Here is a 41,203-nt window from a genome sequence, read left to right as displayed (position 1 = left end):
CTTGGGGCGTCCCGGGGGGGTGCGCGGGCGGCCTCCCGCCGCCCCGCGGGCCCCCGGCCCCGGCACCCCCGGCGGCGGGGGTGGAGGAGCCGGTCGCCGGTGCCCGGCGGCGATGCGGGTGCGGGTGGGAAGGCTTTCGAAGCGCTCCCCGCGGCTAGAGCGGGAGGTTCGCGGCCGGCATCTCCGGCGGGGCGGGCATGGTCCTCGACGCGATGTGCTCGGGCACGGCCAGGTCCGCGGTGAGCGCGGGGTCGGGCTCGGGGGCTCCCCAGGACTGGTGGAGCGGCAGGACCCCGGCCCAGATCGGCAGCTCGTAGTCCTCGTCCTCGTCGACCGGAGGGCCCTGGCGCACCTTCACCGACGCCTCCTCAAGGGACAGGGCGAGCACCATGGTCGCGGCGAGCTCCTTGCGGGTGGGCTTGCGGGCTGCCTCCCACTGGCCGGGGGCGAGCTGCTCGGTGATCGCCCGCAGCGCGGCGAGGTGCTCCTCGGGGTCCTCCACCCGGCGGGCGCGGCCGTAGACCATGGCGCAGCGGTAGTTGACCGAGTGGTTGAAGGACGAGCGGGCGAGCACGATGCCGTCCAGGTGGGTCACCGTGACGCAGACCTCGTCCGCGTCGCGCAGGGAGGTCGCGCCGGTGGAACCGTGCAGGTAGAGGGTGTCGTCTATCCGGCCGTAACCGGTGGGTACGACCATGGGGAAGCCTCGGCTCACGACGCCCAGGTGGCAGACCAGTCCGGCGTCCAGCACCGCGTACAGGTCCTCGCGGGAGGTCCTGGCCTTGTCCTTCGCGCGGTTGAGGGTGGTACGGGGAGTCGTAGAGAGCATGACCCTAACCTAGAAAGAAGTGGATACCGAGAACACGTCCACTCTAATGCTCTTACAGGAGACCACTTTGCCACGCCCTTCCGTCGACCTACCCGTATCGGTGGACCGTGAGGCGGGCACGGCGCTCGCCGTCCAGCTCGGCGACAGCCTCAGGGACGCCATGCGCGGCGGCGCCCTCACCTCGGGGGAGCGCCTGCCCTCCACCCGTGCCCTCGCCCGCCAACTCGCGGTGAGCCGCACCGTCGTCACCGAGGCATACCAGCAGCTGTACGCGGAGGGCTGGGTCGAGGGACGCCACGGCTCCGGCACCTACGTGGCCGAGATGACGTTTCCCGCCGTGGAGGAGAGGGGGCTGCGGGCCCCCGTCCCCGTGCCGGTCGAAGGGGGCGAGGGCGGGGGGTGGAACGGCTACCGGAGCGAGAGCGGGCAGGGGGTGATCGACCTGCGCCCGGGGCGGCCGTGGGTCCACGACTACGACAGGGCGGCCTGGCGCAGGGCCTGGCGGAGAGCGGCCGACCTGCCGCCGGTGAGCGACCCCGACCCGCGCGGCCTGCCGAGGCTGCGCGCCGCGCTGGCCGAGCATCTCCGCAGGACCAGGGCGATCCCCGTCGGCCCGGAGAACGTGATGGTCACCCGGGGCACCGGCAACGGGCTCGGCCTGGTCGCCGCCACCCTTCTGCGGCCCGGTGACCGGGCGGGCGTGGAGGAGCCGGGCTACCGCGTCGCCAGGAACGTCTTCGCGGGGCGGGGCGCCGAGATCGTGCCCTGCCCGGTCGACGAGGACGGTGTCGTCGTGGACGGGCTCCCCGGCGACCTGCGCGTCCTGCACACCACCCCCGCCCACCAGTACCCCCTCGGCGGGCGCCTGCCCATCCCGCGCAGGGAACGCCTCCTGGCCTGGGCCCGCCGCACCGGCGCGATCGTCGTGGAGGACGACTACGACGCCGAGTTCCGCTACGACGTCGCCCCGCTGCCCGCCCTCTACGGTCTCGACCCCGCGTCGGTGGTGCTGCTGGGCAGCCTGAGCAAGATCCTGACGCCGGACATCGGCGTCGGCTGGCTGGTCGCGCGTCAGAGCCTCGTCGAAGCCTTCGCCGTGACCAGGGACGCCCTCGCCGACCGCACGAGCGGTCCGGCACAGCAGGCGGTGGCGGTGCTCCTGGAGAAGGGGGATCTGGACCGGCACCTGCGCCGGACGCGCCTGGAGTACGCGCGCCGCCGCGCCGTGGTCGTCGAGATCCTCGGTTCCCGGGTCACGGGCGACACCGCGGGCCTGCACGTCATGGTGGAGTTGCCCGAGCACACGGTCGCGCCCCTGGTCGAGGCCGCCCGTGCCCGGGGGGTGCTGCTCGACTCGATGGCCCGCCACTACCACGGGCCGCGGCTGCGGCACGGTCTGGTGATCGGCTACGGCTCCGCGTCGCGGGCCGACGTCAGGCGGGGTGTCTCGGTGGTCGCGGAGCTGATCGGCTGACCGGCCGCCTGCCCTCCGAACGGGTGGGCCGGCAGGCCGTCGGGGGAGGGCGGACGGATCGCGTGACCGGCCGCCCGAACCCGAAGGACGGGTGCCGCCGTGGCATGGGACCGTTCCCAAACCACGGCGGACGGATCACGCCTGTATGGACGTCCGCAGGCGGCCGTACGTCTTGAGCGCGCGGTCGGCGGTGGTGCGCAGCAGCGGGCTCGCCAGGACCGTGCCACGTGCCTTGCGTACCGGGACCCGCAGCATCCAGTGGACCCCGGCGCCGGGGCTCAGCCTGGCGATCCTGCCCTCGGCGACCTCGTACTCGCCGTTCTTGAGCTTCTCCTTGTACTCCTTCTCGCCGCGGCCCATGTCGATGACCTGGATTCCGGCGTCGGCGGCCTTCTCGGCCATGGCGAGGTGGTGGATCAGGCCGGGGGAGTACTTCGCGAAGGCGGTGTCGTAGGCGGGGAACCAGCCCGCGAGGGTCGTGCCGGTGCGCAGCCCGAAGTGCCCGGCGACCGGCCGCCCGTCCGCGTACAGCATGTCGAGGACCCCGCCGAAGTGCTCGGTGTCGGTGGCGAGGAAGCGTTCGACCAGCTCCACGATCCACGGCTTGGCGAACCTGTCGGTGCGGCCGGTGCGGCGGTACTGCTCGGTCTTCCAGCCGAGCAGCGTGCGCAGCGGCGCCAGGTCGGTGGTGGCGTAATCGTGCCGGAGCGGCCCGACGTCGCGCTGGAGCTTGCGGCTCTTGTACGCCGTCGAGCGGTAGGTCTTGCCGGAGGTGACCTTGATCGTCTCGATGTACGCGTCGTGGCCGTCACGCAGGTCGATGATCGGCGAGGGGTGCCTGCTGTGGCCCGCCTGGAGCAGCGGCTGCCCGGAGACCAGGTGGTCGAACTCGTAGACGGCGAGGCCGCACGCTCTGATCAGCCGCTGCGCGTCGATCTCCACGTCCTTGGCGTGCACCAGTCCCTGCGCGTCGGTCAGGCCCGCGGCGACGGGCATGCCGATACCCATCGGGTGGCGCTCGAAGGGGAAGAATCCCACCGTGTCCGTCCCGTCGTGCAGCACCGCGACCCGGACGCGTTCCTGGAGCGCGCCGACGGTCACGGTGAACTCCGGCGACAGGAACGGGGTGTCGAAGGCGGGGTCGGCGCTCTGAAGGACTCTCCATCGGTCGATGTCGGCCGGTCCGAGATCACGGGGCTGAACAACTGAAACGCGCATGAGCTCCTACTGGGATGTGCGGGGTCCCCTACGTCACCCCGAAGGATGCCGTAAAGCTCAAGCATGCTGGTAGGGACGTAATGTAACGATAAAGGACGGAACTGAGGGCAGGCTGTGTACATCGCAACGTTTCGGAATCTCCTTGGAAGACCCCGGGTGGCGCCGCCGGCCCGAGTGACGTTCTAATTGGTGGCTATGAGCACCCCTGGCATCGACTGGTCACACCTTGTCGGATGGATCGCGGCCAATGTCCCCGGCGTCGGTGAGCCTACCGGGGTCTCCCTGATCGCGGGCGGCAGATCCAACCTGACGTACGTCGTGGAGACCCCCGGGCGCCGCCTGGTGCTGCGCCGCCCGCCGCTGGGGCACGTGCTGCCGACCGCCCACGACATGAGGCGCGAGTGGCGGGTGATCTCGGCACTCGCGCCGACCTCCGTCCCCGTGCCCGAGCCGGTCGCCTTCTGCGAGGACCCGGCGGTGATCGGGGCGCCCTTCTATCTCATGGGACACGTGGACGGCGCGGCCGTGCGCACCCAGGAGGACGCCTGGGCACTCACCCCCGAGCAGACGCGGCGGCTGTCGGAGCGCCTGGCCGAGGTGCTCGCCGCGATCCACGCCGTCGACTACGAGAGGGCGGGGCTGGGGGACTTCGGGCGTCCCGAGGGATACATGGCCCGCCAGCTGGAGCGCTGGGGGCAGCAGTGGGAGCGGTCGAAGACCGCCGAACTGCCCGCGTACGACCGCCTGGTGGCCCGCCTGCGCGAGCGACTGCCGGCGCGGTCCGCCTCGGCGCTCGTGCACGGCGACTACCGGCTCGACAACACGCTCGTGCGGCTGTCCCCGGATCCCGACATCCTCGCCGTCGTCGACTGGGAGATGTCCACGCTCGGCGATCCCCTCGCCGATCTCGGCCTCACCCTCACCTACTGGCAGGACCCCGGTGACGAGGAGCGCGCCTCGGTCCCGGTCGCGGCGGGCGTCACCGTGGCCCCCGGCTTCCTCACCGCCCGCGAGTTCGCCGCCCACTACGCGAAGGTCTCCGGCGCGGACCTGTCCGACCTGGACTTCTACGTGGCCTTCGGCCACTACAAGCTCGCCGTCATCGTGGAGGGCATCCACGCCAGGTTCAAGCAGGGCAAGACCGTCGGCGAGGGCTTCGAGGAGATCGGCGCCGCCGTCCCCACGCTCGTCGAGCGGGCTCTGCGGATCCTGGGAGACTGACCGGCGGCTCACAACGGGCCCGTCTCCTTTGTTCTGAGAGTCCCGGGAGGCTCACCGATCCGGCCCGCTCGCCGGGGATTCGCGGTCGCCGGGTCCGGCGACGGCCCGCCGGCTGGAGAGCGGGCGGGAACTACGGTAGAAGTTTCAAGCGTTGTGCAAGCCACCCTGGATACGCTGGCGGCATGGCCGGTAACGCTTGCCTGTGAACCATGTCGAGGCACCGTCACGGTCCGCTGCCGCTGTGGAACGCTACATTCGTTGACCTGCGAGGATTGAGGAATTCGGTGATACCGACTAACGGACGGCACCAGCGACGGCGCCCGGCCTGGCCGGTCGCACTGGGAGCCATGGTCGTGACGGTGGTGCTCGTGGTCGGCATCATCGCCTACGCCGCGAAGCCGGACGTTCCCCGCGGACAGGCCATGACCGCGGCTCCGACGGAGCCGGCACCCGTGCTGGAGGCGCCCCCCTCCCTCGAGGAATGGCCGCGCTGGGGCATCACCCACACGGAGTTCAGCGCCGACAACGAGGGCAGCGATGTCACCGAGGCCGCCTCCCACATGCTGAGCCGGGTCCCGATGCTGCAGAACCAGCACATCATGGGCTGGGGCGCGGGCAATCCCGAGCCGGCGCCGGGTAAGAACGACTTCCGCGATCTCGACCGCAGGGTGAGACTCATGGCCGGCTCCGAGGCCGTCCCGATCATCACGCTGTGCTGCGCGCCCGACTGGATGAAGGGCGGCAGCTCCGGCAGGACCGACTGGACGCAGTTGGAGACCGCACCCCGGCGCGAGCACTTCGACGACTACGCCAAGCTCGCGGTGACCGTCGCCAAGCGCTACCCCACCGTCAAGCACTTCATGGTCTGGAACGAGCTGAAGGGATTCTGGAACACCCCCCAGAACCGCTGGGACATCGAGGGCTACACCGAGCTGTACAACAAGGTCTACGCCGCGCTGAAGGCCGTCGACAAGGACATCAAGGTCGGCGGCCCCTACGTCTCCGTCGGCAGCACCACCGTCCCCGAGCGGGGCGCGGAGATCCAGGGGCCGTGGGGGAGCATCGTCCAGCGCGACCTGGAGGCGGTCCGCTACTGGATCGAGAACAAGGACGGCGCCGACTTCATCGTCGTCGACGGAGCCTCGGTCACGAAGGAGGCCGGGGCCTTCCCCGACGAGTTCACCGCCCTGGGCAAGTTCGGCGCCCTCACCAGGTGGCTCCAGGAGAGGAGCGGAAACCTGCCGGTCTGGTGGGCCGAATGGTACGTCGAACCCAACAACAGCGACTGGGAGGAGGATCGCCGCATCGCCGTCCACACGGCCGCGATGATGGAGTTCGCCACCAGCGGCGTCACCACCTCGCTCTTCTGGAACCCTCAGCGCAAGTCCATCGACGCGAACCAGGCGTGCCCCGGCTGCCTGTGGCACCCGACCACCGGCGTCGAGATGCCCATGGCGGGCATCATGAGCGGCTTCACCAAGTGGTTCCCCCTCGGGGTCACGCTGGAGACGGTCACCTCCTCCAACACACAGGTGCGGGTCCTGGCCCAGGAGCGCCAGCTCGTGATGGTCAACACCACCAACGCGCCCGCCACCACCGTCGTGGACGGCAAGGAGTTCCAGCTCAGGCCGTACGAGGTCAGATGGAGCGACCGCACCGGAGCCTAGAGTGCCGGTCAGGAAGAACCCGGCGATGTTCGGCCGTCGGGTAAACCGCAGGTCGCAACGGATCGGCCCGCCGCATCCGATGTCGAGCAACGCTCTGCGCGGTCACCTGACCGGATCTTTAGGCGGCGCCCGCGGAGGGGGAGGGCCTGCGCCAGTTGGTGAACCAGCGCAGCACCCACTCCACGGGCCCGTAGCGGTGGCTACGCAGCCACCACAGGCTCCAGAGAGACTGCGCCGCGAAGATGCCGACGCCGATCGACACGACGTGAAACGGGCTGAGCCGGTCGACCAGGCTCAGCCCGTAGCCGGTGAAGATGAGTGAGCTGATCAGCGACTGCGCCAGATAGTTCGTGAGCGCCAGCCTGCCGGGCGCCGCGAGCGCCCCCGCCAGGCGCGGCATCGCCGGGAGCAGGCGCAGCAGGGTCGCGGCGTAGGCGGCGGCGAGCAGCGGCGCGGTGAGCAGGTTCACCGCCTGGCCGACCATGTGGTACGCGTGCCCGCCGCCCGACCAGGTCGAGTGCGCGTAGACCAGCGCCCCGGCGAGCCCGACGGTGAACCCCGCCCACTGCATCCGCCGCAGCGTGGCAGTGTGCCCGGAGATGTCGGTCAGCAGCCGCAGCTTGCCCACGGCCAGCCCGACCAGGCAGGCGGCGAGCACCGTGGGCCCCTGGAAGGAGACCCGCAGCACGAAGATCTTGGCGAGCCTGTGCAGGTGCTCATTGATGATCATGGAGGCGGAGCCGTGCAGCGCCTCGTCGGACAGGGCGGCCTGCGCCGCGTTCTCCGACATGGCCTGAGAGGCGTCCGTGCCCAGTGTCGCGAGCGCCGCCAGCAGCAACATCCCCGCGGCCAGCGCCACCGTGAGCGCGAGCGCGATGATCAGCGCGGTGCGCGGGGCGATCCGCCGCATCGCCAGCAGGACCAGCCCCACGACCGCGTACGTCGTCAGGATGTCACCGGGGAAAAGGAGGACCGCGTGGGTCAGTCCGAGCAGGAACAACCCTCCCAGGCGGCGCAGGAACCGGGGGGCGAACCTCGTCGCCGACCTGTGGGCCGAGTCGATCTGCAGGGTGAAGCTGTAGCCGAACAGGAAGGCGAACAGCATGTAGAACTTGTTCTCGAAGAGGATCGAGACGAACCAGCGCACCTCCCAGTCGAGCGGTGCGGAGAACGTCGGCGTCGCCAGCCCGGCCATCCGGTACCCCGAGGCGAGGTAGGTGATGTTGACCACCACGATGCCGAGCAGCGCGAAGCCGCGTAACGCGTCGACCGCCGCGATCCTCGGCGCCGTGGCCTCGGCGGACGTACCTGCCCGGCCCCGGGGCTCCCCTGCGAGCATCTGACCGTCCTTCGAGCAGCGCCGGGACGTGCGTCCCGGCGAACGATGCTCAGTATGGTGCGGTTCGACCGCCCACAATGAGACTTTGTTCCTTATTGAAGCTGGTAGCCGATGACGATGAACCGCTCCGCGATCACGGCCAGGGCAAGCACGAACGCGGGCACCGCGACGAACAGGATGCGCCTCCTTCTTCTCCGGGTCGCCTGGTCGCGGCCGCGCAGGCAGGTCACCTCGTAGGCGAACAGCGCGATCCAGGTCACGGCCAGCGCGGCCAGGCCGACCGGCGTCCACGGCGACGTCGGGTCACTGCCGTTCAGCTGCACCCCCGGCTCGGGGATCTCGGCCCCCTCGGGATAGGAACTCAGTGTGTAGACGGCCGCGTCCTCGCCGTTGAAGACCCGTTTGAGCTCCTTGTTGGCGTCGAGCGCGGCGCGGAACCGCTGCGCCCAGTCGTGCGGGAAGCCGTGGTTGAGCTGCAGGTATCCGGCCTGCCCGCGGGTGGCCACCAGATAGGTGTTGGGCGGCGAGACCCGGAGCTTGTCGATCACCGAGGAGAGCTGGGCCGGATCCTTGTCCACCAGCACCTGCTGGTAGGAGATCTTGTCGAAGTCGCGCTCGCCCCACGGGATGCTCGGCGTCACCTCCTGGCCCAGCACCGGGACCAGGTAGAGGACGCGGGCGCTCGGCTCGTCGTTGTCGTAGATGTAGTGCATCGCCGCGACCTCGCTGGCGGAGACCCGTTCGAACTGCTCGTTGCCGTAGCGCGCGACCAGGAAGACCATCGCCAGCATCATGGCGCACCCGGCGGCGAGCAGCAGCGAGATCCGCCGCGTCAGCTCGGGGTTGAACCGGATGTTGCGCCTGCGGATCGGCACCGTCTCCTCCGGCGCGTCCTCGGTGCCCGCGGGGAGGTTCGGGAAGAACGCGTACGCGGCCAGGATGCAGGCGCCGGGCAGCGCGAACAGGTAGATGCGCAGGCCGATCTCTCCGCCGTAGTTCTGCAGGCCGAGGGCGAGTACCGGGACGCACAGCAGCAGCAGGGCCGCGCGGTCGCCGACGCCGCGCCGCAGACGGCGGAACAGGCCGGCCGCGGCGAGCGTCAGGATGACGCCGCAGATGCCCAGGCGGGCCATGAGGACGAGCGCGTGCTTGGGATCGCTGCCGTCGATCCGGTCGCCTGTGTTGCTCTGCAGGTTCTCCAGGATCCGGCCCAGACCGCCGAAGAGCTGGTCGATGTGCCCGCTCCAGAAGGTGACCGTCTGGTAGCTGATCCAGGCCAGCACCATCAGGCCCAGGAAGAAGGGCAGCCCCCAGCTGAGCGAGGAGCGCCGGAGCAGGATCAGGCCCGTCAGCGCGCCGAGCATCATGAACGGCGTGATCTGGTGCGAGGCGGTCGCCGTCGAGAACAGGCCGATCAGCACGATCAGCATGATGGCCCGGTCGTAGACGCCGGTGGAATGGGGCAGCTCGCCCGGCGTCAGCCCGTCCAGACGGGCGAGCAACCGCCGGACGGGCCCCTTGGCGGGCATCGGTTTGACGCGGGGCTCCACCTTGCCGAACCAGCGCAGCACGATCGCGACGAAGGCCAGGTAGATCGCGTACGTGAAGCCCTGGGACGAGAAGTAGTCCTGGCCGATCCACTGCACGATGACGAACAGCAGCGCGGCGAACCAGCGGGCCCTGGTCGTGGCGACGACCTGGCGCAGGATCAGCACGAACGGCAGGAGATACAGCAGGTTCGACAGCAGCGGCGTCCACCGCATGATCGTCGTCAGGTCGGTGACCCCGGCGGCCTTGGTGACGAACGCCACCAGTGCGAAGAACCCCGGCCATGCCAGGCGGGCGTCGAGGATGGCGGAGGCCTCACCGGTGCGGTTGATGTACTCCACGAAGCCCGCGTGGACGTAGGCCGTGTGGAACCTCGCCTCGTCCTCGATCAGGGCCGCGGCCCCGTGCAGGGCGAAGGTGATCGCCGCGATCTGGAAGAGCAGCAGGAACTTGCGGTCGGTGTTCTGCGCGATCGTGACGAAGAACGCGACGAGCATCAGCAGGATCGCGGCGAACGCGGTGGACGGCATGGCGGAGATCAGGCCCACGCCGTCGATGTCGTTCAGGTCGACGCCTCGCAGCGGGCCCGGCGACACGCGCAGGGCCAGCACGTACATGACCAGGCCCTCGACGGTGAGCAGCGGAGGCAGCCACACCATGGCCGACCGCATCAGGGTCTGCAGGCGCGTGGGCCTGGCAGCGGGGTCGGGAGTGGGTCCGACGGGCGTCGTGACCGGCGGTTCGACGGTGTCCACCGCGGCCGGGGGCATCGCGCTCGTCGCCGGTGCCGTCTTCCCCGTGAGCCTCCCGGCGCTCTTTCCCGCTCCCGAGCCGATCTCCGAGCCTCTCTGCGTGTCCTGTGAGGCCCGATAGGCCGCCGGGGTCTCTGTGACATCGGAGAAGGACTCGGAAGCTTCCAGGGGGACCCCAGGGGCTCCGGTGGACCTCTCCCGAGACTCAACGCCCGCAGGCCGGTCGAGTCCCGAAGGTCCGGAGGACACGGGGCGCACCGGGGGCGCAGAGGGTGCAGTGGACGGTGGGGACGCTGTCAGGTCGGGCAGGCGGAACTCCGCCGTGTTGTCGGCCCCGTCCTCGTCCTCGGCGCTCTCAGTGTCCTTACCGTCCTTACCGTCCTTACCGTCCCCGGCATCCCCGGTGTCCTTGGCCTGCCAGGCGTTCTCACGGCGCGCGGGCGGGGTCTCTGTCGTCTCGGAGCGGGTAACGCTCGCGGAGGGCGGGGACGATGGACCGAGGGGTAGCCGGATGACGGCGGTCACCTCGGGATCGTCACCGTAGGCGCTCTCCTCGGGAGAGTCTTTCGCGCCTTTCGCGTTTTTCGTGTCGGTGTCGGTGTCGGGGGCCGGCGACAGGTCATCGGCGGCGGCGTCGTCAACGTCAGGATCGGCGTCCTCGGCGGAATCCGGCGGCGTGCCGTCATCGGCCGTCTCGTCGTCCGCCGTCTCGTCACGAGGGGCGCCCGCAGGGGTCTTCTCCTCGGACGTCCGGCCGTCGGGAGTCTCCCCGTACGGGCTCCTGCCATGGGGGCTCCCGGCGCCGGATGCCTCCCCGTACGGGCTTCTGCCGTACGGGGCTCCGGTCCCGGCCGTCTCGTCGTCGGGAGTCTCGCCCTGCGGACTCCCGGCGCCGGAGGCCTGATCGCCCGGAGCCTCGTCGTCGGGGACCTCGCCGCCCGGGATCTCGTCGGGAGCCTCGTCGCCGGGCGCTCCGAAGGGCGCCGTGCCGGCGGGCTCGCCGCCGGACCCGGCCTGGGGCTCGTCCGAAGGCGCGGGGTGAGTGGGATCGATCTTCCCGACCTCGGCGGTTTCCGCCGCCCCCGTCGTCGTCACGTCATTACCTGCCCGTTGCCTCACGTCTAACATCATGGCGGCTACGCGGACCAGGCTGTGACAGGTCACTACGGATATCCGTCATGTCCGGACGCTTCGCGTAGATCAGTTAAAAGCGGTATCGCGGCTGTACTCCGGCCAAACGGCCCTCTCCTGGCGTCCCCGATCCCCCGGGGGACGGGGAAGCCAGGCAGCGGAGACCATCGAGCTCGCCGGGGCGGCCACCGGTGCGCGACCCGCTTCGCGGATCGCGCTCTTTCCGTGGCGTACCCGGCCGTTCACACCTGGCCGCGCACCTTGCGCAGACCGTATCTCGTGCGCCTGACGACGGCGTACCCCTTCGTCAGCATCCGTTCCCGCATGTAGATGAGCGGGACCTGGTTCCCCTCGACCGCCCGGGTGAACATTCCCATCGAGGTGCCCTCGGCGACGGTGAGGCGCGGCAGTGCGAGCACGTCGTGCCGGTCGGCGGCGATGGCGTTGTTCACCGCGCAGGCGGCCCAGTATCCGGCCTTCCGCACCTCGCGCCGCACCCGCACGTTGGAGTAGCCGTACGGGTAGGCCATCGTCGAGACCAGCGAGCCGATCTTGTCCTCAAGGAGGGCCTTGTTGCGCCGCAGCTCCTGGCGGAGCTCGTCTTCGGACAGCTGGTCGAGCTGGGGGTGGCTGTGGCTGTGGCCGCCGATCTCGATGCCGCAGGAGGCGGCCTCGCGGGCCTGGCTCCACGAGAGCATCGTGTCCAGGGGCCTGCCCGCCGCGTCCTTGCCCGCGTCCCTCACCCACCCGCTGGTCAGGAAGACCGTCGCGGGGAAGTCGTAGCGTTCGAGCAGGGGCAGCGCCTCGCTGTGGAAGTCGGCGTACCCGTCGTCGAAGGTCACCACGACCGGACGCTCCGGGATGGAGCGGCCGTTGTTGTTGTGCAGCGAGGCGACCAGGTCGGCCACCGTGAGCGGCGTGAAGCCGTTCTCCTTCAAATAGGCGAGGTGCTCGGCGAAGGCCGAGGGACGCACCGCGAGCGGCTTCGTCTCGGCGTTGGGCCGGTCGGAGACCGAGTGGTACATCAGGATCGGTACGCGGATCATGCCGCACGCACCCGCTTCAGCTTCAGCCGAAGGGAACCGACGATGTAACCCCAGGTCGTCCAGGCCAGACCGACGACGATCGCCCCGGCCCTGCCGAGGCCGGCCAGGTCGCCTCGCAGCGCTTCCCCGACTCCGCGCAGCGCGCCCATCGGCAGAGCCTTCAGCGCGTGGGCCCGCTCGCTCGACAATCCGTCGCCCGCTCCCACGCTCTGGGCGACCAGCGCCTTGGACAGCCCCTCGGCGAAACAGCGTGAACGGAAGTAGGCGAACGTCGAACGTACCGGCGGGACCTTGTGACCGATCACCGCCGCGGGCTCGAACAGCATTCCCGACCCCGGCATCCGCTGCGAGAGCCGGATGCAGAACTCGGTCTCCTCACAGCCCAGCGGACGGGGCTTGCGCCCCTGCACGCTGCGCCCGATGCCGGTGTGGAACCCGCCGACACCGCCGATGACCTCCCTGCGGAAGGCCGCGTTGCCGCCCATGACGTTGCGGATCCGCGCCCGTTGCGTGGGCATGCCGAGATAGCTGCACCCCACGGTCCAGTCGAACTCGTGGGGATACCAGCCGGGCCGGTGCCCGATGCCCCACAGCGGCCTGGTCAGCCCGCCCACCCCCACGATGGTCGGGTCCTGGAAGCCCTCCTCCAGTGCTTCCAGCCAGCCAGGCTCCGCGACGGCGTCGTCGTCGAGATAGGCCACGATGTCGCCGGAGGCGGTCGCCGCACCGGTGTTCTTGCCACCGGAGAGCCCCTTCTCCTGAGCGTTCTCCACCACGATCGCGCCGGGATACTCCTTTTTGAGCCTCAGGTGGAGATCCGGGTTGTAGTCGACGACCAGGATGATCTCGTGCGGCGCGCGCGTCTGGTTCTGGACCGACTCGACGGCTGCTCGGATGTCCTCCCAGCGGTCCTCGGTGTAAACGCAGATGACGACACTGCTTCTCATGGTTACGCGGCACCCTGATCGGCGGCCGGAGCGGCGGCGGCCGGCTCGTGAACGGCGGGAGCCGGGTTGCTCCGCCACTCGCGGATGATGGTCTTCAGCACCCGGATGCCGTCGCGTACGGCGTGCAGGTTGCTCTCGCCGTGAATGCGGCAGCGCTCGTGGCTGGGCACCTCGTGGACCTTGAGCCCGGCCTTGGCGGCGCGGACGTTCATCAGGGTCTCGATCTCGAAGCCGTCGCAGTCGAGGTTGAGGACGTCCAGATGGCGGGCCCAGAAGGCGTTGTAGCCGTAGCACAGGTCGGTGTAGCTGGTGCCGTACATCCTGTTGACCAGCGCGGTCAGCGACTTGTTGCCGAACTTGCGGATGAACGTCAGGTCGTCGCTGCCGCCGCCCGACGCGTAACGCGAACCCTTGACGAAGTCGGCCCCGGTGACCAGGGCGCCCACGAACTGGATGATCTCGCGGCCGTCGGTGGAGCCGTCGGCGTCGATCATCACGATGATGTCGCCGGTGCAGGCGGCGAAGCCGTCCGTCAGCGCGTTGCCCTTGCCCCTGCCCGTCTGGTGGACCACGCGCACGTTGGGACGCAGTCTCTTGGCCACGGCGACGGTGTCGTCCTTGGAGTTGCCGTCGACCAGGACGATCTCGTCGATCCACTGCGGGATCGTCGCGAAGACGTGCGGGAGGTTCTCGGCCTCGTTCATCGCCGGCACGACGACGCTGACGGTCGGGGAGATCGCCATGTTGGGGGTGATGGGAGTGAACCGCTCGATGGGAGGCACCGCCCTCAGCGGTGGCTTGTTGTTGTAGTGCTTGGTGATCTCGGGACTCATTGTGACGGATGTCCTTCCGGGCGGTCGGTCGTCAGGGGCGACTGGGGCGGACGGACCCGGGGCCATGGCCGATCGGGACGATCGGCGAAAACGGCGAATGCGATGAGGGATGCATACGAGGGTCCTGGCGAGTGGGGTGGTGATGAACGGGAGCGGTCTAACCCACTCCCCACGGTTCCTTGACAGCCGGAGTGCCTGATTGGTTCTGCGCGGGGGAGCGCATACGGCCGAAACCTTTCAGCACACGGTCAGCAAGCCTGTATAAATTCGGGCGATCCGTGACGATCGTTCGTGCCTTGTTGACCGGGGTACGGCCGATCCAGTGGACGGCGGCGGCCGGGGAGGGACGCGACACGCGACCTTCCGCGACGAAGAGATCACCGCTTTTCAACCAGCTCTTGTACTCGCGTCCGCCCTTGCCCATGTCGACCTGCAGCAGCCCGGAGTTCGCGGCGTGCTCGGCCATGTGCAGGTGGTGCATGATCCCGGGGGAGTAACGCGCGAACTCGGTGTCGTAGGCCGGGAACCAGCCCACCAGCGTCGTCGCCGTCCGAAGGCCGAAGTGACCGGCGACGGGCCTGTCTCCGGCGTAGACCATGGTCAGGACGCCCGCGAAACTCTCGGACCTCTCCGCGTGCATCTCGTCGAGCAACTGGACGATCCACGGCTGGGCGAAACGGTCGACCCGGCCCGTCCTGCGGTACTGGTCGGACTTCCAGTTGGTGAGCGTACGGAGCGTGCCCAGGTCGGTCGAGGCCCACTCGAAGCGGATCTCACCCTGCTCGCGGCTGAGCTTGCGCTCCTTGTAGCGGACCGTCTTGAGATTCTTCGGCGAGTTGGCCTTCACCCGCTCGATGTAGGTCTCGAACCCCACGCTGAGGTCCATCACCGGAGCCGGCCGCACGTCCGACTCGTACGGCGCGAACGTCGGCTGGCCGGGGACGAGGTGGTCGAAGTCGAAGACGGAGAGCTTGCAGGCGCGCAGGAGCGTCCGGACGTCCAGCTTGAGGCCGGAGACCGCGATCAGCCCGTGGCAGGTGGTGAGGAAGCCGCCGAGAGGCTTGCCGATCCCGAAGCTGTGGCGCTCGTAGGGGAAGAACCCCACGATCTTGCCGCCGTCCTGGATGATCGCGACACGAACGTAGTCACGCAGTCGCCCCATGGCCAGGGTGAACTCCACGGAGAGGAAGGGGTTGTCCAGCGACGGGTCCGCCACCTGCAACTCCCGCCATCGCGAGATCTCGGGCTCCCCGAGGTCTCCCGGGCGAACGATGACGATGTTCACCTTGACCTGGCCCCCTGTTCGGTCTGCAAACTCCCGCTCCCCCGATACAACACGCGTAGTACGTATATGAAGCCGCCGAGCACCGCGATGGTCGCGACTCCGGCGCGGGGCGACCATGCGTCAAAGGTAAGCATGGCAGCGGCCAAGAGAACGTTTACGACCAGGCTCGCCGCTGCACCCACTGATAGTGCCGCAAGTGGGTCACGATCACGCAACAGTCCTACCACTGCGGCGCCGGGAACGACCAACAGGAACAGGGGCGTAAGGATCAATCGTAACGGAGTGTCCAGGTCGGCCAAGGCGATCACGGCCCCCGCCACGCACGCGAGGGTGAGTGCCCATCTGAGCACCCTGCGGTTGACCGACATCTTCCGAGCTCCTGGTTGGTAATGAGGTGACTGATCGCGCTCTTCATGTGACCAATCACTCAACATGGACGTCAATGCCGACGCTCGGCACCAGTCCATGGTTTACCGGATCCCTGAGGGAAGTCTCGGTGTTAGGTAAAACGAGATGTGGGAATCAGCCCGTCGCCTCCTCCGAACCCGCCCCGGCGGAGGGGGTCGGAGTCGGCTCCGGGGCAGGGTCTTCAGGGGGTGCGGAGGCATCTGGGTCAGGGCTTTCCCACGAAATCGCGCATCCGGCGTTGCCTCCGGCGGACTTGAACGCGACCCGCCCGGCACCGCTCTCCGACGGGTCCTTGGCAGTGACCCAAATCACGCCGCTCGTGCCCGCCTTCAACTGCCCGCGGACGGGGTGCACGGCGAGCCCGCCGGAGGTGGTCGCCGACCACGAAACCGTGGCGCCGCGAGCCGCGAGCCGGATCTGCCCGGCACCCTCCCCGATGTCGCGCGGGCACGAGACGTTCAGCCGTCCGGTCACGGGCGGTGTGGTGGCGGTGCGGGTGGGGCGGGGCCGTCCCGCGGTGGTGGCGCGGCTCGGAGCCGGTCGCGCCGCGGTGGCGGTGGGAGCGGGGGTGGCGGGTGCCTCGCTCCTGCGGCTTCTCGTGGGCGTGGGCGTCGGCGCCGTCTCCGGGTCCTCCGGCAGGGGGTCGGGCTCCGGCGCGGGCTCGGGCTCCAGCGTGATCAGCGCGGGTTCCGGTCCCGGCGCGGCCTGGGGGTCCCTCAACTCCCCGCCGGCCAGGTCCCCTCCGCCCACCACGACCACCGCCCCGGTGGCGGCCAGCACGCACACCGCCGCCAGCAGCACCGGACCCCTGCGTCCGCGCCGCCTGCGCCGCTGCGCGGGGAGCGCCTCCGTGCCCCGCTTCCCACCGCCGGGGAGTGCGGCACGCCGGACCTCGCCGTACTCCGCCGATGACGTACGCCGGGCCTCCGGGTCTTCCCGCGACGCCGTACGCCGAGCCTCGGGAGTCCCCGCCGACGCCGTACGCCACGCCTCGTCGTCCGCCGGAGGTGCCGGCCATGCCTCGGCGTTCTCGGTCGGTGTCGGCCACGCCTTGGCGCTCACGGGCGGTGCCGGCCAGACCTCGATGTTCACGGGTGGCGGTGTGTGCCGCGCCTCGCCGCCCGCCTGCCGTGAGGCCGGCCGCGCCCCCGTGTTCGTCGTGTCCGTCGTGTTCGTCGTGTTCGGCGTGTTCGTCCAGGGGGCCGCACGCCCTGGCTCGCCGGCCGAGGGCGACGGCAGAACGTATCGGGGTGCCGGTCCGCCCTCCGCGCGGTGCGGGCCGCCGCCCGTGCGGTGCGGTCCGCCCTGGTTCTCCGGCCCTCGCCACGTCGTGCCCGACCCACCCTCGGGGGATCGCGTCCCGGCCGCTGTGTGTCCCCCTGTGTGTCCCGCTCGCTCCTCCTCGTACTCGTACCGTGCCTCTGCCCCGGTTGCTGCCCCGGCCTGCGAAGCCCTCGCGCCCGTGGGGGGCGTTCCGGGGTCCGCGGGAGGCGCCGCGTGCCGGGCGCGGGTGCCCGTGGGCGGTGTGGCCGCGCTCTCGGAGGTTTTCTCGTCGCGTGCCCGCCTGCCGCCCGCGCTCCTCCGCCCGCCCCACCGGCGCCCTGCTGAACGTCGTTCGGCCGCCGTGGGGAAACCGGCCTTGTCGAAGCCGTTCTCGGCGGCGATGGCGGCGCGCTCCTCGCGCGACTCCGGGTTCACGCAGGTCTCGATCACCCGGCGGCGCAGGGAGAGCGGCGGGTAGGTCAGGGGGACGAGGTCCAGCAGCCGCCCGGCCGAGACGTGCCGGTCCCTGCGCTCGAGGCAGACCTCGCAGCGGCCGATGTGGGCCGACAGGCGCCTGCGCAGCATCGTGGTGAGGGGCCCCTCCCACGAGTCCACCATCGCCGACAGGTCGGGACAGTGCGCCCGGCCGACCTTGGCGAGTACCACGGCGCCGGCCGCGTTCTCCAGGTGGTCGCGGGCCCGGCCGAGCCTCGCGGTGACCTGGCGGGAGGTGAGCCCCAGCACCGCGCCGACCTCGCCGCTGCCGAGGTCGTGGCGGAGCGACAGTTCGAGCACCTCGCGTTCCTGAACGCTCAGCTCCGCCATCGCCTCATGGACCAGGACCGCGAGTTCCCGCTCGCCGGGATCGTCGTGGATGTCGGGCGGTGGCACCGCTCCCCGAGGTCCGCCGTGCCCGGCGTCCGCGCACCGGATCCGTACGAGCGCGTACAACCACGCGCGCAGGCGGCCGGGCTCGCGCAGGCGGTCCACGCTGCCCCGGGCCGTTACCAGGGCGTCGTGTACGGCGCCGGCGGCCGTCTCACGGTCGCCCAGCAGCGAGTGGGCGTAGTCGTTGAGCCGTTCCGCATAGGAGTCGTAGAGGCTCGCGGGTGCCACAGGGTCGGCTGTGTCGGCACGCCGCAGCGCTTCAACGAGTCGTTGGTCGTCGGTCCGGCCGACGGTCGGCCATCCGGGCACGGATATTCCTCCCCCGTGAGACGGGCTCGTTCACGGGTTTCACCACTCGCCCGTTCCAGCCCACACGCGTAGGACGTCACCTCCCCGCGACTGGTTGACCAAAGGGGTCAATATCATGCCGATACGGTATGACCTGGGAAAACTGCTACGGCTGGTGCCAATGTGACACCAGCCGTACGGGGTGAAAGTGATGCGGGAGGGTCAGCAGTTGGGAGCGCAGAGCCGGCGCTTCATGCCCTCCAGGAAGAACTTTCTGACCTCCAGGACGTCCTTGGCGATGTAGGCGTCACCGCCGGTCGCCTTGGCGAGGGCGTCCATCTGGCGCTTGCCCTTGGGGGCGTCGGGACCGAAGGCGATGATCAGGACGCTGACCGGCTTCTCGGGGTTGAACTGGTCCCTGAGCCGCTTCAGGATCTGCTGGTTGCTGATCCCGCCGTCCGGATCGTCGTTGCCGGCCCCGTCGGTGAGGATGAGCACCGTGTTGATCTTGTCGCTCTGGTACTCGTCGGTCATCTGCTTGTACGCGGCCGCGAGGGTGTCGTTGAGCCCGGTGTCACCGGTCGCCTTGGCCTGGGTCGTGATCAGCTTCTGGTTGATCACGTCCCTGCGCAGGGCGCCGTTCATGTCCTCGGTGAGCGGGCCGACCGGGACCGTCTCGCGGTAGTCGACGCCCTGGCCGTTGAGATGGGTGGAGAACTCCCACAGTCCCAGCTCGCTGTTGGCGGGGAAGAGCTTCATGCCCTCGACGGCGATCCTGCTGATCGCCTGCATCCGGGTCAGGCCCGTACCGGGAACAGGGAGTGCCATGGTGCCCGAGACGTCCAGCAGGGTGAGGAGCCTCGTGCCCAGTTTGATCCGGGACCAGGTCTGGGACATCCTCGCGACGGTCTTGGCGTCGGGCGGCTCGATCGCCTGCGGCGCCTTGGCCTGGAAACCGTCGGAGCCGGAGATGGCCTTGCCGCCCTTGCCGTCCGGGGTGCGGAACCCCTGGTCCTGCAGTGCCTTCTTCGACGCCTCGCTGCCGAGCTCCTTCTGGAACGCCTCGGCGGCCTTGCGGACGACGGCGTCCTTGGCGGTGATCACCACCGGGTAGTCGAGGTTGATGGTCCCCTCGGCCGGATAGAGCGGCACGGCCGGGACATCGGGCTTCTTGGCCTTGTTGAACGCCCAGACTCCCTGCTCCGAGGAGATGCCGAGCGGGGCCTTGCTGCCCTGGACGCCCAGGCTGGACAGCAGCGCGTCCTGGTCGCGAACCGTCGACGTCGATCCCGACAGGCTCTTGAGCGCGCCGACCAGCTGCTCCTCGCCCGCGCCCGAGGCAGTGGCCACTCCGGCCGCCGCCAGGAGCGCGCCGAGCCCGGCGGAGTTGAGCGCGGGATCCAGCACGAGCACGCGCACCTTGCGGCCGGGACCGTCCACGTTGGCCACGTTGGCGGCGTTGATCATGCCGCCCCAGCTGGCCTCGCCGAAGCTCTTCTTCAGGTTCGGCACCACCGAGCCCGAGGCCACCATGACGATGGGGGACTGGGCGATGGACGCGCCCGCCTCGGGCACCTCCTCCACCCTCGTCCGCAGGTTCGTCACCCACAGCTTCGAGTCGGGGACCCACATGTCCATCGCGACGGCCTTGCCCCCGGTGAAGGAGGAGGCCACGGTCGCCGAGGTGCCCTTGGCCACCGTGACGGCGGCGCATCTGCCGTCGACCTGGTGGGCCGCCTTGTTGAAGCGCTGGGCGATCTGGGACAGGGCGGGCTGGATGTCAGGGGAGGCGGTGATCCGCAACGGGACTGCCTCGCCCGCGCACCCGCCGTCACGGTCGCGGTTGATGACCACGAACGCGGCGACGCCGAGCAGTACCGCGAGGGCGACGGATCCGGCGAGCGGGACCAGCACCTTGCCGCGTCCTCCACGCCTGCGTCTCGTCTGCTGTTCCCTGTACGGGGTGTAGCCGTCCTCGAGTTCATCTGTCCGGTGACGTCCGCCCACGATGTCCTCTTCGGTGTCGATGTCATGGAGCTAGCGGGTCACCCTATCGGGAGGTCGTCCGCAATATTCACGGAACTGTACTTGCAATGATTAGTGGGGCAAAAAACGCATTTCGGTGCGGTTGTTACTGTATGTGTTGATCATTGAACTCTGTGTCCGCGAAGAGCGGTCGACGACCGAGACAGCGAGGATCGCCTGGTCAGTGGCAGCAGGAGTGCCCGTGCCACGCCCTGAACCCCTCACGTACCGCCACCGCGGCGAGCAGGACCGCCATCGCGGGATCGACCCACCACCAGCCGGCGGAGTTCAGCGCGAGCCCGGCCAGGACCCCCGCCGCGAGGGTGGCGCACATGAGGTTCTGCGTCCCCTCTCCCGCGGTCGCCGCCGAGTGCAGCCGGACCCCCAGTCGCCGCTTCGCCATCCCCAGGAACGGCATGCCGACCACGCTGACCGCCGTCACCACGATCCCGAGCAGGGTCGGCACGGCCCGGTGCCCGGCGTCCAGGTCGTGCGCCACGTGCACCACCAGGTAGGGGGCGAGGATCCAGAAGCTGATCGCCACGGCCTTGCGGGCCCGTTCCTCGGCGTACGCGGAACCTGTCCTCGTCCCGGTGAACCGCCAGACCACGATCAGGCCGGCCGCCGCCTCCACCAGGGCCGACGTGCCCCAGCCGATGAGGGCGACCGAATGCGCCTCCAAACCCGCGGCGATGCCGAGCAGGCTCTCGGCGCCCAGCCAGACCAGGGTCACCAGGGAGAGGGTGCGAGCCCTGCGGGCGTCACGCAGCCACTCGGCGCTCAGCGGTGCCACCGGCACGATCTGATCGGTCACGACGGCCTCCGGTACCCGTTCGACGACGCTCGGTAATCTATGCGTCACACGGTGTCGGAGTGTGGAGAAGCGGCGAAGCTCCTCATGGTGACGGCGACATGCCTCCCCCGTGGCGGACCACGTGCCTCCCCGTGACGAACCGCATGACGGAACCGCATGGCGAACCGCGCGAACGGTGTGGCGGATCGTGTGGCGGGACAGGCCGGTCGACCGGCCTGTCCCGCCACAGGCGGGTCGTGGGAGGACGGCGGGTTTCGCGGGCCGGTGAAAGTCCGCGGTCCCGGCGCGGGCATGCCGCAAGATGGAGCTGTCCAGCAGATCGTCGGGAGGGAAATCCGTGCCGTTCACGCCCAGCCACGTCGCAGCCGTGCTGCCGCTGATCTCCTCGGAGCGGACGCGCAGGTTTCTCGACCCCTGGGCCCTCGCCCTGGGCGCGATGGTGCCCGATCTGCCGATCTTCTTCCCCTTCCTGCCCGACTACATGTTCTGGCACTCCTCCGAGGGCGTCCTCACGATCGACCTGTTCGCCGTCCTGGTGCTGCTCGCCGTCTTCCACCTGACGCTCCGCGACCCGCTGACCGCGCTCCTGCCCCCCTCCCTCGCCGGACGCGCCGCCGCGCTGACCCCGGGGATGTACGGGCTGCGGCGGCTGCCCGCCGTGGTCGCGGGAGGCATCGTGGGCGCCTTCACCCACAAGCTCTGGGACTCCTTCACCCACTCGTACAGTTCGGCCCTGTGGGGCTGGAGCTGGCTGGACGTCCGGGTGGCGGGAGTGATCTCCCTGTTCCGCCTGCTGCAGTACACCTCCACCGTGGTCGGCCTGGCGGTCGTCCTCTGGTGGGCCTGGCGCGGACTGAGCGCGATGGAGCCGCGGCCGGTGCCCGAACGGCTGCTCCTGCCCGCCGGTGAGCGGGCGGCCGTGCTCCTGGCCACCGCCGTCTCGATCCCGCTGGGCGCGGTCGCCTGGGCGCTGACCTTCCCCCCGGACACCAAGGCCGAGCTCGTGACGAGGCTGGGCGCGGGGGCGGTCGTCGGCTGCTCCGCGATGCTGCTCGTCTACGCGCTGATATGGCAGCTCAGGCGGGTCATGGCAGTATTCGAGGGTGCCTGAAGCCATCGACCCCCACCTGGCCGACTACGCCAACCTGCGCGACGTCGAGCTGCGCAAGAGCATGGAGGCCGAGCACGGCCTCTTCATCGCCGAGGGGGAGAAGGTGATCCGCCGCGCCGTCGCGGCGGGCTACCCCGTGCGTTCCGTACTCCTCACCTCCCGCTGGGCCGGCCCTCTCGCCGATCTCCTCGGCCCGCTCGGCGACCGGGTCCACGTCGTGGACGACGCCGTCATGGAGGAGGTCACCGGATTCCAGGTCCATCGCGGCGCCCTCGCCGCGATGGAACGCCTCCCGCTTCCCGAGGTGGAGGATCTCCTGTCCGGACGCGAGGCGCGAAGGGCTCCCGCCGGGCACACGGCGCGGTCGGACGGCGAGCCAGGATCGGACTCCCCGGCTCCGCGAGGGGCCTCCGCCGAGGACGCGGCGCACTCGGAGGGCGGACCAGGATCGGGTTTCCCGGCTCGGCGAGGGGTTTCCGCCGAGCCCGTGGCGCCCCGGCGCGTCCTGATCCTCGAAGACCTCGTCGACCACGGCAACGTCGGCGCGATCTTCCGCTGCGCCGCCGCCCTGGGCGTGGAGGCGGTGATCCTCTCGCCGCGCTGCGCCGACCCCCTCTACCGGCGCTCGGTGAAGGTCTCCATGGGCGCGGTCTTCGCGATCCCGTACGCGCGGATGACCGACTGGTACGCCGGTCTGGCCGAACTGCGCGAGGCGGGTTTCCGGACGCTCGCCCTCACTCCCGACCAGTCCGCCACCCCCATGGACAAGGTCGCCATGGCCGACCGGGTGGCACTGCTCCTCGGTTCGGAGGGGGACGGGCTCTCCTCCCGCTGGCTGCGCGAGGCCGACGAGGCGGTCTGCATCCCGATGAGCCCGGCCGCGATGGACATGGGCGTCGACTCCCTCAACGTGGTGGCCGCCGCCGCCATCGCCTGCCACGGACTCATGCGCGCCGGTTGAGCGGATCTCCTCGCCGCGCGTCCACCTCGATCTCGATCTTCATACGGGAGTCGGCGAGGCCGCACACGATCATCGTCGCGGCGGGGCGGACCTCGCCGAAGTGACGGCGCAAGGTCGGCCAGCAGGGCTCGAAGTCCTCGCGGTCGGGCAGCATGTATCGCACCCGGACGACGTCGGCGAACGAGCAGCCCGCCTTGGCCAGTGCCTCTCCGATGTTGCGCATGCACTGCTCCGCCTGCTCGACGACGTCGTCGGAGATCGTCATGGTCGCGTAGTCGTAGCCGGTCGTCCCGGACACGTGCACGCGGTCACCGTCGACCACCGCCCGCGCGTATCCGATCTGCTCCTCGAAGGTGGACCCGCTCAGGATCGCGAACCGTTCAGTCATGCGGAAAACCGTAACAATCTTCGTTGGCGCCCCTGACCGGTTCGCACACGGTCGTCCGAAACCCGCGATCACCGGGGCGCGAGCTCCGGACGACCGCGGAGTGACCGTCGCCGGATCGTCGGGACCGTGACAGGGGGCCGGTCTCTCACGGCCGTGGCCGGGCAGGGAGCCGAATCGTCAGGATCGTGACCGGGAGAGGAGATAGCTCGGCCAGCTGCCGTGCCGGCTGATGTCGGGGGCCTTCTCGGTGGCGTACGGCTCGCAGAGGAAACCGTGCACCGCGCGGCCGTCGGCGAGTTCGATCGTGCCGAGGCCGAGGGGCGAAACGGTCTGCGTCAGGAGGATGCCGAGTGCCGAGGGGGGCAGTTCGTACAGTTCGACCTCCACCGCGACCCCGCCGGAGGTCGAGCGGACCAGCCCCGGCAGTGGCATCTCGCCGCCCTCCAGGGCGTAGAGGCGGTAGAGGGGGGCGGTGAGGGCAACTCCCAGGCCGGTGGCGCCGAGGGAGAGGAGTCGGCCGTGCAACGGCTGGCCGGAGCGGTGCGCGCCGACCACGGCGAGCACCGTCCGCGCCTCGGCCTCGGCCTCGGCCCTGGCTGCGGCTGCGGCTTCGGCCTCGACTGCGGCCTCGGAGGCGTGAACCGTCGCCGGTCCCGCCTTCGGAGCGTGGACGGTGCTCGCCGAGGCCGAGGTGGCCGCCGACCGCGAGTCCGGGACGGGGAGCGCGGGACCGCCGGTCAGGGCGTGGAAGGTGGCACCGAGACCGGCGAGGAGTCCGTCGGAGCCCGCCGGTCCCAGGAAGGTGACGCCGTGCGGGCGGCCGGCGGTCGTCGTCCCCGCGGGTACGGAGATCCCGGCGAGGTCGAGGAGATTGGTGAAGGTCGTGTAGTGGCCGAGGATCGCGTTGCGCTCGATCGGGCTTTCGAGCATCTCCGCGACGGTGAAGGTCGTGGGTACGGTCGGGACGGCGAGCACGTCCATCGACGCCCACGCCTCCCGGGTCTCCGCGTCCAGCGCGCGCAGGCGGTAGAGCCCCTCGAAGGCGTCCACGGCACTGAGCGCGCCGCCGCCGGACAGCACCTTCAGGGTGACGGGGTGGATCTCGCCGGGATTGCGGGTGACGAAGTCGCCGACCGCCGCGAGCCGTTCCGCGAGCCACGGCCCCTCGTACAACAGCCGCCCGGCGGCGAGGAAGGGGCCGAGGTCCACGGGGACGATCCGGTGGCCGAGGCCGCCGAGCCGGTCCACCGCCCGCGCGAAGGCCGTCTCGGCGGCGGTGTCGCCGAAGAACTCCGGTTCGTGCGGAACCCCGATCCGCAGGGCGGACGCGCGGGTCGGTACGGGGCCGGGGACGGGGAGCACGCGTGACCAGGGGTCGGTGGGTTCGAAGGCGGCGATGGCCGACAGGACGGCCAGGCCGTCGGCGGCCGAGCGGGCGAAGACGCTCGGGCAGTCCAGTGACGCGCACGCGGGCACCATGCCGAGCGTGCTGACGAGCCCCCGGCTCGGCTTGACCCCGACGGTGCCGGTGAGCGCGGCGGGTACCCGGCCGGAACCGGCCGTGTCGGTGCCGACGGCGAACGAGACCAGGTCCGCGGCCACCGCCACCGCGGAGCCCGAGCTGGACCCGCCGGAGATGAGACCGGGTACCAGCGGTGACTCGCACGCGCCGTACGGGCTGCGGGTGCCCGACAGACCGGTGGCGAACTGGTCCAGGTTGGTCTTGCCGACGAGGAGGGCGCCCGCCGCGAGCAGCCGTTCCACCAGCGGCGCACCGCGCTCGGGGACGTAGGAGTAGGCCGGGCAGGCCGCGGTGGTGGGCAGCCCGGCCACGTCCACGTTGTCCTTGACCGCGAAGGGGACCCCGTAGAGCGGTGGGCGGGTGCCGGGGTCCGGCCAGCGGCGGGCCAGCTCGGCCGCGTCGCCGAGCAGGTCCGCCGCCGGGCGCAGGGTGATCCACACGTGGTCGTCACCTCGCGCCGCGATCCGCGCGAGCACCTCCCCGGCGACGTCGGCGGGGAGGGCCGCACCGGAACGGTAGAGACCGGAGAGGCTCTCCAGGTCCAGCCGGACCGGGTTCAGGGTGAGGCGGGGCATGCTGTCCGGATCAGGCGGAGTGTGCATATGCCTTTCCTGTGTGCGTGGTTCGCGGGACGGTGTTCGGCGGGACGGTGTTCAGGAGGTGGCGGGTGCCTCGGCGGAGACGGGCCTCGCGGGGGCCGGCTCGGGCTCGCCGGGCTCCTCGGTGGCCTCCGGCGTCTCGTCGGAAGGCTTGGGCTTGAGGAGGGTGAAGGCGAGCAGGATCAGTCCCGCGAAGAGGTAGCCCAGGGAGACCTGGCCGTTGGCGTTCCACTCGACCCGTTCGCCGTGGATGAGGCCGATGAAGGCCAGGGCCGCGCCGACGAAGGCGTACCCGGCGGCCCACAGGAACGACCGGTCGATGACGAAGGCCGTGATCGAGCCGAGCACCAGGCCGGCGAGCACGGCACCGCCGCCGAGCAGGACCGTTCCCTCGTAGACCGTCCCGCTCTGCGCGATCGCGTCGTACCCGACCTCCCGCGCGCTGGTGCCCGCCGCGGCGAGCGCGTTGTCCATGTAGCCCTGCGCCCAGGAGGCGATGTTGGGGATGATCGCGATCACCACGGCCACCGCGTGCGCCTTCGGCACCGACTGGAAGGCCTGGGCGCCGATGAGCAGGCCGATGTAGAGCAGGATCGGCACGATCGCGGGTGCCGGCAGCACCGCGCCGAGCAGCGCGAACATGCCGAGGAAGCAGAAGAGCGCGATGACGACGCCGCTCGCCATCGAGTAGCTCGTACGGCCGCCCGCGGACTTCCACCCCGGGTGGCCGATGTAGACGGCGGGCGGGAACGGCGAGCCCAGCATCGAGCCGACCACCGCGCCCGCGCCGTCGGCCAGGAGCACCGAGCGCAGGTTGTACGAGTCACCCGCGGCGGCGGCGCTCTCCACGTTGCTCATGCCCTCGGTGAAGTTGTAGATGCCCAGGGGGATGGCGGTGGCGAGCAGCGGCGAGACCTGGCCGAGTCCTTCGAGGAGGAGGTCGACGTGCAGCGACGGCAGGCTCACCGCGATGTTCCCGGCGGCGGCGCCCACGTCGGCGGGGTCCATGTAGCCGCCGATCCAGGCGATCGCGGTGCCGGCGAGGAGCGCGGCGAGCCCGACGGGGATGTTGCCCGGCAGCCTCAGGTCGGTGAAGAAGCCGACCATGATGATCACCAGCACCGGCAGCGCGATCCAGGCCGCCTCCCACATCTGCGCGGCGGGCCGCATCGAGATGAAGGCGATCGAGATGCCCGCCAGGGTGCCGAGCATCGCCGCCCTGGGGGTGAAGCGGCGGATGTACGGGCCCACGAAGGCGCCGATCACCACGATGACGCCGATGATGAAGCACCAGGCGAGCCCGGCCACCCAGGCTCGCAGCGGGTCCTTGGTGGCCAGGTAGGTCGGCAGCATGATCACGAAAACGACGATGAACATGTGCGGGACGCTGGGACCGTACGGCATCGCGCACACGTCGGTGCGGTTCTCCCGGCGGGCGAGCCGCCGGGCGAGGTAGGTGTAGTACACGTTGCCGATGAGGAGCTGGATGCCCATCGCGGGGAGGATGACGCCGAAGACGTCGGAGCCCGGCAGGTGGACGACCCCGAGGCAGAGGCCGCTCAGCACCAGCACGTTGACCATCACGTTGAAGCCGAGGCCGAAGAAGGCGTTGGTGTCCCCGCTGACCCACCAGGGGAGTTTGAGGTTGACGGGGTCGGTTGTCGTGGTCATCGGTCAGCTCCGTGTTTCGAGTGCCTTGAGATAGCCGCCGGAGGAGGCGACCCAGCCGAAGATGCCGCCCTGGGCGGCGATCATTTCGAGCCCGTACCGCTGGAACTCGGCGAAGTACGAGCCCACGCAGTCGGACAGGACCAGGCACTCGTAACCCCGGTCGTTCGCCTCGCGAACGGTGGTGTGCACGCACACCTCGGTCGTGACGCCGGTGACGATCAGACTGCGGATGTCCGCCGCCCGCAGGGTCCGGTCCAGGTCGGTGGAGTGGAAGGAGCCCTTGCCCGGCTTGTCGACGACGAGTTCGCCCTCGACGGGGGCGAGCTCGTCGATGATGTCGTGGCCGTACTCGCCGCGGATCAGGATCCGTCCCTTGGGACCCGGATCCCCGATGCGCAGCGAGGGGGTGCCGCGGTTGAGCTTGGCGGGCGGGCAGTCGGACAGGTCGGGCAGGTGCCCCTCACGGGTGTGGATGACGGTCATTCCCGCCGCGCGGGTGGCGGCCAGCACCTCCTGGAGCGGCGGGATGACCCGCCGCAGCATGGACACGTCGTTGCCCAGGGTCTCCCCGAAACCCCCGGGCTCGACGAAGTCCCGTTGCATGTCGATGAGCAGCAGCGCTGTGTGTCGGGGATCGAACCCGTATGCGTACGGCTCGGCCTCGACGAGAAGCGGATCGGACACGTTGACTCCGTTCCTCGGATCCTCCTTTTGTCGATTGTCGACAGAATTATGTCGGCGGCTTTCCCGTCCGGTTACGCTTCTGTTAGCGGCCTGTACCAGAGCGTGATCGTGTCCGGTGCGCCCCTCTCCCGCGGTCGAGCGTCCGGCCGATGCGTGACAGCGCCCCCGCGCCCCCGCGGCCCTGTGCCCCCGCGCCCCCGCGCCCCCGCGGACGGCCGACAGTCGACGGGCGCGAGCGCGGCGGTCGGCCGGCACCCGCGCCCTACGTCGAGAGGAGCCGGACGGGACGGGCGGAACCCGTTCCCGTTCTAGCCGATGTAGGTGCGCGCTCCGTGCCGGGAGAGGGCGTCGAGCGCGGTGACGGGATCGCCGGAGGCGATCGCCTCGAAGAGCCGCCTGTGCCGCTCCACCCCCTCGGCCGGAGAGCGCTGCTCGGCCTCCCTGCGCAGGTTCGCGGCCATGTAGAGCTGCAGCTTCAGGATGACGGGCTCGTACGCCATCAGCAGCTGGCGGTGGCCCGCGAGCGCGACCAGCGCGAGGTGGAAGCGCCGGTGCGCCTCGTTCTCGCCGAGCGGGTCGTCCAGGCGCACCGCCGCCGCCATCCCCTCAAGTGCCTCGGCGAGCGCGGTCATGTCGTGCGTGCCGGAGAGAGGCAGCGCGGTCTCGACCGCGTAGCGTTCGAGCACGTCGCGCAGCCCGAACAGCTCGTCCACGTCGTTCCCGGTCAGCTCGGTGACGCGGGCTCCCCGCCGGGGCAGGTGCTCCACCAGCCCCTGCTGCCCGAGCGACCGCAGTGCCTCGCGCAGCGGCGCCCGGCTGATGCCGAACCGCTGGGTGAGCTGCTCCTCGATCAGCCGCTCGCCCGGTGCGAGGGCGCCGGAGAGGATCTCGTGACGGAGCCGTCGCATCGAAAGCTCGACCAGGCTGGGGTGTTTCAGCTCCCCATCGGGTTCCACCCGTCCAACTCCTCTCGACGTGTGGAACAAACTCTCTCAGAGAACGGCCGGAATCCCACCCGCGGGATGGCGGCGTGGTCGGGTGTTCCGGTCGCGGGCCGGTAGCGGGCCGGTCGGGAGCGGGCGATCCAGCCCTCCTCACAGCTCGGGTGGAGTCTGCTCGCCCGCCCAGTCCAGGAGCCGTGCCGCGGTCTGGAAACGCCGGTCGGCGTTGGACTCGCCGAGGATGACGCCGATGAACCGGTGGCCCTCGCGGTCGGCGGCGAAGGACAGGCAGTATCCGGCGGCGCTGGTGTAGCCGGTCTTCAGGCCCGTCACCCCGGGTGTCTTGCCGAGCAGTTTGTTGGAGTTGGTCCAGGTGTGCGCCCGGTGCACCTTGGACTTCGCCACGAGATGGCGCCTGGTGGACGCGATGATCCGCAGCACCGGGTCGCGCAGCGCGAGGTCGGCCAGCTTCGCCTGGTCAAGGGCGGTGGAGTAACCGGGCCCCGGCTTCGGCAGGCCGTCGGGAGTTGCGTAACGGGTGTCGACGAGCCCCATGGAGCGGGCCGTGGCGTTCATCTTCGCCACGAACCTCGTGCTGCCGGGCCCGTAGACGCGGGCCAGGGCGTGTGAGGCGTCCGCCCCCGAGGGGAGCATGACCGCGTACAGCAGGTCCCGCACGGTGAGTCGCTCCCCGGCGCGCAGCGAGGCGTGGGTCGCGCCGTTCGCCGCCGCGTGCCGTACGTCCTCCGCCTGGACCGTGACGGTGTCGGCCAGCCGCGCCTCCCTGAGGACGACGTACGCCGTCATGATCTTGGTCAGGCTCGCCACCGGCATCCGCCTGCCCGCCTGCTTGCTCAGGTGGATCGTTCCGGTGCTCGCGTCGTACAGGTACGCGGCCCGCCCCGGCACCGACGGCACCGACGCGCGCCGGTCCCCTGCGGGGGCGAAAGCGGGTGCGAAAGCGGGTGTGGCGGTGAGGGCGGGCGTACGAAGCGTGGCGAGCGGGGCGGACACCGTGGATCCGGTGACCGAAACGCGCGCCGAAGCCCCGCCGGGCGGCGCGGAGGTCGAGATCCCCCAGGCCGGGGACACCGAAGACGCGGTGCCCAGGATGAGCGCGGTGACCAGCGCGGCGCGGGCCGTGCGGCCTGTTCCCCCGTGATGCATGCGAGCCATGCTGGCAGAGGCCACCGTCGATATACGGAAGTTGTCGGTTTGGCTATTGAAAAGTTGACATCTGTGGCGGGTGTTTCTCCAGTTCGCGGCGGGAGGCCCGGCGACGGCGCCACCGCACGAACCCGGCGACGAGCGCGACCGCCACCAGCGCGGCCAGGCCCGCGAGGAGCGGTGAGCGAGCGGCCAGCTCCAGCCACCCCCAGATCACCGAGTACAGGCCGAAGGAGGTCACCGGCACCCAGGTCAGGCAGCCCAGTGCGCTCGCCACGACGTACCAGGGGTAGGAGATCCGCAGCACCCCGGCCACCCAGGGCAGCGTGTGGCGCAGCCCTGGCACCCAGAAGCAGCCGTAGACGGCGAGCGCGCCCCACTTCCTGACGACGTTCTCGACCCGGGTGATGTTCTCCTGGCCGATCTTGGCGCCCAGGCGCGAGGCGTAGAGCCTGGAGCCCAGGGCGTGGCCGATCCAGTAGTAGGCCTGGAACGCGCCGAACAGGGCCACGCCACCGATGATCACCCAGAGCCACAGGGGCATGCCCAGGAAGGACGCGGAGGTCGGGTCGGGGATGCCCGCCACAACAGGTCGCATTCCGAACATCACCGCCGCGGTCGTTTCAGCTGCCTTTACTTGATATTAGGGCAGGCTTACCTGAGCCGACATGGCGGAGCCCTCCTTGGGCGCACCCGCCGGCCTGTGGGCGCACCGGCTGCAAGCGGACGTCAACTCCAAGGCAAGAACCGTGGCGTACACCTTGGGGTAACGAAAGAGGTGTCTGTCATGAGTCCGCGTAGCAGTGTGGCACCGGTGGTGGCGAGTGGAGTCGCGAGCGCACTCAAGCTGCTCGTCGCCACCCTCGCCTTCGCTGGAGCCTACCTGGGGGTGGAGGCCGCGTACGGCACTCCGGGCCAGGTGACGGCCGGTGCGCCGGCGCAGGCGCCGGTGCGGGCGGTGGAGCTGTCGTCGCGATCGATGCCCGCCACGGAGCGGGTCCCGGTCACCGTCGAGCGGGTCTCCGACACGGTCATGACGCCCGGTACGGTCATCGTCGGCGCGATCGACGCGCTCGGCCCCTGCGACCGGCCCTACCAGGCCAAAAGCCTCGTCGAGAACGACGACCCCCGGGCCACCGTCTCCTACGGCTGGCGCCTGGAGCGCTGGAGCCCCGGCACCCGCCGCTGGCAGGCATACCTGGGCACCGGGTCCGGCTTCACCGGCGAGAGCCAGGTCGTCGAGTGGCAGCCCAGGGTCGTGAACAACCCCGGCTGGTACCGCGTCGTGCTGTCGGTCTCCGGCGAGGCCCCGCTGCGCAGCGAGAGGTTCCTCGTCAAATGCTGATCCGCCCGCTGTCCGGCCTTCCGGGAAGAGCCGCTCCCGAAGATGGACCGGGTCTCGGAAGGACTCCTCCCGATCGTCCTTCTCCGGGGGCGGGAGCCGGGCATCAAGAGGGACCGGATCTCGTGGGGGACCTTCGCCCTCGTGACGCCTCAGCTGCCGAGTGAGCGCCGTGCCGCCTCCACCCACCGGTCCACGCCGACCCGCTCGGCCACCGCGAGGGCGTTCTCGTAGTGCGGCTTCACCGCGTCGGCGAAGCCCAGCCGCAGCGCCAGGTCACCCAGCGTCAGGGCGACGGGCCAGAGCGCGACCACCCCGGTCCCCGCGCCCGCGATCCGGTCGGCGAACGGCTTCAGCGTGTCGTACGCCTCGATCATCCGCTCCCGGTCGTCCAGCAGCATGCCCGCGAGGGCCCGCCAGATCATCGCCAGCTCGTAGAGGAAGTCGGGGCGCACGGGCGTCTTCACCGCGATGACCGCCCTGGCGTCCCGGTGGTGGCCCGCGGAGGCGAGAGCCACCGCGTAGGCGTCCAGGGTCCACTTGGCTCCGCGCTGGTGCGCCTCGGCGAGCGGCTCGACCATCTCGGCGGCCTGCCCGTTCACCAGGCGCAGGCAGAACGTGGTGATCAGCGGCAGGTCCTGGCGGCCCTCCAGCATCCCGGCCTTCGCGGTCAGCCGGGCGGCGTCGCGGTAGGCGCGCTCCGCCCCGGCGAAGTCACCGGCGATCATCAGACGCTGCCCGGCGTACCAGGCGACCACGGAGGCGGGCGCGGACAGGCCGTACTGCCTGGCGAGCTTCTCGGCGGCGGCCACGTGCGCGTCGGCCTCGGCGAACGCGCCCGAGGCGGCGGCGCACTCCATCAGCACCAGGTGGGCGAGGGCCTGCACCGAGATCTGCCCGGTCGCCTTGCCGACCTCCAGCAGCTCCCTGCCGATGACCTCGCGCTCGCCCACCGGGGTGATGCCGTACGACTGGCGCAGCCGCCCGCTCAGCGCGGTCGCGAGCAGGGCGGGGTCACCGGAGCGGCGGGCCAGCTCCTCGGCCTCCAGCGAGGCCTGCTCGCCCCGGGGGGTCGCCGATCCCTCCAGCTCCAGGGCGAGGGTGGCGAGCAGGCTCGCCCGCAGCGACTGCTCGCCGGCGGGCAGCTCGACGAGCGCCTGCTCGGCGACGTCGACGATCTCCCAGGCCGTACGGGTGAAGTCGCGGGCCATGCCCTTGTGCGGCACCGCGAGCGAGGCGGCCACCCGGGCGGTGAGCTCCAGGTTGCCCAGGGGCAGCGCCGCGTCCATCGCCTCGCGCCGCCGTCTGCGGGCCGCGGCCATGTCGCCGCAGAGCGCGAGGGCCTTGATCAGCCGCAGGGTGAGCAGCAGTCGCTCCCTGGTGCTGTCGGGAGTGTGGGCGACGCCCGACCTGTCGAAGGCGGCGATGGCCTGCTCCCACAGGGTGGCCGCCTCGCGGTGGGCGAAGCGCCGCTCGGCCTGCTCGGCGGCGAGGCCCGCGTAGTGGACCGTCTTGCCGGCGGTCTCGCCGGTGCCCGCGGAGTGGTAGTGGTGGGCGAGCGCTGCCACGTCGCCGGGATTCCTGCGCTCGATCACCGAGGCGACCGCGGCGTGCAGCCGGGAGCGGCGCAGCCGGGAGGCGTCGGAGTACAGGGTGTCGCGGACCAGGTCGTGGTCGAAGCGCAGCCTGCCGGGACCGGGTTCGGTGACCAGGCCGGCGAGCAGCGCCGCCTCCACCGCGTCGACCACGGCGTCCTCGTCGCCCGAGACGTCGACGAGCACGTCCACGTCCACGTCTCGGCCGATCACCGCGGCCTGCAACAGGATCTGCTGGGCGATCGCGGGCAGCCGGGAGACGCGCCTGCGCAGTACGTCGCGGACGCCGGAGGGCACGCCGGAGATCACCTCGGCGGCCGTCGCGCGGTCGCTCACCGCCTCGGCGTCGAGCAGGCGCACCGTCTCGCGGACGAAGAAGGGGTTGCCGCCGGTGCGCTCGACGATGCTGCTGACCGCGTCCTCGTCGACCTCGCGCACGCACGTCGCCCTGACCAGCTCGGCCACCGCCTTGGTGTCGAGTCCGGTGAGGCCGACCCGCACCGGACCGAGCCTGGCCAGCGCGGCCAGCACGTCGGCCTGCTGGTCGCTGAGCTCGCTGTCCCGGCAGGTCACCACGAGCAGCACCCGGCTGGTGGCGAGCAGGCTCGGCAGCGCGCGGAGCAGCGCCAGCGTCTGGTCGTCGGCCCAGTGCAGGTCCTCCAGGGTGAGCAGGATCGGCGTCTCCTTGGCGACGGCGGCGAGATAGCCGCCCACCGCCCGGTGCAGCCGGAACCCGCCGGAGGCCTGGTCGTCGTCTGGCTCGGGGGCCGCGTCGTCGAGGAGCGGCGCCAGCAGCGAGGCGTACTCGCCGGGCCCGGCCGCGTTCACCAGGGTGCGCAGGATCTCCACCCAGGCCCAGCCGGGAGGCGTGGCGCTGCTGTCGGGGCAGGCGCCGGAGGAGATGCCCCACCCGTCGTCGGAGAGCCGCCTCATGAGCTGGCGGACCAGGGTGGTCTTGCCCGCGCCCGCGTCGCCGCTGATCACCGCGACGGTGAAGCGGCCGGTTCTCGCCGCGGCGGTGGTGAGCCTGCCCAGTTCGGCGTCGCGGCCGACGAACGGCTCGGGCTCCAGCGGGGGAAGCTCCACCTGGGCCACCGTCGGCCTGGGCGGCCAGGTCTCCGCGGCCACCTGCTGGCGCTGCCTGGACGGCGCCGAGGGGGCGAGCTGCAGGCCGGGGTCCTGGGACAGGATGTCGGACTCCAGCTTGCGCAGCGCCGGGCCGGGGTCGATGCCCAGCTCGTCGGAGAGGATCGTGCGCGCCCGGCGCAGCGCCGCCAGCGCGTCGCCCTGCCGTCCGCAGCGGTACAGGCCCAGGGCGAGCAGCCGCCAGCCCTCCTCGCGGAGCGGGTGCTCGGTGGTGAGCGCCTCCAGGTCGGGCACGGACTCGGCGGGCAGGCCCAACCGCAGGCCGCTGTCGGCGTGCCGCTCGCGGGCCACCAGGCGCAGCTCGGCGAGCCGGTTGACCTCGGCCTCGGCCCACGGCTGGTCGGCGAAGTCGGCGTAGGGGGTGCCTCGCCACATGCTCAGGGCCTTCTCCAGGCGAGCCCGCGCGGAGGCGGGGTCGTCGCCCTCCAGGTGCTCTCCCGCGGTGCGGACCAGCGTCTCGAAACGCAGCGCGTCGACCTGGTCGGGAGCGGCGCGCAGCGCGTAGCCCGAGGCCACGGTCACCAGCAGCCGGTTCGGCCCTCCGCGCGGACGTCCCGGCTCCAGCACCCGGCGCAGCCGGGAGATGTAAACCTGGAGCCCCGACTGGGCGCCCTTGGCCGCGTCGTCGTCCCACAGGTCGTACAGCAGCGAGTCGACGGGAACGACCTGCCCGCGCGCGACGAGCAGGCGCGCCAGGACCGCACGTTGACGGAGCCCGCCCAGGTCGAGCTCGTCTTCACCTGAATGCGCCTCGACCGGGCCGAGAACTCGGAACGCCACCATGTCAGCCGCCACGCTATGTGGGCCTTCCAATCGCATACAAGGTATTTCCCAATCTAGCGGCTGATCGACTCCTTTTCGGCGGCCGTCGCGGCGTTCTCACGCCTGCGCAGGAAGGTCCAGGCTCCCAGAGCCAGCCCGCCGAAGGGGATTTCGACAGTGTAGGTCCAGAACCCGAAAAGCAGGGCGGCGGCGGTGGCGGAGTCGAGGGGGGCGCCGAAGAAGACCAGTGCGCCGATGGTTCCGGCCTCCATGATCCCGGTACCGCTGGGAGTCACCAAGGCCGTGGTCAGGACCCTCGACAGGGCGAAGGCGGCGATCGACTGCGCCAGTCCGGGATAGGCGCCGGTCGCCTGCAGGCAGACGACGAGAATCAGCCACTGGAAACCCAGAAAGAAGATCATTCCCAGCGTGAGCCCGGCCCAGCGGTCCCTCACGATCTCGGAGGTGTCGGCCCGCAGCTTGGACAGCGCCTCGGAGGCGGAGTGCTCGCCGGGACGGATCCGGCGGGGGAGCAGACGGGTGAGGGCGTCGAGACCGCGACCCAGGACGTTCGCGGCGCGGTCCCAGTACAGGGCGGCGGTCACCACGGCGACCAGGCCCAGGATGGAGAGCGCACCCACCCAGCCCGCCCTCGTCACCGTGGGGCTGAGCGACTGCCCGCTGAACAGCAGGGCGACGATGCCCGCCGCGGGCAGCAGGAAGCGGAACAGGGTGTTCCAGATGCCGGTGGTCAGCGTGGAGACCACGACCGCCCGCGCGGGAAACCCCCAGCCCCTGGTCATCGCGAACGTCATCGCCACCCCGGCCGCGCCGCCGAAGGGGAGCAGGTTGCTCACCGCGCTGCCGCCCGCGTTCAGCGTGAGGGCCTGCAGGTGGGTCAGCCCGGGAAGGGAGGCGGTGAGCACGAACGTGTAGGCGAGGAGGCTGAGCAGCCAGACGACGGTCATCAGCGCGACCTCCCGCGGACCCAGCGCGGCGAACTGCGCGCCGATCTGCGCCCAGGAGACGTGCTTGCCCGTCAGGACCGCCACGACCTGGGGCATGAAGAACACGAGCGTGGCGGCGAGTGCCAGCGACACGACCGACAGCCCGACCTGGAACAACCTGCTCTTCATGCGACACGACCGCTCTTCACCCGATATCCCCGACCCAGTCTGCCGCCACCGAACTCATCCTTTGGGAGGAACTTCGAAGGGGTGCCTCAGCCGGGAGCCCAGGGGGGCGTCCCTGCGGACATACCACTCGGTGCCGAAGACGAGACGGTAAAGAGGCTGGGGGATCTTGAGCATCACCCCGAGGGTGCGGGTGTCGGCGCCGGTGGCCTGGGAGGCGTGGGCGGCCATGCTCGCCCGCTTCTGGCGGGCGAAACGCCGCACGGGGACCCGGTGGGTGATCACCTCGCCGGGGGAGTACGCCCGCTCGAAGGCCCGGATGTCGAGCTGCGGATAGAACCTCCTCGCGAGCCGCAGCCCCCGCAGCAGGGGGTCGCGGTTGACGGTCGCCTCCAGCACGATCGGGGTCTTCGCGATCTCGGCCGCCCTGCCGCCGACCCGGTGCACCTGGACGTGGTCGGGGTGGCCGTAGCCGCCCGCGGGGTCGTAGGTCGTCAGCAGGTCGGCCTTCTCCTCGGTGAGGATGGCGGCGAGCCGCCGGGCGGCCTCCTCGGCGTCGGCGTCGATGAAGGCGTCGTCCGGCCGGTCGTCGGCGATCCCGCCGCCGGGGGCGAGCCCGGAATCGCCGTAGCCGAGGTTCACCACCCGGGCGCAGCCGAGTGCCGCGGCCGACTTGTACAGCTCGGCCATACGGGCGGCGCCCAGCGCCTCACCGGGTTCGAGGTCGGCCTGGCCTCGCTCACCCGAGGTCGCCACGACGAGGACCACCCGGTGGCCCTCGGCGGCGAGCATCGCCATGGTGCCCGCGGTCAGCAGGGCCTCGTCGTCGGGATGGGCATGAAAGAACACTGCTGTCTTGACGCTGCTGATCAGGCTCACTCCGTTCGCGCGACGCGGATGCGCCCTCAGGGGCACGCAGGCATGATCTCACGCGGGTCTACGCTGGCACGGTGAGGATCCTCCACATCAGTGACTGTTACCTGCCGCGCCTCGGCGGGATCGAGGTGCAGGTCGCCGATCTGATCCGGACGCAGCGGGAGGCGGGCCACGACGTCGAGGTGGCGACCGCCACCCCGGGGGAGAGCCTTCCCGGGGTGCACAGGATCGTCGCGAGACTCCCCTTCGACCTGCCGGTCCACCCGTTCGGTACCGGACACCTGCTCCGCCTGATCGGAGCGCGGCGGCCCGAGGTGGTGCACGTGCACACGGGGGCGGTCTCGCCGTTCGCCTGGATGGGCGTGCGGGCGGCGACCCGCGCGGGCCTGCCCGTGGTCGTCACCGTGCACAGCATGTGGGACCCGGTCACGCGGGCGCTCTACCGGGGGCTGCGGCTGCTGTTCGGGTGGCACCGCTGGGGGCTGGTGGGCACCGCGGTGAGCGAGGCCGCGGCCCTGCCGATCCGCGCGGTGGCCGGGCCCGGCGTGCCGGTGCACGTGGTCTCCAACGGCCTGGACGTCTCCGGCTGGCGCTCGGCGCACCTTCCCTCGGCTCCCCCGGTCTCTCCGGTCTCTCCGGCCTCTCCGGCTTCCCATGCCTCCCCCGCGGACGACGTACGAGCCGCGTCCCCCGCGGGAGACGCGCCGTCCGAGGCGGGCGTCGATCACGTGCCGTCCGAGCGGGAAGGCGGCCCGGTACAGCCGGTGCACGTCGTCGCGGTGGGGCGGCTCGCGCCCCGCAAGCAGCCGGTCCGGTTGCTGCGGCTCCTGCGGGAGGCCCGCGCCCAGGTGCCCGCCGAGACGCCGATGCGGGCGACCGTCGTCGGGGACGGCCCGGCCCGGTCGCAGATGGAGCGCTACCTGAGGACGAACGGCATGACCGGCTGGGTCTCGCTCCCCGGCCGCTACAGCCGGGACCAGATCCGCGAGCTGCTCGCCTCGACGGACGTGTTCGTCGCCCCCGCGCCCCGTGAGTCCTTCGGGCTGGCGGCACTGGAGGCGAGAGCCGCGGGGGTGCCCGTGGTGGCGCGTGCGCAGAGTGGGGTGGCCGACTTCGTACGGCCGGGCAAGGAGGGACTCCTCGGGCGGACTTTCGACGACCTGGTCGCGTCGGTGGCGAGGCTGGTCCGCGACCGCGAGTTGCGCGAGTCGATCGCGGCGAACAACCGGGAGACCGAGCCCGTCCACAGTTCCTGGCCCGCGGTGCTCGAAGGCTTCGAACGCTGCTACGAGCAGGCGCGCGCCGGCCGGACCTGAGAGCCGGGCCCGGGTGAGAGGGCCGGTGGACGGGAGGCCGAGGCGGGGGCCGGTGTCCGGCGGGACGCCGTCGCGAGGCCGGGCGGCGGCCGGGTGGCGGCCGGGTGGAAACGCGCAAGGCCCCTGCCGTGCGGTGGCAGGGGCCTTGCCGGAGATCGTCGGTACGGCCGCCGCGCCGCACTGCCCCCCGCAGGCGGAGCGGCGGCCGTACCCGGAGTGCCTCCTGCCGCCAGGAGGCACCGGTCCCTGGATCGTCCAAGAGGTTCAGGAGGTCCAGGAGGTCTAGGCGCAGGCCTCGACGAGCTTGGTGCTCGCCTCCTGGATCTTCGTCACCAGCGACGTCGCGGCCGTCGCGGCCGCGGCCGGGTCGTTCGCATCGATCTTGGCCGACTCGAACGAGGTGGCGAGGTCGGTGAGGGCGGTGGCCACCTCACCGTCGGCCGTGGCCGCGAGCGCCTTGAGGTCGGCGGCGAGCTTGGCGGTGGCGTCGTTGTACTTGGTGAGATCACCGGCGCTCGACGTGGCGGCGGTGGTGAAGTCCGCGAAGGGCTTCGACCACGCGGCCTCCGTGCAGACCGCGCTGTTGGAGGACGACCCGCCGCAGGCGGCGGTCATCGATATGAGAGCGACTCCCGCTGCGGCGACGGCGAGGCGGCGGGAGGAGAGGGCGCGGAACATTTCTGCCTTTCATTGCATTTCGTGACAGTTGGAACTGTAGGCAGGGTTCCTTGCGGATCACTTTCATGACACTTACAGGAGTGACTCCTGTGACCTGACGTGATTTTGCCCCCGCCGAGGGTAAGTGCGGGGCATGGCTGAGGCGATCGTCGATCCCGGTTCCGGTCAGCACTCGCTCAAGCGGGTCATCGGGCGCAGGGTCCTCCTTCTGTTCGTGGTGGGCGACATTCTCGGTGCCGGGATATACGCCCTGGTGGGGAAGGTCGCCGGCCACGTCGGCGGGGCGTTGTGGGTGCCCTTCCTGGTGGCCTTCGTGCTGGCGGCGCTGACGGCGACCGCCTACGCCGAACTTGTCGGCAAATATCCCCAGGCGGCCGGTGCCGCGCTTTATGCGAACAAAGCGTTCAACATTCCCTTTGTCACGTTCATTGTGGCGTTCGCGGTGTTGATGAGCGGCATCACCTCCGCGAGCGCCGCCGCGCGGGCCTTCGGCGGCGACTACCTCGGGGAGTTCGTCACGCTGCCGGTCGTCGTCGGCGCGTTCATCTTCCTCGGCCTGATCACGCTGGTGAACTTCGCCGGGATCTCCGAGTCCATCAAGGTCAACGTGGTGCTCACGATCATCGAGGCCTTCGGCCTGCTGGTGATCATCGCGATCGGGATCTTCGCCCTGCTGTCCGGCGACGGCGAACCGGCGCGGGCGCTGGAGTTCCATCCGGTCAACGGCGCCTTCCTCGGGATCCTGGGCGGCACGGCCCTCGCCTTCTACGCGCTGCTCGGCTTCGAAGACTCGGTCAACCTCGCGGAGGAGGCCAAGGAGCCGCAGCGAGACTTTCCCCGCGCTCTCTTCGGCGGCCTGACCATCGCGGCGGTCATCTACCTGGGGGTCGCGTTCACGGCGACCATGCTGGTCGACACCAGGACGCTGGTGGACTCGTCCGGTCCGTTGCTCGAGGTCGTCAAGGTCGCCGGGCTGGCGTTCCCGCCCAAGTTGTTCGCCCTCATCGCGTTGCTCGCGGTGGGCAACACCGCGCTGATCAACATGCTCATGGCCTCGCGCCTGGTCTACGGCATGGCGCGTGAGGGAATCGTGCCCAAGATCTTCGGGACGGTCCACTCGACGAGGTCCACCCCGTGGGTGGCGATCGTCTTCACCGTGGGCGTCGCGGCGGTGCTCGTCGCCACCGGCGACATGAGCGACCTGGCGGACACCACGGTGCTGCTGTTGCTGTGCGTCTTCGCGATAGTGAACGTGGCCGTGCTGATCCTCCGCAAGGACCGTGTCGATCACGATCACTTCCGGGCGCCGAGCTGGATGCCGGTTCTCGGGGCGGTGGTCTGTCTCGTCCTGACGTTGCCGATCACCGGCAGGGACGCGGACGTCTATCTCCGCGCGGGGGTCCTGCTCGCGATCGGTGCGGTCCTCTGGTTCGTCAACCGGTTGTTCCTGTCAGAAGGGCAGGGCCCGTCCTGAGGGGGTGCGGAGGTCCAGAGCGATGGGTTTCCGTGGCGGCCGGGGCTTTTGGAGGATAAGAACCTTTTTCATGTGATACTCCCTCTTTGTTGGAGTTTGAGAGAGACTACGTCAACTGACCGACTTTTTCACGGATTTTTTACCCAGCTCGTGTTGATCTGTACCGGCAGGACGGGGTGCGAGTGTGCCGGGCGGCGTGATCGCGCGGATGTCGGGGCCCGAGAGGGCGGGGAAGGGCAGCGAAGGGGAGGTCTGACCTTCGGTGTCCCGGCTGCGGCGTCGAGGGCTCTGTCGTGGCGTTTGGGAGAAATAGTCCGCCATGTCCGCAGACTAGGAGGCCGATGTTTCCGGCAAGGACACCGTTTGTTCCAAGTCCGCGACCTCGGCGGCGATCTCCGGGGCGACGACGGTCCGGTGGCGGCGGCGATGCCGACGGTGCCGGCGGATTCGGGGAGTCTCAGGAGTCCCGGGAGTCCCGGAGGTCTCAGCGGCGGAGCACGAAGGCCTTCTCGTCGTCGCCCACGCCGACCGAGCCCACCGCCCACAGCGTTTCGCTGCCCGGCACCCGGGTCAGGACGGCGCCGCCCACGTCGTCGGTCTCCTCGTACTGCTGGGTGGCGGCGTAGGTGCGGAACAGCGGGCCGTACTCGCGTGACCAGGCGGTGCCGTCGAAGTGGAGGATGAGCGCCTGTCCGGCGTGGTCGGCGTCGACGCCGCTGATCCACACGTCGGAGCCGGAGGCGGTGACCCCGTACAGGCCTCCCCGGGAGACCGGCACCTCGACCCGCGTCCAGCGGGTCCCGTCCCAGCGCATGACGAGCGGCTGCGCCCCCTCGGCACCTCGCGTCTGCGACCCGGTCT

The 41,203-nt window shown here is 70.7% G+C and carries 31 protein-coding genes (1 of these 31 cut by a window edge); 8 read left to right on the top strand and 23 right to left on the bottom strand.

What is annotated here, in order from left to right; translation table 11 throughout:
• Positions 1-154: 154 nt before the first annotated feature.
• Positions 155-829 carry a pyridoxamine 5'-phosphate oxidase family protein gene (locus tag AB0B90_RS37310; protein WP_350945251.1) on the bottom strand — a complete coding sequence of 225 codons (675 nt, stop codon included), beginning with the start codon at positions 827-829 and terminating at the stop codon, positions 155-157.
• Between the two features lie 67 nt (positions 830-896).
• Between AB0B90_RS37310 and AB0B90_RS37305 the strand changes: the two genes are divergently transcribed.
• The gene (locus AB0B90_RS37305; protein ID WP_350945252.1) at positions 897-2,303 is read left to right on the top strand and encodes a PLP-dependent aminotransferase family protein; all 1,407 of its coding nucleotides are present in this window, start codon (positions 897-899) and stop codon (positions 2,301-2,303) included.
• Between the two features lie 135 nt (positions 2,304-2,438).
• On the opposite strand, the gene AB0B90_RS37300 is transcribed toward AB0B90_RS37305, so the two are convergent.
• Positions 2,439-3,521, bottom strand: coding sequence for a GNAT family N-acetyltransferase (locus AB0B90_RS37300; RefSeq protein WP_350945253.1), 1,083 nt, complete (start codon positions 3,519-3,521; stop codon positions 2,439-2,441).
• A 195-nt stretch (positions 3,522-3,716) separates the two neighbouring features.
• Between AB0B90_RS37300 and AB0B90_RS37295 the strand changes: the two genes are divergently transcribed.
• Both AB0B90_RS37295 and AB0B90_RS37290 read left to right on the top strand, forming a co-directional pair.
• Positions 3,717-4,742: a phosphotransferase family protein gene (locus AB0B90_RS37295; protein WP_350945254.1), complete on the top strand. Its 1,026-nt coding sequence runs from the start codon at positions 3,717-3,719 to the stop codon at positions 4,740-4,742.
• 284 nt (positions 4,743-5,026) lie between these two features.
• Positions 5,027-6,409: a xylan 1,4-beta-xylosidase gene (locus tag AB0B90_RS37290; RefSeq protein ID WP_350945255.1), complete on the top strand. Its 1,383-nt coding sequence runs from the start codon at positions 5,027-5,029 to the stop codon at positions 6,407-6,409.
• Between the two features lie 118 nt (positions 6,410-6,527).
• Here AB0B90_RS37290 and AB0B90_RS37285 read toward each other — a convergent pair whose 3' ends face one another.
• From AB0B90_RS37285 to AB0B90_RS37245, 9 genes are all read right to left on the bottom strand, one after another.
• Positions 6,528-7,748, bottom strand: coding sequence for a DUF418 domain-containing protein (locus AB0B90_RS37285; RefSeq protein WP_362926597.1), 1,221 nt, complete (start codon positions 7,746-7,748; stop codon positions 6,528-6,530).
• Between the two features lie 92 nt (positions 7,749-7,840).
• Positions 7,841-11,143 (bottom strand): hypothetical protein, encoded by a 3,303-nt coding sequence (locus tag AB0B90_RS37280; RefSeq protein WP_362926595.1) that lies wholly within the window; start codon positions 11,141-11,143, stop codon positions 7,841-7,843.
• Positions 11,144-11,421: 278 nt separating this feature from the next.
• Complete coding sequence (locus tag AB0B90_RS37275) at positions 11,422-12,225, bottom strand: polysaccharide deacetylase family protein (RefSeq protein WP_350945258.1); 804 nt, start codon at positions 12,223-12,225, stop codon at positions 11,422-11,424.
• A complete protein-coding gene (locus AB0B90_RS37270; RefSeq protein WP_362899769.1) occupies positions 12,222-13,172 on the bottom strand; it encodes a glycosyltransferase family 2 protein in 951 nt (316 codons plus the stop codon). The genes AB0B90_RS37275 and AB0B90_RS37270 overlap by 4 nt, the downstream gene beginning before the upstream one ends.
• A gap of 2 nt (positions 13,173-13,174) precedes the next feature.
• Positions 13,175-14,005 carry a glycosyltransferase family 2 protein gene (locus tag AB0B90_RS37265; protein WP_350945260.1) on the bottom strand — a complete coding sequence of 277 codons (831 nt, stop codon included), beginning with the start codon at positions 14,003-14,005 and terminating at the stop codon, positions 13,175-13,177.
• A 157-nt stretch (positions 14,006-14,162) separates the two neighbouring features.
• Entirely contained in the window at positions 14,163-15,290 is a 1,128-nt protein-coding gene (locus tag AB0B90_RS37260) for a GNAT family N-acetyltransferase (protein WP_350945261.1), read from the bottom strand.
• Positions 15,291-15,812: 522 nt separating this feature from the next.
• Positions 15,813-18,158 carry a sigma factor-like helix-turn-helix DNA-binding protein gene (locus AB0B90_RS37255; RefSeq protein ID WP_350945262.1) on the bottom strand — a complete coding sequence of 782 codons (2,346 nt, stop codon included), beginning with the start codon at positions 18,156-18,158 and terminating at the stop codon, positions 15,813-15,815.
• A gap of 201 nt (positions 18,159-18,359) precedes the next feature.
• A complete protein-coding gene (locus tag AB0B90_RS37250; protein WP_350945263.1) occupies positions 18,360-20,144 on the bottom strand; it encodes a substrate-binding and VWA domain-containing protein in 1,785 nt (594 codons plus the stop codon).
• A 199-nt stretch (positions 20,145-20,343) separates the two neighbouring features.
• Complete coding sequence (locus AB0B90_RS37245) at positions 20,344-20,976, bottom strand: hypothetical protein (protein WP_362926591.1); 633 nt, start codon at positions 20,974-20,976, stop codon at positions 20,344-20,346.
• A 337-nt stretch (positions 20,977-21,313) separates the two neighbouring features.
• Here AB0B90_RS37245 and AB0B90_RS37240 point away from each other — a divergent pair, with 337 nt between their 5' ends.
• Both AB0B90_RS37240 and AB0B90_RS37235 read left to right on the top strand, forming a co-directional pair.
• The gene (locus AB0B90_RS37240) at positions 21,314-22,087 is read left to right on the top strand and encodes a DUF4184 family protein (protein ID WP_350945265.1); all 774 of its coding nucleotides are present in this window, start codon (positions 21,314-21,316) and stop codon (positions 22,085-22,087) included.
• Positions 22,080-23,048 (top strand): RNA methyltransferase, encoded by a 969-nt coding sequence (locus AB0B90_RS37235; RefSeq protein ID WP_362926589.1) that lies wholly within the window; start codon positions 22,080-22,082, stop codon positions 23,046-23,048. The genes AB0B90_RS37240 and AB0B90_RS37235 overlap by 8 nt, the downstream gene beginning before the upstream one ends.
• On the opposite strand, the gene AB0B90_RS37230 is transcribed toward AB0B90_RS37235, so the two are convergent.
• The 7 genes from AB0B90_RS37230 to AB0B90_RS37200 form a co-directional block, all read right to left on the bottom strand.
• Positions 23,032-23,436: a RidA family protein gene (locus tag AB0B90_RS37230; RefSeq protein WP_350945267.1), complete on the bottom strand. Its 405-nt coding sequence runs from the start codon at positions 23,434-23,436 to the stop codon at positions 23,032-23,034. The two genes, AB0B90_RS37235 and AB0B90_RS37230, sit on opposite strands and share 17 nt — an antisense overlap.
• A 177-nt stretch (positions 23,437-23,613) precedes the next feature.
• Positions 23,614-25,560 carry an allophanate hydrolase gene (gene atzF, locus AB0B90_RS37225; protein WP_362926587.1) on the bottom strand — a complete coding sequence of 649 codons (1,947 nt, stop codon included), beginning with the start codon at positions 25,558-25,560 and terminating at the stop codon, positions 23,614-23,616.
• A 51-nt stretch (positions 25,561-25,611) separates the two neighbouring features.
• Entirely contained in the window at positions 25,612-27,228 is a 1,617-nt protein-coding gene (locus tag AB0B90_RS37220) for a hypothetical protein (RefSeq protein ID WP_362926585.1), read from the bottom strand.
• 3 nt (positions 27,229-27,231) lie between these two features.
• Positions 27,232-27,912: an isochorismatase family cysteine hydrolase gene (locus tag AB0B90_RS37215; protein ID WP_362926584.1), complete on the bottom strand. Its 681-nt coding sequence runs from the start codon at positions 27,910-27,912 to the stop codon at positions 27,232-27,234.
• Between the two features lie 308 nt (positions 27,913-28,220).
• Positions 28,221-28,868, bottom strand: coding sequence for a GntR family transcriptional regulator (locus AB0B90_RS37210; RefSeq protein WP_362926583.1), 648 nt, complete (start codon positions 28,866-28,868; stop codon positions 28,221-28,223).
• A gap of 138 nt (positions 28,869-29,006) precedes the next feature.
• Positions 29,007-30,020, bottom strand: coding sequence for a serine hydrolase (locus tag AB0B90_RS37205; RefSeq protein ID WP_362926582.1), 1,014 nt, complete (start codon positions 30,018-30,020; stop codon positions 29,007-29,009).
• A gap of 52 nt (positions 30,021-30,072) precedes the next feature.
• Complete coding sequence (locus AB0B90_RS37200; RefSeq protein WP_350945273.1) at positions 30,073-30,618, bottom strand: VTT domain-containing protein; 546 nt, start codon at positions 30,616-30,618, stop codon at positions 30,073-30,075.
• A gap of 189 nt (positions 30,619-30,807) precedes the next feature.
• Here AB0B90_RS37200 and AB0B90_RS37195 point away from each other — a divergent pair, with 189 nt between their 5' ends.
• Positions 30,808-31,365 carry a hypothetical protein gene (locus AB0B90_RS37195; protein ID WP_362926581.1) on the top strand — a complete coding sequence of 186 codons (558 nt, stop codon included), beginning with the start codon at positions 30,808-30,810 and terminating at the stop codon, positions 31,363-31,365.
• Positions 31,366-31,514: 149 nt separating this feature from the next.
• Here AB0B90_RS37195 and AB0B90_RS37190 read toward each other — a convergent pair whose 3' ends face one another.
• From AB0B90_RS37190 to AB0B90_RS37180, 3 genes are read right to left on the bottom strand one after another with little or no spacing between them, the layout of a single operon-like run.
• Complete coding sequence (locus AB0B90_RS37190; RefSeq protein WP_362926580.1) at positions 31,515-34,898, bottom strand: BTAD domain-containing putative transcriptional regulator; 3,384 nt, start codon at positions 34,896-34,898, stop codon at positions 31,515-31,517.
• Between the two features lie 41 nt (positions 34,899-34,939).
• Positions 34,940-36,001 carry a lysylphosphatidylglycerol synthase transmembrane domain-containing protein gene (locus AB0B90_RS37185; RefSeq protein WP_350945276.1) on the bottom strand — a complete coding sequence of 354 codons (1,062 nt, stop codon included), beginning with the start codon at positions 35,999-36,001 and terminating at the stop codon, positions 34,940-34,942.
• A 54-nt stretch (positions 36,002-36,055) separates the two neighbouring features.
• Positions 36,056-36,913: a PIG-L family deacetylase gene (locus AB0B90_RS37180; RefSeq protein ID WP_350945277.1), complete on the bottom strand. Its 858-nt coding sequence runs from the start codon at positions 36,911-36,913 to the stop codon at positions 36,056-36,058.
• A 35-nt stretch (positions 36,914-36,948) separates the two neighbouring features.
• On the opposite strand from AB0B90_RS37180, the gene AB0B90_RS37175 reads away from it, so the two are divergent.
• Complete coding sequence (locus AB0B90_RS37175; protein WP_362926579.1) at positions 36,949-38,190, top strand: glycosyltransferase; 1,242 nt, start codon at positions 36,949-36,951, stop codon at positions 38,188-38,190.
• Positions 38,191-38,472: 282 nt separating this feature from the next.
• Here the strand turns inward: AB0B90_RS37175 and AB0B90_RS37170 are convergent, their stop codons facing one another.
• Positions 38,473-38,868 (bottom strand): hypothetical protein, encoded by a 396-nt coding sequence (locus AB0B90_RS37170; protein WP_350945279.1) that lies wholly within the window; start codon positions 38,866-38,868, stop codon positions 38,473-38,475.
• A gap of 133 nt (positions 38,869-39,001) precedes the next feature.
• Here AB0B90_RS37170 and AB0B90_RS37165 point away from each other — a divergent pair, with 133 nt between their 5' ends.
• Positions 39,002-40,342 (top strand): APC family permease, encoded by a 1,341-nt coding sequence (locus tag AB0B90_RS37165; RefSeq protein ID WP_350945280.1) that lies wholly within the window; start codon positions 39,002-39,004, stop codon positions 40,340-40,342.
• Between the two features lie 484 nt (positions 40,343-40,826).
• Here AB0B90_RS37165 and AB0B90_RS37160 read toward each other — a convergent pair whose 3' ends face one another.
• Positions 40,827-41,203, bottom strand: the 3' portion of a protein-coding gene (locus AB0B90_RS37160; protein ID WP_362926578.1) for a hypothetical protein. Its footprint extends 865 nt past the window's final position; the window shows 377 of its 1,242 coding nt (coding positions 866-1,242); its start codon lies beyond the right edge, outside the window — the gene reads right to left on this strand; its stop codon occupies positions 40,827-40,829.

The sequence above is a fragment of the Streptosporangium sp. NPDC049078 genome (genome assembly GCF_040648855.1).
Classification (GTDB): Bacteria; Actinomycetota; Actinomycetes; order Streptosporangiales; family Streptosporangiaceae; genus Streptosporangium.
The sequence above is the reverse complement of the archived record's forward strand: the minus strand, read 5'-3'. Positions and strand labels throughout refer to the sequence as shown.

Coding starts and splice junctions, on each gene's coding strand:
- AB0B90_RS37310 (WP_350945251.1), bottom strand. CDS start 829: ATGCTCTCTACGACTCCCCGTACCACCCTCAACCGCGCGAAGGACAAG.
- AB0B90_RS37300 (WP_350945253.1), bottom strand. CDS start 3,521: ATGCGCGTTTCAGTTGTTCAGCCCCGTGATCTCGGACCGGCCGACATC.
- AB0B90_RS37295 (WP_350945254.1), top strand. CDS start 3,717: ATGAGCACCCCTGGCATCGACTGGTCACACCTTGTCGGATGGATCGCG.
- AB0B90_RS37285 (WP_362926597.1), bottom strand. CDS start 7,748: ATGCTCGCAGGGGAGCCCCGGGGCCGGGCAGGTACGTCCGCCGAGGCC.
- AB0B90_RS37275 (WP_350945258.1), bottom strand. CDS start 12,225: ATGATCCGCGTACCGATCCTGATGTACCACTCGGTCTCCGACCGGCCC.
- AB0B90_RS37270 (WP_362899769.1), bottom strand. CDS start 13,172: ATGAGAAGCAGTGTCGTCATCTGCGTTTACACCGAGGACCGCTGGGAG.
- AB0B90_RS37265 (WP_350945260.1), bottom strand. CDS start 14,005: ATGAGTCCCGAGATCACCAAGCACTACAACAACAAGCCACCGCTGAGG.
- AB0B90_RS37230 (WP_350945267.1), bottom strand. CDS start 23,436: ATGACTGAACGGTTCGCGATCCTGAGCGGGTCCACCTTCGAGGAGCAG.
- atzF (WP_362926587.1), bottom strand. CDS start 25,560: ATGCACACTCCGCCTGATCCGGACAGCATGCCCCGCCTCACCCTGAAC.
- AB0B90_RS37220 (WP_362926585.1), bottom strand. CDS start 27,228: ATGACCACGACAACCGACCCCGTCAACCTCAAACTCCCCTGGTGGGTC.
- AB0B90_RS37205 (WP_362926582.1), bottom strand. CDS start 30,020: ATGCATCACGGGGGAACAGGCCGCACGGCCCGCGCCGCGCTGGTCACC.
- AB0B90_RS37200 (WP_350945273.1), bottom strand. CDS start 30,618: ATGCGACCTGTTGTGGCGGGCATCCCCGACCCGACCTCCGCGTCCTTC.
- AB0B90_RS37195 (WP_362926581.1), top strand. CDS start 30,808: ATGAGTCCGCGTAGCAGTGTGGCACCGGTGGTGGCGAGTGGAGTCGCG.
- AB0B90_RS37185 (WP_350945276.1), bottom strand. CDS start 36,001: ATGAAGAGCAGGTTGTTCCAGGTCGGGCTGTCGGTCGTGTCGCTGGCA.
- AB0B90_RS37170 (WP_350945279.1), bottom strand. CDS start 38,868: ATGTTCCGCGCCCTCTCCTCCCGCCGCCTCGCCGTCGCCGCAGCGGGA.
- AB0B90_RS37165 (WP_350945280.1), top strand. CDS start 39,002: ATGGCTGAGGCGATCGTCGATCCCGGTTCCGGTCAGCACTCGCTCAAG.